Raw genomic sequence first — 44,140 nt, forward strand, 5'->3', positions numbered from 1 at the left:
GAAATTCACCAGCGCTCTTTTAAAGACGCGGAAGTGATTTTAGAGACAGTAGAAAGATTCCCATTCTTTACTCCCTCACTGATCGAACTGGCAACCCGTTTGTCAATGACTCATTTCACTTCCCTGGGGATGGTATTTGCAGTGATGGCCCTGGGAATTAAATTTCCGCCAAAGAGGAAATCCGCTGTCAATCAGAAACTGCAACAAGCAGAAATGGGTTTCTGCGACAGCGGAATCGTAGACAGACTGTGTTCTGCCGATGAACTGCTTTTCATAGATGAAACCCGTAAACCCGGAAATTATCTGCGGGCTACAGAAAAATTTCTGGAGAGAGGCCTGTCCGTGGTTGTGCTTCTTCCTCATCTGTCTCAGATCGATTTCTGGGTGAAAAGGCTCTCTGCAGTCCAGGCCGGGCTTGCGGTGCTGCACAGTGAGTTGCCTCCAGGCAGAAAGTACCTGGAATGGGAAAAAATCCTGGCTGGGTCAGCCAGAGTGATTATCGGCACAAGGCAGGCTGTCTTCGCGCCTGTCAAGACCGGAAGCGTATTCCTGGTCTTTGACGAAGAGTCTGCCCAGCATCGGGAAGAAAGCAGGCTCTGCTACAGAACCTCGGAAGTGACCAGACTGCGCAGGGAAATCGAGGGAGCGAAGGTGATAATTTCATCCTGCAGCCCATCAGCTGCCACGTTCCAGACAGTTACACACAAATTAATCACAGGTTATCCACAACCTGTGGATAAAATAGCGGAAGATTTCAGATTGTCGTTGTCTCCCAATGTTATTAACAATATAGTTTTCGAAGAGCTTATCCACAGGATCAAATCAGCTCCTGAAGGGACGCATTCTCAAATACTTTTTCCCGGAAGCGGATACATCAGGTCTGTTATCTGTGGAAAATGTGGATTACTGATGCGCTGCGGGAAATGCGGAATTCCGCTGCATTTCGACCGTTCCATCATATTCTGTCCTGACTGCAGAGGCGAACTTAATTCCTGTCCTGGCTGCGGTGCTTCGTCATTCAGATTCGGTTCAGGGGGCAGGGAAAAAATCGCGGATCTCCTTAAAAAAAAACTGGGCGGAGAATATCCGATTCAGATCATTGATTCCTCAGATCTGGCGGTAGACAGTAAAAGCAGGGTACTGATCACACCTCTTAATATTTACTTTCCTCAGAGGAGCAACTGTGAAATTCTGGCACTCCTGCACCCGGACATTCTGCTGCTGCAGAATAATTATCAGAACAGCGAAAAGTTTTTCCAGACCATGCGCCGCTGTTTTCTTCTCCTGCAGCAGAAAAAAATCCGCTCAATCTATGTTTTCTTCAAACTCCTCGATGCGGAGAATCTGCTTTATAAATGCTGGGAAGGGCAATTTTCAGGTAATCCGACCAGATTTTATAAACAGGAACTGTCCTCCAGGAAGAGAATCAACTACCCGCCGTTTGGCTATCTGCTGAAAGTCATCACTAAGGCCGGAAAATCTGCCTCTGTTTCAGAACTTAAAATCAGACTTGATCAACTGACAAGTGGGAAAGCCTTTTTCCTACCCGAATACCCAGGCCCAAAAAGCGGTAACGAATTTCAATGCCTGCTTTCGATCCCAGAGGATCATTATCAGAAAATCAGCGCAGAGCTGAATGGATTTCTGGATGACCTGCCTGGAAACGTGAAAATACAAATAGAACCGCAGTGATTCGACCTGTTGAGGCTTAGAGCCTCTTATAAAATTTTTTCTACGCTGTAGCTGGGGTAAACATTTTTTAGAGGCTCTTAGTCTACTCTGTGCGTTTGCAAAATTGATGATTCCGCTCTAAAATATTCCCGTAAATCCATTCCAAGGACAATGCCATGGAAATAAAAGTATACGGCAACCCGTCGCTGCGGCAGAAATCCGAGCCAGCGAAGATCACCAAAGAGGAAATCAACCTGGCCAGGGAGATGATTCTTGCTCTGCACGAAGCCAAGGGAGTCGGACTGGCAGCCCCTCAAATCGGAAAGAATCTGCGGATTATAGTGATGGATTTGAAGGAAGGGGGCGGAGAACCGGAGATGCTCTTCAACCCTGAAATCTACTGGACATCAGATGAAAGCAACGTGTATGAGGAAGGATGCCTCTCCTTTCCCGAGATCACAGCCGAGATCGAACGACCCACAATGATCAAATACACATATTGCAACTGTCAGGAGCAGATGGTGGACAGATATGCAGAGGGACTGGAAGCCCGCGTGGTCCAGCACGAAGTGGATCACCTCAACGCAGTTCTGATCATAGATCATGTCGGGACTACCAAATTCAATCTCTTGAAAAAGAGACTCAGGGAACTCAAACAGACAGGAGCATCCCAGAAATGAAGGTTGCCTTTCTCGGTAACCCTGAATTTTCAATCCCATCCCTGGAAGCGCTGCATCAAAACCATCAGATTACCTTCATTGCCACGTCGCCTGACCGCCCTGCCTGCCGCGGCATGAAACTGCAGCAGCCTGCGGTGAAAATCTGGGGAGAATCCCATGGAATACCGGTTCATCAGGTGGAAAAACTGGATCGTTCCATGGAGTCAATGTTCCGGAACCTGGACGCAGGTATAGTGGTGGCCAGCTGCTTTTTTGTCCCGGGCTGGCTGCTCAAGCGGCCTGGATTCGGATTTCTCAACCTTCACCCATCGCTCCTGCCAAAATACCGAGGCCCTTCCCCGGTCGCCTATGCACTGCTCAACAGCGATAAAACGACAGGAGTGAGTATCATAAAGCTTAGTTCAAAGCTGGATGCCGGTCCGATCCTGCTTCAGCGGGAAGTGGAGATCTCTCCGATCGAATACAGGCCTGTGCTGGAAGAGCGTCTGAGCCGCATGGGAGCAAAGATGCTGCTGGAAACCCTGGATCTTTTTGAAACCGGGAAGATTCAACCGCGTGAACAGGATGAGAGCCTGGCCACTCATGCGCCGCTTCTGATTAAAGAAGACGGGATCATCGATTTTTTCCGCTCTGCCCAGCAGATCAATGACCAGATCAGGGCGCTCACCCCATGGCCCGGCTGCTTCACGAACTATCTCGGCTGCCCGCTCAAGATTACGGCGGCCCGCGTGCATTCCAGCGAAAAATCACCACATCAGCCCGGCCTTGTTTTCAGCGCTCAGAAAGAAAACCTGCTGGTAGCCTGTGGAAGCGGAGTGCTGGAAATACTGAAGCTGCAGATGCCGAGTAAAAAGGAAACCGAAGCCTGGGCTTTTGTCTGCGGCTATAAAATCGAGGGGACTGTGCTGGGATGAAGATTTCCGGAGTATTCAAATTACTGTTGCCTCTGTCACTCTCAGCTGCAAGAGTTCTGTCCATAGATGAATTCACAGTCAGGCGGGGATTCGTGAAGCTCAATAATCTGCTGATATCAAGGAAATTTCAGAACAGGCTGCCTGTAAACAGGCTTCTGGTCCTGCTGCCAAGCTGCCTTCAGGACTCGGAATGTCCGCACCGCCTGCTCTTCAGATTGAAATGCTGCACAAACTGTGGAAACTGCGATCTCGGCAGGATCATAGTACTGAAAAAACAGCTTGGTTTCATGCTGGCAATCGCTTCAGGAGGCAGGTTTGCCAGAAAAATCACGGCAGAGCTCAAACCGGATCTGATCATAGCCGCAGCCTGCGAATATGACCTGAGCCAGGGTCTCTGCGAACTTGATACCCCGCTGTTCGGAATTTTCATCCGTCAGCCGGAAGGTCCCTGCATTGACACCAGGATCAGCCTGAAAAAACTGAAGCAGGCGCTGCAAGTTTTCAGGTTAAAAGAAACGGGGTGTCTGTGATGCGGATTCTTGGGATTGTAGGGTCGATGAGAAGGGACAAGTATACGAATCTGCTGGTAAATCAGGTGATCAGCGAGATCAGGGAAATCGAACCATCCACTTTTGAAATCATCCAGGTGTCTGATCTTGACGTCAGCCCCTGCAGGGTAGTATGTTCAAGCTTCTGTGCTGGTCATCCATATGAATGCAGCATCAAAGACGACGTAGCCGGAGTTCTGCAGAAGATCGAACTGGCGGATGCGCTGGTGATCGGCGCGCCCCTGTATTTCAGAGGTCCTCCGACTAAATTCCAGGCCCTGATCGAGCGGATCATCGCCCTGTTTTTCTCTCTTGAATCAGCCGGGACCCGCGGCATTGAAGCCGGTTTTAAGAATAAACCGTGCGGCCTGGTCGGCGTGGCTGAGTATACGAATCCTCTTCAGGTGCTGGAGTATCTGCACGATTTCGCGAATCTGCTGGGAATGAAGACCGTGAAGGTGCCCAGACTTCCCTATCTGGGTGTAGGCGGCCAGGGAGATGTCAGGAGCGATAAGATCTTCAACCCATTCGAGAGGTCAAAGGAACTGGCGGAAGCGCTGGTGAGGGAATTTAAAACATCACAGACTGCACCAGAATCCGAGTTGTAACCATCTCTGTTTAGTAATATCATTGAACCAATAATTACAGCTTTAAGGGGGATCGATGAGCAAAAAACTCAAAATCGATAAGTCGCTTAAGATGTTCGAGGCTGCCAAGGAATATTGCCCTGGCGGAGTCGTTGGCATCAGGAAACCTGAGAATTTCATTCCGGGAGAATACCCGGTTTTCATCAAAAGCGGCAAAGGCGGACGGATCACTGACGTTGACGGCAACGAGTACGTGGATCTGCTAGCCTCCTATGGCCCGATCATCATTGGCCACAGGGAAGAGGAAATCGACAATGCAGTGATCAATAAAATCAAGGCAGACGGTTTCTGCTTCAACCTGGCCCAGCCGCATCAGACCGAACTGCTCGCCCTGCTGAGGAAGCACATTCCCTGCGCTGAAATGAGTTTTCCGGTCAAGACAGGATCAGACGCTGCCACTGCCGCAGTACGCGTGGCCCGAGCCCATGCAGGTAAAGACATGATCCTGCGCTGCGGTTATCACGGCTGGCACGACTGGGCGATTGCAGTCAAGAACGGCATTCCAGGCAACTGTTACAAGGATGTGGATTCCTTCCATTACAATGACATTGACTCGCTCAAGGCCAAGATCGAACTCTACAAAGGCAATGTGGGAGTAGTGATCATGACTCCCATAGACCATGAGCTCAATGAGCCGATCCAGGAGCCGAAGAACGACTTTCTGAACAAGGTGCGCGAACTCACGAAACAGAACGGGATTGTCCTGATCTTTGACGAGATCCGCACCGGCTTCCGCTTCAGCCTGGGCGGTGCCCAGAAATATTACGGGGTAACCCCGGACATGGCGATATTCGGCAAAGCCATGGCCAACGGCTACCCGATCTCAGTGGTTGTCGGCAAACGCGAAATCATGCAGAGCTTCGAGGACAAGCATGTCTTCGTCTCTTCCACCTTTTTCCCCAACAGCATGGAAATGGTGGCTGCCATCGCCACGATCAACTTTTTGGAGAGGGAGAAGGCCCTGGACCTTGTGCATGCCAATGGCCGGAAAATCCGCGACGCGGCACTTGCCTCCATTGACAAGACCGGTGTTAAGGCCATCTATTCCGGACTTGATCCGATGCCTTTCTTCACCTTCTTCAAGGATTCGGATAAGAAAGAGGATAAACGTTACCGCGACAGGCGCAACCTGTTCTACACCGAGCTGGTGCGGGCCGGAGTATTCATGCAGCCGTTCCATCACGGCTATGTCTGCTACAGGCATACTGACAAGGATATTAACCAGGTCTGCTCCGCAGTCGCGAATGCCTTTGAAGTGGTGGCCAAGGCGATTCCCTGAAACACAGTTTTAAAAATTTAAGGTTCCAAGGAGATAGCTATGGACAATCTGAATTACAAATGCCCCAAATGCGGAAATACTGCTTATAAAGTCGGGGAAATCCGCGCTTCCGGAAGCTACTGGGGAAAGCTCTTTGAAGTGGAAGGCCGGCGCTTTTCCACAGTGACCTGCGAGAACTGCCATTACACGGAATTCTACGAAGCAGATACCAGCATGCTGGGCAATATTTTCGACTTGTTCGTGCACTGACGGCTGTTATGATCTCCAATTCAAGAGTTGCCATCGAAGCCGTCCGCCGCAGAAACACCCTGGAATTCCTGGTAGGTAAAATTTCCGGGCAGAAGTATGCCAATATCCAACCTGAGATCAGAGAAATCATGCTTTCAGCTCTGGCCGAGCATTTTTTCACCACAGGTTCGCATCCAGGTGCGGTCGTTTCTTCGGCAGTGGAGAAAGCCAAGAAAAAATCCAGAAAAAGCGCGGGATTCGTGAATGCGGTTTTGCGTAAAGCTGTACTCAGGCCGGATTACCGGGATTCGCTGCCAGGACCTAAAGAATCCAACTACAACTCCCTTTTATATTCATTCCCTGAGTGGATCATCAGGGCTACGCAGAGCGCCTTCCCTGACTGGGAGAAAGTGCTGGACACCTTGAACCAGCCGCCTCCAAACACTTTGAGGCTCGATCCAGGTTCAACAGGTGAAACAGCCAGAACCTTGGAACTGGAAGGATACAGGCTCGCACCGGCTCATCTGCCCTATGCTTACTACTACAATGAACCTAAAAATCTGCTTGACTCAAAAGCCTGGTCACAAGGCAAATTCTATTTTCAGGATGAAGGCTCGCAGCTGATCGCTGAAATCGCCTCCACTTTTTCCGCGGATAAAGTGCTGGACCTATGTGCTGCTCCCGGTGGAAAGGTCACACTTCTCGCTCAGAAATGTCCTGAGAAAGTTTATACTGCCACAGATCTCCCTGACAGAATTCCGCTGATCAGGGAGAATCTGCAGCGGATGAAACTCAGCAATGTAAATATCATCGGACTTGATCAACTGAAACCCGGATATGATCTGATTCTGGTGGATGCACCCTGCTCCTCTCTGGGTGTGATCAGAAGGCATCCGGAAATCAAGTGGGAAAAACAGCAGAAAGACCTGTCGAATTTTCAGAAGACCCAGGAAAAGCTGCTTGATCAGGCTTTCAATCTACTGAAACCGGGTGGAGCGATTTTCTACAGCGTCTGTACTTATACGAAAGAGGAGACCGGCGACCTGCTGAATCTATTCCTGAATTCCCAGATCGATGCCAGGATCGAAACTCTGGAATACAGATTGGACCGTCTGAATCTGAAATTTCCCTGCTTCATCAAGCCTGGATTTCTGGAAATGGACGGATTTTTTCTGGCACTATTAAAAAAATGCTGATTCTCTAGAATCCCCAGAAAAAGTTGACCCCGACAGCCCTGCGGTTTTTGTTGCGGTCATTTTCCAAGGTCAGATCTGTATTAAGATGCTTTCTCTTATAACGAATTCCTGTATTGATGACGTTGTAATTCCCGCTTTGGAAGTCCTGATTGGCTTCACCCAGAAAATACAGCGGGTAATGGAAGATTTTCGCTTCAATCCCGAATGAAGTCAGAAATTTATTCTGCCCCCCCCATGTGACATAACGGATATTGTTGAGAAGCTGTGTCCCTTTCCAGGCCGGAGCATAGTAAGCGGAAGCCATGTACAAATCGACCCTGGTACCGTTCCAGCCCTGGCTGAAGAATTTGCCTTCGCATCCGAGTGAGAATTTGAAGAAATTCCGCGCAAAACGGTTCGAAAGAATCTTCATCCCAGCTTCAGTGGAGTAATGACGCCGATAGATGCCGGATTTTTCTTTTTCCAGCAGATCTGCACCCAGATAGTAGCTCACAATCTCATTTGGAGAATAGATCAGTTCAGAGCAATTGAATCCTGAATCTATCGAATCCGCTTTGGAATTGTTATCTTTATAAACCAGATAGCTGAAAGTGTTCACCCAGCGCTCAGCTGGGATATCAGTACCCTGCATCTCTATCAGTCTGAAACTCCCGGTGGGAGAATAATCCTTTTTTGGAACTGGTACATCTTCTGCTTTGATACCTGTCAGTTTTTCCTTGATCTCCCTGGCAGTTTCCTCTCTCACCTGTTCGCGGTCGGAATTTACTTCAGCCTGGGTTTCCGTTTCGGAAGTACCTTGATCGAGTGTCACTACTTCCATTTTTGAAACACTCGCAAGCTCGGGATCTTCGGCCACCCAGCGCGAGAGTCTGTCGTATTCCGAAACCAGAAAATCATAGTCAATGCTGAAATCTTTCAATTCCAGCTTGAGAAATTCGGTCAGTTCCCTCAATTCCGGCAATTTACTGCGCATTTTGAAGAAAAGAGGTCTGCGCTCTGATTCTCGTGTATCGAGTTCCAGATAGGATTGGTTGATCAGTATGGAAGCCAGTGCCTGAGCCATCTCAGCACTGGTCAGCCCGCTGTCTGCATCCATGTATTTGCTGAGTTCCGGGATGCCGGAGAGTTTGACCAGTTCATGAAGCTGTTTGTAGGACGGATGATATGCCGGAACTTCCTCTGAAAAAACAGCTGTACAGAAAATCAATAAAAAAAATAAATAAAATTTGTTCTTCATCAGTATGAATATCGGAATTATCAGCTTGAATCTTGAGACCTAGTTTCAGTGATTTTGGTTGGCGGTTACATTTTCTCCGAAAAACCGATAATCAACGCTCCCCGCATGGCTTGACAGTTCTGCTCCAAATCAGGATAATACTGTTAACCAAAAATCGGAGGTTACGGATGAAGAAGACTCTCACGATTCTCCTCGTACTGGTCTCCCTCGTTGCCCTGGAGGCCAGGCAGAACTATCTCGACTACAATTTCAAGCACAATTATTCCCTGTTCCTGAATTTCAATGGTTACCAGCCCGACGATATCATGACTGCAGCGGGAAGCAGTATGCGCGGTACATTGGTGTGCGGCGGCTTCGGCTGGTATCCCTCCAAGGACTGCCTGCTCGATCTTTCTTACGGTACTTACAGTGAAACTAAAGACAGCCACAAGGGAGAAGTCAATCCCCTGCTGATCGAAGCAACCTGGTTCCACAATCTCGCCGACAACTGGCAGTTTCTCTATGGCATCGGTACCGGGTCCTTTAATGTCCATTACCAGCCAGTAGCCAGTGGCACCATTTACTCAGACAGCGTCTGGGGTTTCTCTACCCGTCTCGGATTTGCTTATCTGGTCTCAGAATCATTCAATATCTCTCTTGAGGGTAAATACCTCACTGCAGACGTGAATGACCTGATTCCCTCCACCGCAGCAGTTGCACCCTGCGGTTCAAGAGACATCTCTGTTTCTGACTGGACATACGGCATCGGCCTCAACTTTACTTGGAAATAGAAGTTAAAAATTGAGTCTAAAAAAGGGGCTGACTGCCCCTTTTTTAAAAAACCATTTCATCTCCATAACTTAAGTCTCCCGATTTTTTTTCCGATAGGCAGTCACTATCAAATTTAGTAATCCGGTTAAGTCTTTAAAGTCCTGCAAGTGCAGGACTTTTTTTTGAGGATACTGTCTCCTCCCCTTTGCCTTGCCACATCCAGCCTGTTAAACTATTCTGATGTCCGCTAACCAGTATTTCCAGATTTTTCTCTCCCCTGGCGGCCGGGAAGTCCTGGTAGCCCGCAGTTCCGCGTCCAGCGAATTTCTGACATTCGGCGAAGCGGCACCGCATGATTACTTTATCCATGTCGAACATACCCCGGGCGCTCACACGATCCTGCGCCGCGAATCGGGTTCTGACGAAGTATCCAAGGAAGACCTGGAATTCGCAGCCAGGCTTGCTGCCCTGCACTCCAAGCAGAAAAAAGCCAGCCGCGTCAGCGTGACCTACACTGAAGTTAAAAACGTCAAAAGAGCGCCAGGTCCATATAAAGGCACAGTGCTGGTTTCCCGCACACGCAAGATCGTGATCAATATCAGTGCGGATGAGCGCAAAAAAGTCTGAACCTTCTGAAAGCCACTAAAACAGCACTTTGTGACAGATTTCACTTGATTATTTAAGGCAGTCGCTGTAAAATTCAGGCGAATGGAGTTGGAGATTCGGTACCAATCTTTATTATAAGGAGAGAACACATGGGAAAAGATTTCAAGACCATCGATGGCAATCACGCGGCATCCTACATTGCTTACGCGCTGTCAGAAGTTGCGGCCATCTACCCCATCACCCCGTCCTCCACAATGGGTGAAAACGCCGACGAATGGGCTGCCCACGGGCAGAAAAACATTTTCGGCGAGATTGTGGATGTGATTGAAATGCAGTCCGAAGGCGGAGCTGCCGGAGCGGTTCACGGCTCGCTCACAGCCGGAGCATTGACCACTACCTTCACCGCCTCCCAGGGTCTGATGCTGATGCTTCCCAATATGCATAAGATCGCCGGCGAGCTTCTGCCGTGCGTGATCCATGTTTCCGCCCGTTCCCTGGCCTGCCAGGCTCTTTCCATATTCGGCGACCACTCTGATGTAATGTCGGCACGCAATACGGGTTTTGCGATGCTCGCCTCCAACTCGGTTCAGGAAGCCATGGATATGGCCCTGGTGGCTCACCTTTCCACCATGGAATCCAGGATCCCGTTCCTGCATTACTTTGATGGCTTCCGCACTTCCAATGAAATCCAGAAAGTCGAAATGATCGATTACGATACCATCAAATCCCTGGTGGATATGAAGTATATCGAAGACTTCCGCAATACGGCACTCAGGCCTGACAAACCCAGAATCAAAGTCGGAGCCCAGAATCCGGACGTTTATTTCCAGGGCCGGGAAACGGTCAACAGTTTTTACGATGCATTGCCCAGCGTTGTGAAAAAGTACCTGAAAAAAGTCGGCGAAAAGACCGGCAGAAAATACAACCTGTTTGATTATTACGGAGCCAAGGACGCAGAAGACCTGATCGTGATCATGGGCTCAGGCGCTGAAATCGTACAGGAAACCATCGATTATCTGTCTGCACAGGGGCAGAAAGTCGGAGCAGTGATCGTGAGGCTCTACAGACCCTTCTCGGTCAAGGATTTCACCGACTGCATCCCGGCAACCGCCAAGAGGATCGCTGTGCTGGACAGAACCAAGGAACCCGGCTCACTCGGCGAACCGCTGTTCCTGGATGTCACGGCTGCACTGTTTGGCCGCAACCTGAAGATCATTGGCGGCCGTTTCGGACTTTCCTCCAAGGAATTCACCCCCACCATGGTCAACGCAGTTTATCAGCATCTCAAGAAAGACGGTTTCCACAATTTCACAGTCGGAATCAATGACGATGTGACACATCGCTCTGTGAAAATCACCGAAGAGATCGATGCTGAACAGAAGAGCGTGCGCCGCTGCAAATTCTGGGGCCTGGGGTCTGACGGCACGGTCGGTGCCAATAAGAACTCCATCAAGATCATCGGCGACCACACGGACATGTATGCCCAGGGTTATTTCCAATACGACTCCAAGAAATCGGGCGGCATCACAATTTCCCACCTGCGTTTCGGAAAAGAAAAGATCCGTTCCTCATATTACGTCACCAGGCCCAATTTCGTGGCCCTGCACAATCCGGCTTACATTGGCCGCTATGACATCCTGGAAGGGATCCAGGAAAACGGCACATTCCTGCTCAACTCCACCTGGACCGGCGAAGAAGCCTTCAACAACCTGACCCGCGAAATGCAGGAAACGATCATCAACAAAAAGATCAGATTCTACAACATCGATGCCCGGAAAATTTCAGAGCAGCAGGGACTTGGCGGCAGGATCAACACAGTCATGCAGACTTCCTTTTTCCAGATCTCCGAAATCCTTCCTGAAAAAGAAGCCATCAGCCTGATCAAGAAAGCGGTAGAAAAGGAATTCAGCAAAAAAGGCAAGGACATCGTGGAAATGAACTGGAAATGCATTGATGCCGCTGTCAGCGCCCTGGAAAAAGTCAAGATCCCGGCCACTGTCAAAGACATCAAAAAAAGCGCTCCCAACATTAAGCTGCTGCCTGACAAGCCCACGGATTTCATGAAAAAAGTGATTGAGCCCGTGATGCGTCTTAAAGGCGATGCTATCCCGGTTTCAGCCATGCCCATCGACGGCGGCGTGGAATCCGGCACTGCAGCGATTGAAAAGCGCGGAGTTTCACCTTATGTCCCGCACTGGATTCCGGAAAACTGCATCCAGTGCAACCGCTGCAGCTTTGTCTGCCCGCACGCTTCCATCCGCACCAAGCTCGTCAAACAGGCAGACCTGGCCAAGGCTCCCAAAACATTTAATGTGGTCGAAACCAAACCTGCCAGCAAGACAGGCCTCAAATTCCGGCTGCAGGTATACACCGAAGACTGCCAGGGATGCGAGTCCTGCGTAAACGTCTGCCCTGCCCCCAAAAAAGCCATTGCCATGGCTGACGTGGAGAAAGAAAGAACAGACGGCCAGCTCGAAAACGCCGAATTTTTCGGAAATCTTCCTGACAACACCCTGGAGGGTACAACCCGCGAAAGCCTGAAGGGCAGCCAGTTCTGCCTGCCTTACATGGAATTTTCCGGAGCCTGCGGCGGATGCGGCGAAACACCGTACGTGAAGCTCGTGACTCAGTTATATGGTGAACGGATGATGGTCGCCAATGCCACCGGATGCTCTTCGATCTGGGGCGGAACTTTCCCCACCATGCCCTACACCAAGGATAAGAACGGACATGGTCCCTCCTGGGCCAATTCACTGTTCGAAGACAATGCCGAATACGGTTTCGGCATGAAGCTCGCAGTCAATTCCAACCGCAAGCAGCTGCGCACCAATCTCGAAACTCTCAGACAGTACGAGATTCCCGAAACCACCAAAACCCTGATTGCTAAAGCGCTGGACAAGTGGACTGTGATCGACACCGAGTCCCTTGAAAATGCCGCGAAATTCAAGACCGAAGTGCTGAAGCTGAAAGGCAAGCTCAACGGAGACCAGGCTAAGACACTTGCCAAGGTGCTGGAACTGATGGACTACATCACGGACAAATCAGTCTGGATCTTCGGCGGCGACGGCTGGGCCTATGACATCGGCTACGGCGGTCTGGACCATGTGCTGGCCATGGGCAGAAACGTGAATGTGCTTGTGATGGACACTGAAGTATATTCCAATACAGGCGGGCAGTCCTCAAAATCCACCAATCTGGGCGCGATCGCCAAGTTCGCGGCTTCCGGAAAACGCACTGTGAAGAAAAACCTGGGCATGATGGCCATGAGCTATGGCTATGTCTATGTCGCCTCCATAGCCATGGGCGCAAATCCGAATCAGACTGTGAAAGCGCTCGTGGAAGCCGAATCCTACCCCGGACCCTCGATCGTGATCGCCTATGCCCCCTGCATCGCCCACGGCATCAAGGCCGGACTCGGCAAGAGCCAGGACGAGGAAAAGAGGGCTGTGGACTCGGGCTACTGGACATTGTACCGCTATAACCCGCTGCTGGCACTGGAAGGCAAGAATCCGTTCCAACTGGACAGCAAGGAACCGACCATGTCCTATCAGGAATTCCTGGAAGGCGAAGTCAGGTTCTCGGCCCTGAAGAAGACCCACCCGGACGACGCCAAGCGCCTCTTCGCCGAAGCCGAGCTGGCTGCCAAACAGCGCTATGCCTACTACAAGAAGCTCGCCGAGATGGAGCAGTACAAAGTCGACGCCACGAAGACCGAGACTGCGAAGAAGGAGAAAACTGCTGAGGCTTAGAAGCCGTTAAATCTGAGCGCAGCGAAGATTTTACGGCTTCTTAGTCCCCGTAACACAGTTGTTACTGCTACTGTGTGGAGTGGGACTTAGAAGACCGGATTAATCTTGAAATTAGTGTACTGAAAAAAGCCCCTGAAACATGGGGCTTTTTTTCACGAGCAGAAAAAACGGCTTTCAAGGTTGTGTTTAGTTTTTTAACCACATAGGACTTAATCCAGTGCACTGAGAATCACACTGTCCAGGTGACAGGCTTCGAAAAAAAATCAATACACAGTAACCAGAGCTTCGCTTTTCGTCTATCGCTATTAATGTTATACTCCATATAAAAAGGCGGCGCATGGCGTCAATTAGATTCGACGCAGAGTCATGACTGAAAATACACTACAGAATGATGTGAAAGCTGAACCAACTGGTTTAGGTCTGAGGCTTTTAGCCTATTTTATCGATCTACCATTGATTTGGCTTATTGTGCTACTGATTCCAGAATGGTGGTTAAAGTTACTCTTTGGAGAGTCATGGTACCTGTTCGATCTCTTGATGATTTTCTTCTATTTCACTGCAATGGAATGTACCGGAGCTCGTGCTACTCTTGGCAAACGGCTACTAAGGCTGCAAGTTTTAAGTGCAGACCGTAACTTCCCTGGAATAATTCGGTCTGCGGCCAGGGCTTTCGCACCTTTCGTTTTCAGCTGTTTCTTGATCTTTCCCAGGAAGCTGCTATTAAAATCATTGGCTTTTCCTCAATTCTGGAGCTGGTTTTTAATGCAAATTTCCCTACTGTTCGTTTTTTGCATGCTGGTTTCATTTCTGACTGTTTTACTTACAAAACGAAAACAAGCAATTCACGATATTTTTACGCGTACTATGGTATCAAAAACACAGACGGTTTCAGTTATTAGAGTTGCAGGCAGTGTTATGCTTTCGATGTTGTTTCTGATTCTATCCTTTCTCTTTCAGATCTATTTACTGTCCGCAGCTCAGAATAGAAGTTCCAGACTGGTGTACAGCCTGAGTGTGAACAATCTGCATGGAAAGATAAAGGGATATGAGTTCAGTTCCAAAAACTCTGTCCAATCCCTGGAAGTAGTTTTGAATTCCATCAGTGACCTACAGATTGATGAGAATGTAAAGGATGAACTCAATACGGCTTTTCATAATCTGGATCAGGATAGGGTCTGTGGAATTTTGGCTGAAATCAAAAGTCTGAACAACTCGGGAAAATTATTCCTTCTGCAGCAGGCTTTGCAACGCAGTTTCGGGAAAGCCGCAGAATTGATTATTGACAGTGGTCTGGACGTTACCCATGATACTGACTTTTTGAACAGGATATTGGACGAATTGATGTTCCGTAAACTTCCAAATTGTTTGACCCTGGTTGAAAAACTTATCTCAAAAGGAATGGACCCCAATCTCAAGCTGCGAATCGGGCAGACAATGCTGGATTGTGCATGTGAAAATGATCAGCCGGAAATTGCGGAGTTGCTTCTTTCGAAAGGAGCCGATCCTAACTGCAGAGCCCGCAATTTGGATACACCTCTTGCAAAAGCAGCACAAAACGGGAAATCTGCTCTTGCCTCTTTGCTTATCAAACATGGCGCTGATGTAAATCTGTATGGACATGGTGGTGTTACGCCATTAATAACAGCAATTGAACAAGGGCATGCCGACCTTGCCAAGCTGCTGCTGGATAACGGAGCTGATCCAGAAAAGCCTAGTAAACTTTCAAAACTCACTCCATTGGAAACGATAAATAAAAAGCTGAAGGACGGATCAATTTCTAAGGACTCTTCAGACTGGTCATATGTAGCGACTTTTCTTGAAAGTCATCAGAGCCTAGTGAAGTGGGATAGTCCCACACTTGTTTCAGATCTCATTACAGCAATCGAATTAGGTAAGACTGAAGAAGCCAAGACCAAGATCATGGAGTTAAAGAATCCTGATGAGACTGACTGGTATGGTTATACTCCGCTGCATGTTGCCTGCTGCCATGGTGATATCTCATTGGTCAAGCTTCTGGTAGAAAAAGGGGCTGATGTCGGCAAACCTGATGAAACTGTGTATGCCAAGTGTCCGCCGATCATTTTGGCATTGATGCCTTCCCTATACTCCAAAAGCCGGGAGAACGAAAACCGTCTGCACAGACCTGATCCTGAAATCGTAAACTACCTGATCGAAAAGGGCGCAGATTTGAATGTTGCATCCGAAGATGGCTGGACGCCGCTTGCTTGTAGTGTTAATAACCTTACTATGTTATCTCTTTTGCTGGAGAAGGGAGCTGATGTTAATTTCAAAGGAAGGAATGACAGGTCAATTTCAGCTCTGGAGTGGGCCATCAGTGGTAACCTCATTAGCACTGTAAAATTTCTGGTGAATAAAGGAGCTGCGCTGAAATTCAGTGGAAGGAACGTCAACGCCCTGTGGATGGCATGCGAAAAACTTACTGACAGTGACCTGATTGATAAAGATGCCAGTAGAGCAATTTTGTATCTCTCGACTAAATCCAAGTATCTCAAATTTATTGACAGCGAAGCAATTGCATATTCACTGGCGTTGAATTTTTCTCCATACTCCAGACCAGATATGGAGGAGATGACAGAGTGTTTTCTTGATACATCAGTAGAAGTAAATGCCATTGATGTAAATGGTACAACTGCATTGATGCTGGCTTCACTGGCAGGCCACTCCAAAATAGTCGAAAAACTGATCGCTAAAGGAGCTGTTGTATCGGACAGAAACAATTATGGAATGGATGCCTTCACTTTTGCCTTGCTTTCAGGAGACATTGGTACAGTAAAACTGCTGTTGAAAAACAACGCTCTGGCGGCATACGGGGACAGCGGCAGGAAAAAAAGACTGTATAGAGTGCTGTACTACGACATGTGCGGCTGGCCTCTGAGCAGGTCTTCCATCTACATGAAAGTTCAAAACCTCGCGCCATTCCTGAACAAGGTGTATTTTCCTGATAATGGAAATCCATATGCAATGATCAAACTCTTGCAGGAGTTGAAGCTTTTAAACAGCAATGAACTGCTGGCTCTAGCCGTAGTCAATCAGGAGTATTCATTGATGAAAAAGTTGATCCTGGAAGGCGCGGATGTCAATGCCAAAACGCCTGATAAAAAAACTATCCTGGCTTTGGCACAGGACAGAAGCGACTTTGAAGCAGTGGAAATCTTGAAGAAATATGGTGATGTGCGAAAGGCCAAGACGGATGCTGGAGTTATAAAGAATTCATCAGGCGCTTCAACCAGCAACAGTCGTTCGGAATTCAATTCTCAGAATTATCTCGATCTGATGGGACCGTTCAAAAGAGTCGAGGAAAATGTTTCAGAGAGCATGAAAAGTCAGTCATTAGTCCTTGGATTTCGAAACAGGCTCTGGATTTTCGGGGGCAAAAATGATGGCGAAGCTGTAAATGAAGTCTGCGTTCTGGAAGACGTTGAAGACAAGAGCAACTGGAAACATGTGTGGATACCACCGGAAAACTTGTTCTCACCGCGTTATGGTCATGGCGGAGTTAGCTTCAAAAACGAACTGTTCATAATAGGTGGGGAAGACGGTAAGGGAAATGTTCTCAACGATGTGTGGAACTCTAAATATGGACAGAAATGGGAGCTCATTCTGGAGCATGCGCCTTTCAGTCCCCGTTACGGATTCGGTCTTTGCGAAATTCATGGTGAGATATTCCTGATCGGTGGAAGGGACAAGGAGAGGGTTTTCAATGATGTCTGGCGCTCCAGCGATGGGGTGAAATGGGAGCAGGTGAACCAGGAAAAGCCTTTTCCCGAACTGGAAGCTTTTGGCTGCGTAGCTGCGTTTGGCAAGATCTGGATCATAGGCGGAAAATCCAAGGACGGGCTGACAAACCAGATCTGGACCTCCCAGTTTGGAACGTCCTGGGAGCTATCAGCAGTTGACCCGCCGTTCTCAAAAAGATACCGCGCTGATCTTAAGTTCATGGCCAACCGGCTCTGGCTAACCTGCGGGGCCGGTGAAAGTGAAGATGAAGGCGGTCAGATTGTAGCTCTGGGCGATGTCTGGTATACAGCAGACGGAGTTGAATGGAAAAAGATGGGAAATGATGAAGTCACTCCCAGATTTTTCCATATGACAGGTCACTGTTTCAAAGGGCTGTACATTTTCGGTGGTGAGAACGAAGAACATCAGGCGCATTCTGATGTCTGGAATCTGTTCCTGGGCAAGTCCCGCTGCCCGATTGGCCTGGATAAACTGGAAGATTTCTAATGAAAGTATCTGCAAAATGAAGAAGAAAGTTTTAATCCTAATTATGCTTCCAATTCTCTTTTTCTTCTCCTTCAAGCTTAAAAGCATTGTTCTTGTATTGCTTAATTTGGGAGAATCGATCTTCCACGGCTGCTCCTCTTATGAAACTGCAAGTATGTGCTATGAGCTTGAAAAAAAAATTGACCCAAAACATTTTCGCGGATACAAGCTGTGCCTGCTAGGCAATTGCTATTTCAACTTGCATGATTATAAAAAAGCCAGCTTAGCATTCCGTGAAGCATTGAATTATCCGGATTATAGGTACTATGGAGTTGACACTGCAAAATGGTTTCTTGGAGAGTCATACTACCGGATGGGCAGCTATGAATGTGCTGTTGAGGTGTTGTCAAGTGTAGCAAAAGGGAACACACAAGTAGACTTAGCATATTGCATTTATAAAACCGGGCAAATTGAAAAAGGGATAGATGGGCTGAAAACTTATGTTCAAAAAACTCCTTACGATCCTCACCCTCATGAACTGCTGATAAAAATTTATCTGGAGACAGGGCAGCATGGAAAAGCAAAAGAGGAGTATGAGTTTTACAAAGCAAACTATAACAAAGATCAGTACGAACGAAAGGTAATCGAAGAGTACGAAAAATACTTCTCTGCCACACATGAAATTTTTCAGGCGAAAACCAATGAGGCACTTGCCATACAGCCACCGGCATTGAAAGCAATCGCACAATCATCAGAGAGCATATCAGTAAAAAACTCGTATTTCCCAGAGGCATACCTGTCTTATCTTGAAATAAATGATCCCATACTCGGGAAAAGCCACGCTTCAATGATTGGATATAACAGAAAGCTCTGGATACTTGGAGGAATGGAAAACATTGACCAAGGGAATACTGTCAACTTTTTTGAGTTTGATAGTAAGTATAAGATATGGTGGAAAGGAGTTGTCCCGGACGAATTCACATTCCCCCGGCGTTATGATCACTGCTCTGTGATTTTTCAAGGCAGGTTAGTGGTTATCGGCGGTTGTAATGAAAACGGGAACCAACTCGACGATGTCTGGTCTTCTGCCGATGGATTTCACTGGAATTGTCTGACAAGACACAGCACTTTTGGCCCACGAAGTGATTTTGGTGTATGTGTCCATAATGACGCCCTTTTTCTAATCGGCGGAACTGACGGAAAAATCCTGTTCAACGATATCTGGAGATCAACAGACGGGATAAACTGGGTTTCCATCTGCAGTAATGCTCCTTTCGAGCCATTCCGCTCATTCGGGTGCACCACGAAGGCAGGTAGAATTATAGTAGCTGGTGGTATTAATGATGAAGGAAATCCAATTAGTAAAGTCTGGAGTTCAGCTGACGGTGTTTCATGGGAACAGGCCTGTTCAGATGCATCGTTCGGCGAAAGATTTTCCCCATATTTAGCTACCTTCAATGATGTAATTTATCTGATTGGTGGATATGGTGGGCATTTCGAAAAGGGCACCACTGGCGAACTTTGCAGCGATATTTGGAAAAGTGCTGATAGTATCCGCTGGGAAAAAGTAACTGGTGAAGTTGTTGCAGGCAATTCAAGGACATGCGCATCCCTTAACAACAAAATTCAGATTTTAGGCCCAACTCGACATTCCCTAAACTCCAACTTTTGGTCATTTTCGCCTGACACAGGAGCATTGAATCCTGCCAACTTGGAACTGCCTGGGTTTGCGAGTGCAGATTATAGTGAACAAGATACAGAGTTCGTTTTTTCCATGCCAACAACATGTGAGGTTCTATTGCATGAAGCCGAGAAGGGCAGCGTGGAAGCAATGACCGACTTAGGAGTTGTTTACTATCAACAGGGGGAGAATAACAGGAAGTATTACAAGGACTCTTTCTATTGGTTGAAAAAGGCTGCTGATAAGAACCAGGCAGATGCCCAGTACTATCTGGGCGAATTGTACTATTCAGGCAGCGGAACTTCACAGAATACTAAAGAAGCATTTGTCTGGTTTCAGAGGAGTGCAGAGCAGGGAAATGTCAGGGCTCAGTGCAAAATGGGTCTATTCTGTGAGAATGGCTATGTTCAGCCCAGAGACATAAAAAAGGCTGTCGGATGGTATGAAAAAGCAGTTACACAGAATGATCCGGAAGCTCTGTATCTGCTGGCTACAGTTTACACATACAGTAATGAGGTCATGTATGACAGTAAAAAAGCTATTGAGTTATGCACCAGAGCAGCTGAAAAGGGTTTTCCTAAAGCACAGTCTGTTCTTGCAAATCTTTTTTACTATTCCAAGACTCCTCAGCATTATGAAAACGCCCTGAAATGGTATCTGAAGCTGGCAAAAGGGGGGAATGCATTTGCAGAGCACATGTTGAGTGTTATGTACTACTCCGGGCAGGGAGCGCCTGAAAACCCCGAGGCAGCTGTTAAATGGGCTGCCCTGGCTGCCAGGCACGGGAATGTTATGGCTCAAGGCAATTTAGGAATCATGTATGAGTATGGAACTGGTGTGCCAAAAGATCTGAAGAAAGCAGAGGATCTGTATCGACTGGCTGCAGAACAAGGAAATGAACTTTCCCAGTTTCACCTGGGCTCGCTATATGCAGATGGAAAGGGCTTAAAACAAGATTTCTGTAAAGCTTACGCCTGGACCAGCCTTGCAGTTGCACACGGATGCGAGGACGCAGTGAAGGTAAAAAACGAAACTGCTTCTAAGATCACCAGAATGCAGACAACTAGAATCGATAAGCAGGCAGTAGAGTGGAAACCCAAAGTGAAAGTTGCTGAGTCATCTGTAAATACTAATGACAACTTGAGTTATTTTTCGGATAACGAAAGTGACCATAGGTACTTTACTTTGAAAGTGAAATTCTTCAGTGAGCTGACCGATACGGATGAGATATCAGGAACTCTTGAGAGTTACAAATGGAAAACTAAAGGTATCTCTGATGACATGATTTCATGGGAAATGCTGACTTTGCCGGATGGCTCTTCCTTTGAAATCGAGTTTGAACGCGACAACAATTGTTGGCAACAGGCTCCAGTGATCAGAGGAAAAATCTCTGGGAGCAATCAGACTCTTCTTGTAAAAGTTTATCCAAAGAAGTATGTCTTTTCAGCTGTAATCCTACCATTGGAAGCCTATGATGACGGCGTTCGCTGGAAGTTGAAAAACGAACAGCGCTGGAGAGATAATAGCGAAACAGTTGAAATCTTTGGAGCGAGAGAGCTGACAGTGGAATTTAATTTGGTAAATGACTGGAAGCTCAGTACTAGTAAAGGCATGGAAAACGTTGATGGAAATAAGGCTCGCAAACTTGACTATTGGCAGTATAGCAATTGTAAGGAACAGGAATTCTATTTTTATCGTGGAAAATGAGTTGTTTAATACTACATCAGTGGAGCTACTGAATGAAATTGAAAGCTGAATTAGCACCGTCAGTTTTAATTCTCTTCTTTTTGTGCACCTCTTTCACATTTGCCGCAAATGATAACGCTGGTGACAAGAATCATCAAGATTTGTACCCTGCCGAATTCTGGACAGCGTTGAAAATCGGTGATATCGATACACTGAACAAATTATATCCAGAAGAATCTGACATTCCCTCCTTTAGAAAAAAAGGGACGAACTCTTATTCTACCTGGCGGGGTCCACCCATTGAAACAACCGCTACCTACAATCAGATTGAAGCCGCTGAATGGCTTAAGCAAAGAGGGGCTATTGTCACAGGCAAAACCTGGTACAATGCTATAAAGAGTTCCAACACTGATTTTGTAAAATGGCTGATCTCTCAAAATGAAGAACTCAATATTTTGTGTCTTGTCGAATATCGCTATGGATACATTACTCCACTGAGCATTGCTGCCCTGTATAACAGGTCAGAGATTACCTCACTTCTCCTAGATGCTGGAGCATCAGTTTCATTAAGAGGACAGCAGAACTCACCCGGTCAGTTTTTGGAGTCTTCTTTGTCATTTGCCTCCAGTCCAGAGGTAGCGATACTTCTTATTAACCACGGAGCTGATGTGAATGAAATTGCTGAGGGTGGATTTTCACAACAGGAGTATCCGAAAGAAGCTTCCGACTTATTTAGCGAGCTCAAGGACGACAGATACAGCACTTACCGGGGTGGGACACCGCTAAACTGGGCTTGTCGCAGTGGCAGGCTGGATGTGGTCCAGACTCTAATCAACTATGGAGCTGTAGTCAATCAGAAAAATGGCTATGGTGTGACTCCGCTGATGGCAGCAAGCTTCTGCGGGCAGGAGAAAATTGTGGAATATCTTATTGAAAAAGGAGCTCTGATTAATGAGCGTGATTACATCCATTGCAGCACTGCTATGATGCAGGCAGCATATCAAGGACATCTGGGAATTGTAAAAATACTTTTAGCTAAAGGAGCTGATCCTGCTCTTCTTTACTATGCTCAAAGGAAAGCAGACCGCCCGCCGGGATCTTCAAAATACCTCGATGCATACAGCAAACCTACTGATGAAGTTCATGTTTACAATGCGCTTGACCTAGCCAAAATCCAGGGATACCAGGAAGTTGTTTCAGTATTGTCTCAATGTTCCCGGGCCCATTTCAGGCCGACTGAGGATGTGAACCTAAGCAACGATAATTCGACAATTGAGCACGGAAGATTAACTAGGATTTACCTTTCCATTCCACTGATACTTCTTTTGCTCCTCATGTTGGCAAAAGTAAGGATGCGGAGAAAGGGTTGAAGAACATGGCGAGTAAGTCTCAAACTCAGCAGCAAACAACCAAGCTTTCAATTGACTGATATTCAGAAATGATTTCCAACTAGTGGCGACAACATTGCACATGCGCTGTGTAATTTAGCTTTTTAACTTGCGATTTGCACAGAGAATGTGTATTATTACAATATGATTACTCGAAACATTACTGAAGAGCTGATCAGATCGGCAAAAGAGTATCCGGTTGTAACAATCCTTGGACCTCGGCAATCCGGTAAAACGACTCTGGCTCAAATGACTTTTCCTGATCAACCGTATTTCTCCCTGGAAGACCCGGACGTAAGAAGCGCGGCCGAAGCAGATCCCCGGGGATTTCTCGGTCAGATGAAGACAGGCGGGATACTTGATGAGATACAGCGTTTCCCCTTATTACTCTCATATATCCAGGGCATTGTCGATAAAGCAGGGAAAAAAGTTCATTTCATACTGACCGGCAGCCATCAGCCATTGCTTCATGAAGCGATCAGCCAGTCATTGGCTGGAAGGACAGCTGTTCTGACATTGTGGCCTTTTTCCATTTCTGAACTCCGTAATTACAAACCTGACTGGTCTCCATCCGAATTGATAGTCAAGGGCTGTTTTCCAAGGCTTCACCAGGATGACCTTGACCCGAGAAGGTTTTACAACAGTTACCTGCAGACGTACATCGAACGTGATGTGCGCGCATTGATAAATCTGCGCGACCTCTCTCAGTTCCAGAAATTTCTTACTCTGCTTGCCGGCCGCGTGGGACAGATCGTCAACTTTTCTTCTCTCTCAAACGATACCGGAGTTTCGCATACGACCATCAGAAACTGGCTCAGCGTCCTGAAAGCCTCAAACGTAATTTACGAACTTCCCCCGTTTTTTGAAAATATCAGTAAGAGGGTAATCAAATCTCCCAAGATTTATTTCTCTGATACAGGTCTGGTTGCATTTCTATTGGGCATTCACACAAAAGAACAGGCTGCCCATGATCCATTGCGCGGCAATCTGTATGAGAACCTTATAATCGGAGACATTATAAAAGGGGCTTTTAACAAGGGGATAAAACCGGAACTCTATTTTTTCCGCGACTCGCACGGGAATGAAGTCGACCTTCTGATCAGGGAAAATGGCAGGTTGATTCCTGTTGAAATCAAGTCGGCAGAAACGTTTTCCATTGATTTTGTGAAGAGTGTGAAGCGTCTTGAGGAGTTTGAACTCAAGCGTGTGGCTAAAGGAGTAATCCTTTACAATGGAAATCAGCAGTTCAATATCCAGGGTATCAGAATTTTCAACCCTATTCTGATTAGTAACATTTGGGAAACCTTGACTCTACCTATAGAGCAAAACGAAGTTGAGTAATCTGAAAATGAGTACCCGCTAATCGCATTTTTCTTCCCCCAATTGCGCTGTTTTAAGGTATCATTAAACTGAAAGGCTTTTGAATTTCAGTAAATTCAAAGGTGATTTTATTATTAAAAAGAAATATGCAATTCTTGCTCTGATACTGTCGACGATCTGGGGAATTTGTTTTTTCTGCAGCCCTAAAGTTGAGCAGGAAAACCCTCTTCCAGTTACCAGCCAGGAATCCGCCAACTTATCAATTGACCATACTTTCTGGATAAAAGGCCAAAAAGAAAATCACACCTTACAGGATTTTAATCTGACATCAGTTTTTTACAACAAATCACTTGATGCACTGCTTGTCAGGAGCATCCAACCTGCTGATCAGATTATCCCTCTGCTTGCAGCTTCAGGGAGCAAGATGGAAAAGGATTTCCCGGTCAAGGCAGCCGGGAGAGCTGTTGCCGGAAATGCCTGGATCTATCAATTGTGCAATCTTTCAACCTGTGAAGCGAAGAATGAGGTCATCGTCGCAGTGCTGGATACCGGTTACACCGGACAGAATGAAGTCATCAACGGATATAATTACCTGGAAATGTCCAGCGACTTTTCAGATCATAACGGGCATGGCAGTGAAGTCGCCAACCTGGCGTTATCGTTTACCAGTCAAGCCAAACTGATGCCTCTGAAAGTACTGAATGACGATGGCATAGGCTCAATGTCTGCAGTGATCAACGCAATTGTGCATGCTGCAGACCATGGAGCAAAATTGATCAACATCTCTCTTGGCGGCTATCATGACAGCGATCTGCTGGAAGCTGCGGTCAATTATGCCAGATCAAAAAACTGCGCAGTGATTGCCGCCTGCGGCAATGATTCAAGCAGCAGGCCTTTCTATCCTGCAGCCTGCAGCGGAGCTTTGGCAATTTCAGCGGTCAATCCTGATCTCAGCAGAGCCGGTTATTCCAATTTCGGTGAATACATCGATTTCTGTGCTCCAGGCTCTTACATCATGACAGTCGATCACAACCGGCAGATCATAAGAGCCACAGGCACTTCCTACGCAGCTCCGGTATTTGCAGGAATTCTGGCTGCCGGGCTTGAACAGGGGAAGATAGCAGGCATTACTGAAATTGAGCTGGCAGGATTGTGCCTGGATCTTGGCGAAGCCGGCAAAGACAGCTATTTCGGACATGGACTGCTCAAACTGCCTGCTGAGGATAAAAGCTCTGCTGTTGAAGACATTCAAGCATCTGGTGAAGTGAACAACAATTCCGGCAATCAACCTTCGATTCTTCCGCCGCCAGCAAGTAATTATTTAACTGTCAGCAGATCATACGAGCTTACAGTACCACAACCAACAGTGGCACAAATCAACGGCCAGGAGATAGTTGAAATTGCGGAATTCGGCAGCCTGCTGGAAGTTAACCATCCGCAACTCCCTTATCGGGTGTTTTTTTATGAAGTGCCTGCAGCAGCCGGCTCCATCGAAGTAACTGTAGAATCCGAGAGTTCTTATGTATTTGAGAGAATTGAGAATATCAGGATTACTCCTAAACCGATATCTGGCGATCAACAAGCAAGCACACCGGTCATGGACCCTTTACTTCCTCCAGTTTATCCGGAAACTCCTTATAAATTCATAGGAATCCAGAATATCGGATGGCATAAAATAGCTGCCGTAGCCCTGATGCCTGTTCAGTATGAAAAAGAAACAAAAAATCTGATTTTCCACCCCGGTTTCAGGATCAAGATCAGTTACTCAGATGCAGCTGCTGCTATGCAGTCCAGTTCCAGACCCTTTAATCAGAATCTTGAAGATACTGCTTCAGAACTGATCCAGAATTATGGAGAAATAAAATTTGATTACCAGAAGCAAGGCATCTCAGGCTATAAGTATCTGATCATCACAACCAATGCCCTGAAATCATACCTGCAGCCCCTGGCAGACTGGAAAACCAAGAAAGGCCAGAAAGCGATTATTAAAACCATCGAAGAAATCGGCGCTGGTACTCCGGATGAGATTCGAACCTGCATTTCAGACTATTACAATGGAGGCAATGGCATCAGCTGGGTACTCCTGGCAGGCGATTACAACGTAGTACCTATGAAAACAATCGTCGCAGCCTGTGACAGCGACACAGTACCCACAGACTATTTCTATGCCAAGGTGACAGGCACCTGGGATGCCAATGGCAATAACAGCCTGGGCTGGGTGCCTGAGGTATATGTCGGACGGCTGTCTGCTTCCTCCACTTCAGACATGCAGACCTTAGTCAACAATATCTTGAACTATGAAAAATCCCCGCCAGCAGGTACCTGGACCTCCAGGGTAGTTCTGGCAGCAGCGTTTTCCAACCATAATCAGGATACTACAGGCAGCAATACCCAGGGCATGCCTAAGACCGACGAAGGCACCATGATGGAGCGGATGATCGCAGACGGATTTTTCAGCGGGCTGACTTATGTCAGGCTTTATCAGCATGGCGACGATGCAGGTCTTGTACCCAGCACATTGACCCACGAAATAGATTTAACTGAAACCAACTTTGTCAGTGCAGTCTCCACAGGGGAAGTCTTCATAGGCTGGGCAGGTCATGGAGGCAATAATTGTGTGGTCTATCGGAAATGGGTCAGCGACACAGATGGCGACAATCTGGAAGAAGCCTCAGGCAATGGCGACATCTATGAATCTGAGGATCACTTTTTTTACACCACTACTGACAATCCCTCAAATGGCAGCAAAAAACCGCTGGTTTATGCTGACTCCTGTAATACTGGGGCCTTTGACTGGTCCAGCGGGGACTGCCTTGGCGAAGCTGTGATCAAAAAGCTGGGGATCGGCTTTGTGGGAGCCAGCCGGATTTCCTATTATTCTCCCGGCTGGTCTCAGCCGTCCAATGGTTATAACCAGACCCATGAATACTATTTTACCAGGGAATTTCTCAACCAGGGAAAATATCAGCCAGGCAAAATGCTTTATGATTCAAAGGTATACTATTCAACCAACATTACAGTTGATAATTATTCAAAGAAAAACTTCCACGTTTACAATCTGCTCGGGGATCCTGAGATCCCGATCTGGACAGCAGCACCAGGCACTTTGACTGTCAGCAAGACGCCTTCGACCCTGTATAGCGGCTCCCCACAGAAGCTGACAGTGGAAGTGACAGGCAGCGGGGCGGTTTCAGGCGCCCTGGTCTGCCTGCTGAAAGGGACAGACGGAGCTGAAGTTTATCTGACGGCATCCACCAATGCTTCAGGCCTGGCCACTTTTGAAATCACTGCAGCTGCCAGCGGGACCGTGAGCGTCACAGTTACCAAGCATAATTACATTCCTTCAGAGACTATAGTCGTGGTGAACCCCAATTCCCCGCCCGGAACTTTCGATCTTCAGACCCCCAATAATAATCAAACCACCAGAACTCCTGCCATAGACTGGCAGGACAGCATCGACCCTGAAGACACTGTGACTTACAATCTGTACATTGACGACAGCAGTAATTTCACATCTATCAATGTCACGAAAACCGGACTTACGTCTTCCTCATATAATGTGCTCTCAGGAGACGGTCTGGTTGAAAATAAAACATATTATTACAAGGTTAAAGCTCTGGACGGAAAAGGCGGGGAAACCTGGTGCAATCAAGCCTATTTTACATTCACAGTGAATGAAGCGAATGAGAACCCGGCAGCCTTCAGTTTAAGCGGCCCAGCCAGCGGAAGCATAATCACCACTACCGGGACATTGAGCTGGCTGGCTGCAGTGGACCCTGATCCGTTCGACAGCGTGACCTATGAACTGATCATCGATAACAACAGCAATTTCACCACACCGGAATTGACCAAAACAAATCTGGCAGGCAACAGTTATACGATCCAGACCGGAGAAATCGGCGACAACACGGTTTACTACTGGAAAGTGATCGCCCATGACGCACATGGGGGCCAGACCACCTCGAACCAGACCGGCTGGCATTTCACGGTCAACAATGCCAACGATCCACCCGGCGCTTTCAGTCTAAGCACTCCTCCCAGCGGAGGTACCATCACTACCACCGGAACATTGAGCTGGGAAGTTGCCCTGGACCCTGATCCAGGCGATAATGTGACCTATGAGCTGATCATAGATGACAACAGTAATTTTGGCTCTCCCGAATTGACCGGAACCAACCTGTCTGCTGTAAGCTATACGATCCTGACCGGAGCAATCAGCGACAATACCACCTATTACTGGAAGGTGATCGCCCGTGACAGCCATGGAGCCCAGCGCACTTCGACCCAGACAGGCTGGTATTTCCATGCCAACAACGCCAATGAACCTCCTGCAGCTTTCAATTTATGCAGCCCGGCGAGCGGGACCACCATCACCACTATCGGAAAATTGAGCTGGGAGGTCGCAATCGACCCTGATCCGGGCGACAGCCTGACCTATGAACTGATGATTGATAATAACAGTGATTTTCTTACACCTGAATTAACTAAAGCCAGTCTGTCAGGCAACAGTTATACTCTCCAAAGCGGAGAAATCACGGGTAATTATACTTATTACTGGAAAGTGATCGCCCACGACAGCCATGGCAGCCAGGTCACTTCGACCCAGACCGGCTGGTATTTCTTTGCCAACACGCCACCCAACCAATTTAATCTAAGCGGCCCTGCCAGCGGGAGCACAATCACCACTACCTGTACATTGAGCTGGGAAGTGACCCTGGACCCTGATCCAGGGGACAGCGTTACTTATGAGCTGATCATCGATAATAACAGCAGTTTCGCCTCGCCGGAATTCTCAAAAATCAACCTGTCGGCAGTCAGCTATACGCTCAATTCAGGAGAAATAAGCGACAACACCGTTTATTACTGGAAAGTGATCGCCCATGACGCACATGGCGGCCAGACCAGTTCAACCCAGACCTGGTATTTCATTGCCAACAACGCCAACGACCCGCCAGCAGCCTTCAATTTAAAAAGCCCTGCCAGCGGAAGTACCATCGCTGCAAATGGCACTTTGAGCTGGGAAGTGACCCTGGACCCTGATCCAGGAGATAATGTGACCTATGAACTGATCATAGATGACAACAGCAGTTTCGCTTCACCTGAATTGATCAAAACAAATCTGTCAGCCTGCAGTTATATACTCCACACTGGAGAAATCAGTGACAGCACCGTTTTTTACTGGAAAGTGATCGCCCATGATGCCCATGCCAGCCAGTCCACTTCAACCCAGACCAGCTGGCATTTCGACATTATTGACAATGACATTCTTCCGCCAGTGATTTCCAATCTGCATGTCACGGAATACCATGGGGACAGCGATGAAATCATAGAAAAGGATGAACAGTACAAAATCTCCTGGTCATTGACAGATGAGACTGGAATCGGCGGCACAACCTGCAAAGTCGACGGCAGTGCCAAAACCTTAGCCGGGAATTACTATGTAGTTGAAAACGCTGCTGCAGTAGGTTTACATGCTTTTACGATCGATGCTGCAGATTCCGATAATTCACCCGCCACTGCTGAGACATCTGCAGGAACATTTGAGATACTGGCAGCTTATCCGTCGGTAGTGAGCGTGTTTCCGGCGGACGGCAGCACAGAAGTGCCTCTCAATTCAGGCATCAACGTGGCTTTTGATGAACCGATCCTGCAGTCCAGCATCAGCTCGACCAGCTTTGCAGTCAAAGATTCCGATCAGCTCACAGTTTCAGGGCAATATACTTACACGAGTGCTGAAAACAAAATCATTTTTATCCCTCAAAATCCGCTCAAAAATCTCGTGACCTATACCGTAACCCTCATCGCAGGGGCCTATGGATTAAAAGACACCAAGAATGACCCGATTGCAGAACAATCCGGATTCAGTTTCATCACAATCACAGACACCATCAAGCCCAGCTCATTTATTACCGCTCCTCTCAGCAACTCAACCCTTAGAGGTTTGGTAAACATTTCAGGAACCGCTTCAGACACAAATTTCAAAAACTACAACCTGTACTTTGGTGCCGGTGCGGAACCTTTAAGCTGGATTTTACTGAAAGGTCCGATCACCAGCCCCTTGCAGAATGAACTTATCTATGTCTGGGATACTGCTGGAAAAAACGGATCGTATGAAATCAAGCTTGCGGTTTTAGATAATTTCACCAATGAATGCATTGCTACAGCCGAAGTATTTCTCGATAATACAGATCCATACATCAACATAACTTCTCCAAACGGCGGAAATGCTTTCACAACCACTGACACAGCTGCAATCCTCTCTGGAACTGCCGGAGACGCAGGTGTCGGGTTGAATCTGATTACAATCAATTCCGACAGCACTAATGAAGGGACTCTGAACGACTGGCATTTCCATGTAGCTCTCAATATCGGAGAAAATATCTTTAAAATCACTGCCTTGGACTTCCTGTCCAATTGCGGATCAGCTGAAATCATCATCAACAGGAAAAACCCGGTAACTTCGATTGATTTTGGAACTTCGGAACTGTACGCACAGCCTGGCGGACAGGTCAATCTGAACCTGATTTCAGTGACCGGAACATATCTTGACAACAGCAAAAAACCTGCAACCTCCTTCTGCTGGGCTGCACAATCTGGTTCTGTGGTCGGCAATATATATGAAGCTCCGCTATCCGGCAGGGATACTCTTGAATGCAGATGCACAGAAGACGGAGGAACAGTTACTAAGCAATTACCTGTGGAAGTCAATGATCCCCCAGGCGCTTTCTCACTGGTCTCACCAGACACTGGAAACAACCTGACCCTTGAGGCAACTTTAACCTGGGCCGCGTCAACAGACCAGGACCATAATGATCATGTATCCTATCAACTGCTGATTTCAGAAAACTCCGGTTTTACCACAACCAGGCTGGATAAGCGCATCGACGGCACCAGCTGCACTTTGCAGCCTGGAGATCTGGAAGACTCTCATACTTATTACTGGAAGGTAATTGCCAATGACAGCCGGGGCTTGAGCATTCAATCCAGGCAGGTTTTCACTTTTTACACGCTCGTTTCCCTGACAGCTCTGGTTCCGTCGAAATCATCAATCGCAGTGATCCCTGATCTGCATTATGATCTGCGGAAAATCAAGGTTAAAGCGCTGTTTTCAAATCTTACATCCATCGAAGTGGCTCTACCCGCATGGAACGTCCGGGCCGGAAGCGGAGAAGTCAGCTGGCCGGTTTTCACAGCTCCCCATAGCACCGGAAATTCAGTTCTGGCATGTGTTTATCAATACAACAGCGTGGAAAAAAGTGTGGAAGTGCCGGTAAACATCTGCCTGGATTCACATTGGGAGATTACTACAGTTGACAGCGCCAACAATTCAGCCAGATGGTCCTCAGTCAGGCTTGACCAAACAGGAAACCCCCATATCTCCTATTGCGACAGCGTTAATAATGATCTGAAATATGCATATTATGACGGGACCTGGCAGATCACAACTTTAGACAGTTCAGGCAATTTAGGCGGATATTATACATCCTTAGCTCTCAGTAATTCCGGTCAGCCCCATCTCAGCTATTTTGACGGCACCAACTATGACTTGAAATATGCATATTATGACGGTACCTGGCATATCACAACTTTAGACAGTAAAGGTATTGTAGGCAGCTATTCCTCAATCGCTCTTGACAGTTCAGGAAACCCTCACATCAGCTACAGTGACAATACTAACGCTCATCTTAAATATGCATATTTCGACGGTACCTGGCAGATTGCAACTGCGGACGGCAGCAGCGGCGTAGGCAGCTATTCCTCATTAGCTCTGGACAGCTCGGGCCAGCCTCACATAAGTTACTACGACAACATTAACGCTGATCTTAAATATGCATATTTCAACGGCACCTGGCATGTTACAGCAGTCGACAGTGCGGGAAATGTAGGCACCTATTCCTCAATAGCTCTGAACAGCTCCGGACAGCCTCGGATAAGTTACTATGACAGCACAAACGCTGATCTTAAATATGCATATTATGACGGTACCTGGCATATCTCAACTGTAGACAGCACAGGTGATGTAGGCAGCTATTCATCAATAGCTCTGAACAGCTCCGGACAGCCTCAGATAAGTTACTATGACAGTACAAACGCTGATCTTAAATATGCATATTTTGACGGCCAATGGTTTATCACAACAATAGACAGCTTTGGGAATGTCGGATCTGATACTTCCATCACTCTTACTGCCGCCGGCCAGCCCTGCATCAGTTATTCGGATTTTACAAATTTACACTTGAAATATGCTGACTGGGTTCCGTCAGATGCCCAAATCATCAAGTCAATCAGCCTTTCTTCTTCAGAAATCTGGCTTACAGCAGGCGAGCGTTTTAACCTGGAAAACGTCTCTGTGAGAGCGCTTTACACAAATCGGGCGACCGGGGAAATTGAAATTCCCTTATGGAGTATTAAAAGCGGGAATGGGACTATAGACGGCACTGAGTATATTGCTCCAGGTGTAAATGGCAATGCCTTACTTACCTGCCAATCTGTCGAAGATGGAATCACAAAAGAAGCGGACCTGACTCTGCACATGGCGAGACAATTGGGAAGCATCAGCCTGTCAGTCAGTGAAATCAAGGTACTTGCGGACAGCACTTATAATTTAAGCTCAATCAGGACTGTTGCAAGTTTTGCAAACGGAATTACCGCAGAAGTGACTCCGACCTGGAATCTGAAAAGCGGCGGCGGGATTCTGTCAGGTACAGTTTTCACTGCACCTTCTACTGCAGGAACAGGCGAATTGACATGCACATATTGCGAAAACGGTGTTACAAAAATCAGCGGACTTGCCATATCTACACGATTAGCACAATTGCTGACATGTATTACCTTGTCTCCAAGCTCAGTCACTGTTGTGACAGGGACATGTTACAGTCTTTCAAACATTTCAGTTACAGCAGCATATTCCAATGGAACTACAGGAGAAATCTCGCCGGTCTGGAGTCTGGCACGCGGAAGCGGAGATGTGAGCGGCAACCTGTTTACAACTGCGGTTTCCACAGGCGAAACCGTCCTGAGATGCCGGTATGGCGAATTAGGGATCACCAAGGAAACTGAGTTGAATCTTCACATTGTGAGGCAATTAGGCAGCATCAGTTTATCTCCTGACTGGATTGGAGTGGAAAGTAAAGGAACGTACAATCTCTCATCCATCAAAGCTATAGCTGTATACACAAATGGAACCACCTCCGAAGCCTTCGGTAAAACATGGGCTGTGAAAAGCGGCGGTGGAAGTATCTCGGGCAGCACATATACTGCACCAGAAGGCGGTAACCCGGTTTTAACCTGCTCTTACAGCGAAAACCTTATCACTGCCAGTCAGGATCTTACTGTTAATCTGATTCCAGTTATCTCCATATCTTTAAATGTTGCTGCAGCCACTGTGATCATCACTGACACTTTTAACCTTGGAATTATAAAGACTATCGCTACTTACGCTGACGGCGGCACTTCCGAAGTAGACGGCATCAGCTGGACTGTAAAAGGCGGGGACGGTACTCTAATTGAAAATTCATTCACTGCTTCCATGATCTTGGGAACCACTGAACTGACCGCAACCTATTTTTCGAATGGAACCACCTTCAGTGCGGACCTTATGATCATCATAAAAGCCGGTGATTCATGGGAATCCGACAATGATTACAGTCATGCCAGCCTCATTTCGTCAGGCACTGTATCCAGCCACCACTCTATTAAACCCTCTGGAGATAGAGACTGGGTTAAATTCCACATCCAGAACAACGCGAAAACCGTGGAGATTTTTACAACCGGTGAAGCTGGCGGAGATACCAGTATCCAGCTTTACTCGGACCCGAATGCTTCTGCGATTGCTGCATCTGACGATCTCAGTCTGACCAACCACTATTCCAGGATAATCCGTAACAATCTGCCTGCCGGGATTTATTATTTACAGGTGAAGGGGTTCGGGACTGCAGAAATTGAAGACTATTCCATTGTATTAAATCTGATTGAAGGGACTGTGACAAATACTCCGCCTTCAATCCTTGAAATCTCCGAAACCGGTTCCAGCGGTGAGATCACGATTTCCTATCTGTTAAAAGACAATGAAAGTGATGTTTGTACTTTGGCGGTAGATTTCTCGCTGGATTGCGGGCTCACATGGACACCATGCGCTGTTGGCAATAGCGGGAATTTGAATGGTCTTGCAACAAGCAAGACCGGTGTAGAGCATTCCTTTATCTGGTCTTCCACCCCGAATTTCCACAGCAATCAGAGCAGTGTACTGCTGAGACTGCTGGCTAATGATGGAAGAAATGACAGCTTTTACGCCCAATATGATGCAGGTCAGATCAATAATGCAGCTCAAGCTTTTTCCGTCAATGGTACTGTCACATCCGGAAGCTCAGCTCAAATCACAATCTGGCAGAATGGTTTGAAATTGATGGAAGGAGCGGTTGATGTTAATGGCAGTTACTCTTTCAATGGACTGGGGAATGGAAATTATAAAATCATTGTCTTCAAAGACGGTTATTACCCTGGCAGCAGAGAAGTGACAGTATCTGGAGCATCAGTTTCCGGCCTGACTGTTACACTCCCGGCAATACCCCCGGTTACGCTTTCCAACATTGTAATGGTGGTTTACGGTAATGCCGCGACTGACCGTGATGGTGACGGAGTTTCCGAGCCTGTAACAACAGGAGATGTGATCACTGCAAAAGATCCGGGTGGAGGGATCTGCGCCAAATTCATAGTCACCGAGTCAGGCAAGTATGGAACCATGAATATCTATGGCGACAGCACAGCGACTCCTTCAATTGATGAAGGTTGCCAAAACGGCGATCTCGTACAATTTTATATCAACAATTCACTTGTGATTCAAACCACTTCATTTGCAGCAGGCCAGGTAGTAAAGCTGGATCTGGAGTATCTTAATACGATTACCAGTTCAATTGCCCTGAAACAGGGCTGGAATCTGATTTCATTTGGAATTCAACCGATAAGTCCTACCATAGAAGTGATATTTTCCAATCTCCCCTCAATGAAATATGTGATGGGATTTTTCAGAATTCCTCAGGATGAAGGGGCCGAAGGATTCCGCACCTACATGAATCTGGAAGGCCTGAAAGACTTCTCGACCCTGAAGCGCATGGATGGTTATCATGGATACTGGGTGTATATGAATAATGATTCCACGCTTACTGTTACAGGAAATGCCATCAATGATGGATCTGAGCGGAATCTAAGTTCAGGCTGGAATCTTGCAGGTTACTGGATGAATGGCAGCAACCCTGTCCCTGCAAGCCAGACTCAATCCGGCACTGTAATAGACTGTATTTTCAACAGCACCCCGATCACCGGCAAGGCTAGATTCATCATGGGATTTTATCGTAATACCATTGATGGCGAGGGTGAAGGATTCAGGACTTTCATGAACAACAGCGCCATCGAGTTCAGCACTCTGAAAAATCTTGATCCGCATTGTGGTTACTGGATTTATATGGAAAGCGATGGAATCCTGAAATACAGTTACCGTTCAAATTGAGTAAATTGATTCAAATTTCAGTTTTAAATTGTGAGCAGGGCTTTATTTTTCAGGCGCCTTAGTTTATAATAACTCAAGTTAAATCAGATGGTTAGAGAGAGATGAAAAAACGAAGGAAAGCCAGAATTCTGGCCATGCATTGTCTTTATCAGTATGACCTGGTCGGCGGATCGATCGAAGAAATCTTCGAGGAAACCAAGAAAAATTTCCGCCTGGAACGGGACATTTCTGCTTTTTCCTGGAACATCACCCGCCACATTATCGATGACTGGCAGAAGCTGAACGCGATCATTTCAAAATATTCCGACAACTGGGACCTGGAGCGGATGTGTTCAGTGGATCGAGCCCTCCTGCGAATCGGAGTGGCTGAACTTCTTTATTTCCCCGAATCTCCGGTTTCAGTCACAATCAACGAGGCAGTGGAAATTGCCAAGGCCTATTCCACTGACAATTCCTGCAGTTTCATCAACGCGCTTCTGGATAAGATATCCAGGGAACTCGTCCCTGAAAAGGAGAGGTAAATGGGCAGCATCCGCCAGGAAAGAAAGCTTCTGATCAATGCTCTCAGGAATGCCAATGTCCTTACAGAAGAAGATCTTCAGGTGATCAACGAAGAGCAGAAAAGAACGGGCGAGAGCATCGGGATCGTGCTGCTCAGGCTCGAACTGATCGATGAAAAGGACCTGATCGAATTCTACGACGTACACCTGCATATACCTTACGCCAATCTGGATAACTATGTGATCGATCCCCTGTTTGTAAAAACAATCCCTGAAAACATTGCCCGCCAGTATCACCTGATCGCCCTGATCAAAGTCAAAAACAATTTGACGGTCGCAATGGCGGACCCGCTTGACAGTTTCGTCATCGACAATCTCAGGGACACAACGAGCTGTGAGATCAAGCCGCTTGTGTCTAAAATGTCCGAAATCGACGAGGCAATCGAAAAATACTACAACATGCCGGTTGAAGTTAAAAAAACAGAAGAAGAGCTGGCCCTGGGTGAACTCAAGAAGCTTAATGACAGTATCACAGGCTTTAAATTCGAAGGCAAGAACCTGGACGTTTTTTCCACTGAAGAGGGTTCAGCCCCGATCGTCAAGCTCGTGAACCTGATCATCATGAATGCAATCGCAGAAAAGGCGTCGGATATTCATATCGAACCAAATGAAAAAGTGGTGCGCGTGCGCTACCGTGTGGACGGTATGCTGCAGGAAGTGATGTCTCTGGCCACTGAACTGGAAAATTCAGTCGTTTCCCGCGTCAAGGTCATGGCAGCCATGGACATCGCTGAAAAGAGGGTGCCGCAGGACGGACGTGTTGCCATCAAGAGCCAGAACAAGGAGTATGACCTGCGCGTTTCCACCTTTCCCACGATCAACGGCGAAAAAGCAGTGCTCAGAATTCTGGACAAGAGCAACAAGCTGATCAAGATGGAAGAACTGGGTTTCGCCCCTGATCTTATGAAGAAATACGATGTGATCATCCACAAACCCAACGGGATAGTGCTGCTCACAGGACCCACCGGTTCAGGCAAATCAACTACCTTGTATGCTTCGGTAGACCGGATCAACGCCCTGGACAAGAATATCGTCACGATTGAGGATCCTGTGGAATACAAAATCCCGATCGTCAACCAGTCCCAGGTCAATGTCAAGGCAGGTTACACTTTTGCCGCTGGCCTGCGCTCAATTCTGCGCCAGGACCCAAACGTGATCCTGGTCGGCGAAATCCGCGACTATGAAACCGCCGAAATCTCGGTGCGCGCTTCGCTCACCGGCCATTTGGTCTTTTCTACATTACATACAAATGACGCCTCCAGCGCGGTCACCCGTCTGATCGATATGGGCGTGGAACCGTTCCTGGTAGCCTCTTCGGTAATCTGCATGATGGCCCAGCGCTTGGTCCGACTGATCTGCCCCGACTGCAAGGAAGAACATAGCGTAAGCCCAAAGATCATTAAAAAACTTGGAGAACTGGTGGGCAAAGAACTGCCTTCCAACACCAAATTATACCGTGGCAGGGGCTGCAAAGCTTGCAAATTCTCCGGTTACCGGGGACGCAATGCCATCGATGAACTCCTGATCCCTGATGAAAAAATCAGAGAACTGGTCGTCTATAAATCGCCTGCCTCCACGATCAAGATCGAAGCCAGAAAAAAAGGCATGCGCACTCTGCGCGAGGACGGTCTTTTAAAAGTCCTGGACGGCCGGACCACGATCGAGGAAGTGATGCGTGTTACTGCCATGGATGAGAACTGACAGTTGCCTATCATGCAAAACATTTCCGAAATCACTACCCGGATCCGTTACGCCGAAGTCGATCGGATGGGATTCGTGTATTACGCGAACTACCTGGTTTTCCTGGAGATGGGACGCACAGAATGGCTTCGTTCAAAGGGACTTACCTATCTTCAGATGGAAGAGCAGGGAATTTTCCTGCCTGTACTTGATCTCTCCGCCACATACAGAAAATCAGCCAAATATGACGATCTGATCAGGATCCTGACAGATGTCTCTGAGTTCACACACCGCAAGATCAGATTCCAGTATCGGATTTTCAGATCTGATGAGCTGCTGATGGAGGCTTCCACACTTCATCTGTTCATGAATGCATCCGGGCGTGCGGTTGTTTTACCGGATAAAATGATCCGTCTTTTCAATCCAGCTGACGAAAAGAAAAGGATTGTTCAGTGAAAATTATCATCCGGATCTGTGTAATGTTTTTCTCGGCTGCAGTCTTTGCAGTTCTTGCAGGATGCGGTGGTGGAGGCAGCAGCGGTGGAGCCGCAGACATCTCGCATCTCAACCAGATGAGCAGCAATTTCACCCAGGCCTCACTGAGTATCGGGGGAGTGGTTTCAGGCAAATCCGGTCCCTTTTCAGCCCCGTCAAAAGTGTTTTCCGAACCAGGGCTGAGAGTAACCCTGGTCTCAGCGGAAAAGGAACAGACGTTCCCGCTGATGTCAGACAACACATTCCTGCTGTCAGGAATTCCGAGAAGCAGCGATCATTATATCATCAGAATCTACAACCAGAGCGGAATGATCGCCGATTATCCGATCGATCTGGAGGGTTTCACCGGCAACAATGACCTGGTGATGCTGGATAAGGTCACACTCGACAAAGAGGATACCAGGATTGTGGTCGCCAGGATGGTGAAGACAAATCTCGGCTCAAATCCGAGCTTTATGCGCCAGCTGTTCGAGCGAGGCACAGCCGGCAAAGTAACCACCCTGGATTTCTCGAATCTCAATCTCGGCAGCTATCCAGAGCTTTTATACAACGGAGTGATCGATTACTACGAGGAAACCGACCCCATCCTCTATACCCTGCCTGATGATTTTTTTCAAGAAATGATCCTGCACCGCAACCTTGACGGAGAGCAGCATACCCTTGCCATGGACGATACAGTTGGCAGCGACGATCCGTTTTATGACCCAAGCGGAACAATCCTATCGAATCTTACAATCGGAGACGCCAATACCAGCGCTCAAACGCTCAAAGTGATGATGGGAACCGCAAAAAATCAGAATTCCGCGCAGATATCTCTCAGCTCTGAGTTCTATGCTACACTGGTTTTTTATGATGTGGATGACAATCATGTCACTCCTGACTGCTTCTTCCTCAAAATCAAAGCCGAATCCACCAACAGCTGGATCGAGAAATCCGCTTATTTTGTGCGGGGCACTGCCTACAGGGAAGACGGGACTTCAATCGGAAGCATCACGAACGGGGAGGGAAATTACTACCTTTACTACGGAAGCCTCAGTCAGTTTGGCATGACAACAGCCCAGAAAGTCACTTTCACGATCGACTGCACACTGCCGGATGCTAACATGATCAGGACAGTTCTTTCCAGAGACTTCATTCCCTGAAGGAGGAAAATTGAGCCAAGGTAAAAAAAGCATTGCTGTATACTCTGTAATTGTCGGTGCGCTGCTGACTACTACAAAACTCCTGGTAGGCTTTTTTACGGGAAGCCTTGGCATTCTCGCCGAAGCCTTGCATTCTTTTTTTGATCTAAGTGCAGCCATAATGACCTTTTTTTCGGTCAAGATCTCGTCGCAGCCGCCTGATGCTGATCATAATTACGGGCACGGCAAGGTGGAGAACCTCTCAGCTCTGGCCCAGGGGATTTTACTGCTGGTGACATGCATCTGGATCATCTGGGAGGCAGGGCACAAGCTTTTAAGTGGAAAGATCATTGTGGAAGCCAGCCTCTGGGCTTTTGCAGTAATGCTGTTTTCCCTGACTCTGGATATCATCATTTCCAGACTGCTCTACTGGGGTGCAAAAGAATACACTTCTCAAGCTCTGGAGGCGGACGGCCTGCATTATGCATCGGATATTCTCTCTTCCTTAGTCGTGCTGGCAGGTTTGATCGGCGTGAAGATCGGTTATCCCATCCTGGACCCGATAGCTGCTTTGGGAGTTTCCGTACTGGTACTCTATGCATGCTATAAACTGATGAAAGATTCAATAGAAGACCTCATGGACAAAGCCCCTGCAGGCCTCAGGGAAAAAATTCTGAAATCTGTGGAGAAAATGGCAGGGATCGAAAAAGTAGATTCCATCAAAATAAGACGCGGAGGTGGAGTCGTTTTTGTTGACATCATCGTACTGGCAAAGCGGGGAATTTCCCTGGAGAAAAGCCATGAATTGTCGCTGGAGATTGAAAATGAAATCCACCACTTGTATAAAAACTCGGAAACCATCGTTCATTTTCATCCCAGCACCTTTGGGGAGAACCTTTTTGACACAGTGAATACAGTGGCAGCCCGGCATCTGGAAATCCGTGAAGTGCATGACATCCAGAGTTACAGAAACAGGCAGACCGGGAAATTTTTCCTGAGCCTGCACGCCAAATTTTCTTCTGATACTACTCTGGGGCAGGCCCACCAGGTGATTGACCAGTTCGAAGCCGGATTGAGAAAAGAAATTCCAGATCTGGACAGAGTTGAAGTTCATATTGAAACACTCTACACTACTGAACTTGGTTTCCAGCAATCGCTTTCAGACACTGATCGGGAGAGCATTACCAGGGAAATTCTCGCAGATAAGAACATCAAGGGAATCCACGATATCCGACTGCATAAAAAATCAACAGGCAGTTTTCTCTCCTGCCACATCCTGACGGAAAAGAATCTGAATCTGAAGGAAGTGCATCAGATCGCCACTTCGGCAGAGGATAAGATCAAGAAAATTCTCCCCCAGATTTTGGAAGCTGTAGTGCACGTAGAACCCTACAACTATTGAAATCATTCAAATTCCAGGAAAATATTTTCCAGTTTGAGCTTGACAGGGGTGGATTGGGTCATTAGAATTAGGTGCAGCGGGGCATAGCGCAGCCTGGTTTAGCGTGCCTGCCTTGGGAGCAGGAGGTCGAGAGTTCAAATCTCTCTGCCCCGACCAGGAAAAACCAAGCGGGAGTAGCTCAGTTGGTAGAGCTGCAGCCTTCCAAGCTGCAGGTCGCGAGTTCGAATCTCGTCTCCCGCTCCATATTTTTTGCGCCTGTAGCTCAGCTGGATAGAGCAACGGACTTCTAATCCGTAGGCCAGAGGTTCGAACCCTCTCAGGCGTACCATATTGTGGTGGGTGTAGCTCAACTGGTTAGAGTACCAGACTGTGGCTCTGGGTGTTGGGGGTTCAAGTCCCCTCACTCACCCCAAATAAAAAAACTTGACAAGCTTCGGAAGAGACTGATAGAGTTTTTACCTGCGGCGCCCGTAGTTCAAATGGATAGAGCAACGGACTTCGGATCCGTGGGTTGAAGGTTCGAGTCCTTCCGGGCGCGCCAGGTGACAATATCGGGCTGCTAGCTCATCAGGTAGAGCACATCCCTTTTAAGGATGGGGTAACTGGTTCAAGTCCAGTGCAGCCCACCACCCTTACGCGGGCGAGTGGCGGAACTGGTAGACGCGCAGGGCTTAGGACCCTGTGAGAAATCGTGGGAGTTCGAGTCTCCCCTCGCCTACCAGATGTTGAGCTCTTGGGGTCCATGGAACCGGCAGATGCTCAAAGCGCCAAAGGAAAGATGAAGTCTCTGGACCGCTAGAGATCATCACATAAGCGGGAGTAGCTCAGTGGTAGAGCTTCTGCTTGCCAAGCAGAAGGCCGAGGGTTCGAAACCCTTCTCCCGCTCCAGCAACACAATCCCCCTGACTTCAGGGGGATTTTTCATTCAAAGAGACAAGCCATACCCCTAATTTGATTCTCACTTTTATTATATACAAATCTTGACGCGCTGAATATTACCGTCTATAATGCAATGAGATTGCAAAGTAGCCGGAGGCGGTTATGTATATTACTCGAACTCTTGAAAAATATATTATCCAAGCCGGGGCACAATTCCCTGTGCTGCTGGTCACCGGAGCCCGCCAGGTGGGCAAGACGACTTTTCTCAGGCACTTGTGCAAAAAAGATCGTGCTTACATCACACTTGACGACCCAATGGCTCTCACACTGGCTAAAGAAGATCCTGCCCTTTTTTTTCAGAGATTTCGTCCGCCACTGCTGATCGATGAAATTCAATATGCCCCGGAGCTTCTTCCCCATATCAAGATGATGGTCGATCAGGACCATCGATCAGGAGCGTTCTGGCTAACCGGCTCACAGCAGTTTCATCTGATGAAAGGTGTTTCGGAATCATTGGCTGGGCGGGTCGGTGTAGTCCAGCTGCTCGGGCTTTCCAGAAGAGAGCTGATCGGGCTGGCCGGCATGGGATTGCCTTTTTTGCCGACACCTGCTAGGATCGCGGAACGAATGGCTACAGCCGTTAAACTGCCTCTCAAGGATCTTTACAGCTTGATCTGGAAAGGATCTTTCCCGGTTGCGGCACTGGATCAGCATATGAATCGCGATTTTTTTTACGCATCTTATGTCCAGACTTATCTTCAGCGGGATGTGCGCGATCTGGCCAGAGTAGGAGACGAGATGGCATTCCTGCGTTTTCTCCGGACCGCTGCCGCCCGCACCGGACAGTTGCTGAACCTTTCGGAACTGGCCAAAGATGCTGATATCTCGCCGAATACGGCCAAGAGCTGGCTTTCCATCCTGATCTCATCAGGCCTCGTGTATCTGCTCGAACCATGGCACAGCAATTTAACCAAGCGTCTGGTGAAGACGCCGAAACTTTTTTTCCTGGATACAGGATTGTGTGCCTATCTTACCGAATGGTCGAGCCCTGAAAACCTTGAGGCAGGTGCAATGTCCGGCGCGATCCTGGAAACATGGATAATAGGAGAACTGCTTAAGAGTTACTGGAACAATGGCATCAGAGCGCCGTTTTATTATTATCGGAACAAGGACAAGGTTGAGATAGATCTTCTGATCATGCAGGACGGAACAGTCTATCCGCTGGAGTTCAAGAAGACAGCTTCCCCTTCTAAAGACGATGTCAGGCATTTTTCAGCTCTAACCAAACTGAATCTGCCTGTCGGGCAGGGTGGAATCATCTGTCTAACCGAGCAGAAACTGCCCCTGATAAAGACCGTCGACGTCATACCCGTCGGCCTGTTGTAGACTTTGCTTTCCAAAAAGTTCATTAGCTTTATCGAAATCAGCGTATAGATCTACATGCACTTTTCTGTCAATTATTCACACCTTGAAGTTCCGTACTAAAAGTCGCGGCATCACGGTATCCAACGAATCTGGTGACTTCGCTAAAATCAGAGCTGTTTAAAATGACACAAGCTGGTAATCCAGTAATATTATATTGCGTGTAATAGGTCGAATTAGCAGGGACTGAGTCATCGAGCCGGAGCGGAATAAATGAATCGTTGATTAATTGTATTATCGATGAATTACTATAAGTCTCCTGATCCATTATGGCACACCATCCACACCAGGAAGCACAGAAATCAATCAAGATTTTTTTGCCGCTCGAACTGCTCAGTTGCTGAGCAGTATCAAAATCGGTTTGCCAAGTTATTGTCGGTTTATCAATTGTAATACTCAGTTCCGCTGATGCACATGTCTGCCCTTCACAATAGATGTATCTCAGATAAGCAGTTTCTGTTGTGTCCGGCGCTGTGTAAATGTGTCCGCTAACAGAGCCCTCCCCGGAGGTTTTGCTCCAAGTCCCACCGGTCACGGTCACTGCAGTGCTATCCGAGTAATGTGCTGTTGCAGTGATGCCCGAAAGCTCATAGGTTCCACCGGTAGTTACATTGATCGTGTTTGGATTTAGACTAAGACTTGATAGGGTTTTAACAATGGTAGTAATGCTCAGTTCAGCCGATGCGCATATCTGCCCCTCACAATAGGCGTAAATCAGATGAGCAGATCCTGTTGTGTCAGGTGCTGTGTATATGTGTCCGCTAACTGAGCCATCCCCGGAGGTTTTGCTCCAAGTCCCACCGGTCACGGCCGCTGCAGTGCTGTCTGAGTAATGTGCTGTTGCAGTGATGCCCGAAAGCTCATAGGTTCCACCGGTAGTTACATTGATCGTGTTTGGACTTATACTAAGACTTGTTAGGGTTTTAACAATGGTAATACTCAGTTCCGCTGATGCGCATATCTGCCCTTCACAATAGGCGTAAATCAGATGAGCAGATCCTGTTGTGTCAGGTGCTGTGTATATGTGTCCGCTAACTGAGCCATCCCCGGAAGCTTTGCTCCAAGTCCCACCAGTCACGGCCGCTGCAGTGCTGTCTGAGTAATGTGCTGTTGCAGTGATGCCCGAAAGCTCATAGGTTCCACTGGTAGTTACATTGATCGTGTTTGGACTTATACTAAGACTTGTTAGGGTTTTAACAATGGTAATACTCAGTTCCGCTGATGCGCATATCTGCCCTTCACAATAGGCGTAAATCAGATGAGCAGATCCT

24 protein-coding genes and 8 tRNA genes are annotated in these 44,140 nt (G+C 47.5%); 30 read left to right on the forward strand and 2 right to left on the reverse strand.

Annotated elements, in window-relative coordinates:
* From PHW04_10105 to PHW04_10140, 8 genes are all read left to right on the forward strand, one after another.
* The coding region (locus PHW04_10105) for a hypothetical protein (GenBank protein ID MDD2716237.1) at window positions 1-1,692 on the forward strand (1,692 nt) is incomplete at its 5' end.
* A 155-nt stretch (window positions 1,693-1,847) separates the two neighbouring features.
* Window positions 1,848-2,351 (forward strand): peptide deformylase, encoded by a 504-nt coding sequence (gene def, locus PHW04_10110; GenBank protein ID MDD2716238.1) that lies wholly within the window; start codon window positions 1,848-1,850, stop codon window positions 2,349-2,351.
* Entirely contained in the window at window positions 2,348-3,265 is a 918-nt protein-coding gene (gene fmt / locus PHW04_10115; GenBank protein MDD2716239.1) for a methionyl-tRNA formyltransferase, read from the forward strand. The genes def and fmt overlap by 4 nt, the downstream gene beginning before the upstream one ends.
* Window positions 3,262-3,795 (forward strand): DUF116 domain-containing protein, encoded by a 534-nt coding sequence (locus tag PHW04_10120; GenBank protein ID MDD2716240.1) that lies wholly within the window; start codon window positions 3,262-3,264, stop codon window positions 3,793-3,795. The genes fmt and PHW04_10120 overlap by 4 nt, the downstream gene beginning before the upstream one ends.
* Window positions 3,795-4,421, forward strand: coding sequence for a flavodoxin family protein (locus PHW04_10125; protein MDD2716241.1), 627 nt, complete (start codon window positions 3,795-3,797; stop codon window positions 4,419-4,421). Before PHW04_10120 ends, PHW04_10125 begins: the two co-directional genes overlap by 1 nt.
* A 55-nt stretch (window positions 4,422-4,476) precedes the next feature.
* Window positions 4,477-5,739, forward strand: coding sequence for an aminotransferase class III-fold pyridoxal phosphate-dependent enzyme (locus tag PHW04_10130; GenBank protein MDD2716242.1), 1,263 nt, complete (start codon window positions 4,477-4,479; stop codon window positions 5,737-5,739).
* 39 nt (window positions 5,740-5,778) lie between these two features.
* Window positions 5,779-5,988 carry a zinc ribbon domain-containing protein gene (locus PHW04_10135; protein ID MDD2716243.1) on the forward strand — a complete coding sequence of 70 codons (210 nt, stop codon included), beginning with the start codon at window positions 5,779-5,781 and terminating at the stop codon, window positions 5,986-5,988.
* A gap of 8 nt (window positions 5,989-5,996) precedes the next feature.
* Complete coding sequence (locus PHW04_10140) at window positions 5,997-7,163, forward strand: RsmB/NOP family class I SAM-dependent RNA methyltransferase (protein ID MDD2716244.1); 1,167 nt, start codon at window positions 5,997-5,999, stop codon at window positions 7,161-7,163.
* A gap of 4 nt (window positions 7,164-7,167) precedes the next feature.
* On the opposite strand, the gene PHW04_10145 is transcribed toward PHW04_10140, so the two are convergent.
* Window positions 7,168-8,400: a hypothetical protein gene (locus tag PHW04_10145; GenBank protein MDD2716245.1), complete on the reverse strand. Its 1,233-nt coding sequence runs from the start codon at window positions 8,398-8,400 to the stop codon at window positions 7,168-7,170.
* A 167-nt stretch (window positions 8,401-8,567) separates the two neighbouring features.
* Here PHW04_10145 and PHW04_10150 point away from each other — a divergent pair, with 167 nt between their 5' ends.
* The 22 genes from PHW04_10150 (at window position 8,568) to PHW04_10255 (ending at window position 42,833) form a co-directional block, all read left to right on the forward strand.
* Window positions 8,568-9,170: a hypothetical protein gene (locus PHW04_10150; protein MDD2716246.1), complete on the forward strand. Its 603-nt coding sequence runs from the start codon at window positions 8,568-8,570 to the stop codon at window positions 9,168-9,170.
* A gap of 220 nt (window positions 9,171-9,390) precedes the next feature.
* Window positions 9,391-9,777, forward strand: coding sequence for an NFACT RNA binding domain-containing protein (locus PHW04_10155; protein MDD2716247.1), 387 nt, complete (start codon window positions 9,391-9,393; stop codon window positions 9,775-9,777).
* 128 nt (window positions 9,778-9,905) lie between these two features.
* Window positions 9,906-13,505: a pyruvate:ferredoxin (flavodoxin) oxidoreductase gene (nifJ, locus tag PHW04_10160; protein MDD2716248.1), complete on the forward strand. Its 3,600-nt coding sequence runs from the start codon at window positions 9,906-9,908 to the stop codon at window positions 13,503-13,505.
* Window positions 13,506-14,420: 915 nt separating this feature from the next.
* The gene (locus tag PHW04_10165; GenBank protein MDD2716249.1) at window positions 14,421-17,750 is read left to right on the forward strand and encodes an ankyrin repeat domain-containing protein; all 3,330 of its coding nucleotides are present in this window, start codon (window positions 14,421-14,423) and stop codon (window positions 17,748-17,750) included.
* Window positions 17,751-17,766: 16 nt separating this feature from the next.
* On the forward strand, window positions 17,767-21,117 hold the full coding sequence (locus PHW04_10170; protein ID MDD2716250.1) for a kelch repeat-containing protein: 3,351 nt from the start codon (window positions 17,767-17,769) through the stop codon (window positions 21,115-21,117).
* 32 nt (window positions 21,118-21,149) lie between these two features.
* The gene (locus PHW04_10175; GenBank protein MDD2716251.1) at window positions 21,150-22,466 is read left to right on the forward strand and encodes an ankyrin repeat domain-containing protein; all 1,317 of its coding nucleotides are present in this window, start codon (window positions 21,150-21,152) and stop codon (window positions 22,464-22,466) included.
* 162 nt (window positions 22,467-22,628) lie between these two features.
* Window positions 22,629-23,825: an ATP-binding protein gene (locus PHW04_10180; protein MDD2716252.1), complete on the forward strand. Its 1,197-nt coding sequence runs from the start codon at window positions 22,629-22,631 to the stop codon at window positions 23,823-23,825.
* 79 nt (window positions 23,826-23,904) lie between these two features.
* Window positions 23,905-35,310: a C25 family cysteine peptidase gene (locus tag PHW04_10185; GenBank protein MDD2716253.1), complete on the forward strand. Its 11,406-nt coding sequence runs from the start codon at window positions 23,905-23,907 to the stop codon at window positions 35,308-35,310.
* Window positions 35,311-35,411: 101 nt separating this feature from the next.
* Entirely contained in the window at window positions 35,412-35,831 is a 420-nt protein-coding gene (nusB, locus tag PHW04_10190) for a transcription antitermination factor NusB (GenBank protein ID MDD2716254.1), read from the forward strand.
* Window positions 35,832-37,571, forward strand: a complete 1,740-nt coding sequence (locus tag PHW04_10195) for an ATPase, T2SS/T4P/T4SS family (GenBank protein MDD2716255.1) — start codon at window positions 35,832-35,834, stop codon at window positions 37,569-37,571.
* 12 nt (window positions 37,572-37,583) lie between these two features.
* Window positions 37,584-38,006: a thioesterase family protein gene (locus PHW04_10200; GenBank protein MDD2716256.1), complete on the forward strand. Its 423-nt coding sequence runs from the start codon at window positions 37,584-37,586 to the stop codon at window positions 38,004-38,006.
* Entirely contained in the window at window positions 38,003-39,187 is a 1,185-nt protein-coding gene (locus tag PHW04_10205) for a hypothetical protein (GenBank protein MDD2716257.1), read from the forward strand. The genes PHW04_10200 and PHW04_10205 overlap by 4 nt, the downstream gene beginning before the upstream one ends.
* A 10-nt stretch (window positions 39,188-39,197) precedes the next feature.
* Window positions 39,198-40,568 carry a cation diffusion facilitator family transporter gene (locus tag PHW04_10210; protein ID MDD2716258.1) on the forward strand — a complete coding sequence of 457 codons (1,371 nt, stop codon included), beginning with the start codon at window positions 39,198-39,200 and terminating at the stop codon, window positions 40,566-40,568.
* A 77-nt stretch (window positions 40,569-40,645) separates the two neighbouring features.
* A tRNA-Pro gene (locus PHW04_10215) sits at window positions 40,646-40,724 on the forward strand.
* Between the two features lie 11 nt (window positions 40,725-40,735).
* Window positions 40,736-40,811, forward strand: a tRNA-Gly gene (locus PHW04_10220).
* Between the two features lie 8 nt (window positions 40,812-40,819).
* Window positions 40,820-40,896 (forward strand) — tRNA-Arg (locus PHW04_10225).
* Window positions 40,897-40,903: 7 nt separating this feature from the next.
* A tRNA-His gene (locus tag PHW04_10230) sits at window positions 40,904-40,980 on the forward strand.
* A 52-nt stretch (window positions 40,981-41,032) separates the two neighbouring features.
* Window positions 41,033-41,109: transfer RNA gene (locus tag PHW04_10235), tRNA-Arg, on the forward strand.
* 12 nt (window positions 41,110-41,121) lie between these two features.
* A tRNA-Lys gene (locus PHW04_10240) sits at window positions 41,122-41,197 on the forward strand.
* Between the two features lie 9 nt (window positions 41,198-41,206).
* A tRNA-Leu gene (locus tag PHW04_10245) sits at window positions 41,207-41,289 on the forward strand.
* 92 nt (window positions 41,290-41,381) lie between these two features.
* Window positions 41,382-41,456, forward strand: a tRNA-Gly gene (locus tag PHW04_10250).
* 153 nt (window positions 41,457-41,609) lie between these two features.
* On the forward strand, window positions 41,610-42,833 hold the full coding sequence (locus PHW04_10255) for an ATP-binding protein (GenBank protein MDD2716259.1): 1,224 nt from the start codon (window positions 41,610-41,612) through the stop codon (window positions 42,831-42,833).
* A 67-nt stretch (window positions 42,834-42,900) separates the two neighbouring features.
* Here PHW04_10255 and PHW04_10260 read toward each other — a convergent pair.
* The coding region (locus PHW04_10260; GenBank protein MDD2716260.1) for a DUF255 domain-containing protein at window positions 42,901-44,140 on the reverse strand (1,240 nt) is incomplete at its 5' end.

This window comes from Candidatus Wallbacteria bacterium, assembly GCA_028687545.1.
GTDB lineage: Bacteria > Muiribacteriota > JAQTZZ01 > JAQTZZ01 > JAQTZZ01 > JAQTZZ01.

Excerpts from the sequence above, each read along its gene's own strand:
- PHW04_10255 (MDD2716259.1), top strand. The coding sequence starts at position 41,610 with ATGTATATTACTCGAACTCTTGAAAAATATATTATCCAAGCCGGGGCA.
- PHW04_10120 (MDD2716240.1), top strand. The coding sequence starts at position 3,262 with ATGAAGATTTCCGGAGTATTCAAATTACTGTTGCCTCTGTCACTCTCA.
- PHW04_10195 (MDD2716255.1), top strand. The coding sequence starts at position 35,832 with ATGGGCAGCATCCGCCAGGAAAGAAAGCTTCTGATCAATGCTCTCAGG.
- nusB (MDD2716254.1), top strand. The coding sequence starts at position 35,412 with ATGAAAAAACGAAGGAAAGCCAGAATTCTGGCCATGCATTGTCTTTAT.
- nifJ (MDD2716248.1), top strand. The coding sequence starts at position 9,906 with ATGGGAAAAGATTTCAAGACCATCGATGGCAATCACGCGGCATCCTAC.
- def (MDD2716238.1), top strand. The coding sequence starts at position 1,848 with ATGGAAATAAAAGTATACGGCAACCCGTCGCTGCGGCAGAAATCCGAG.
- PHW04_10155 (MDD2716247.1), top strand. The coding sequence starts at position 9,391 with ATGTCCGCTAACCAGTATTTCCAGATTTTTCTCTCCCCTGGCGGCCGG.
- PHW04_10175 (MDD2716251.1), top strand. The coding sequence starts at position 21,150 with ATGAAATTGAAAGCTGAATTAGCACCGTCAGTTTTAATTCTCTTCTTT.
- PHW04_10200 (MDD2716256.1), top strand. The coding sequence starts at position 37,584 with ATGCAAAACATTTCCGAAATCACTACCCGGATCCGTTACGCCGAAGTC.
- PHW04_10130 (MDD2716242.1), top strand. The coding sequence starts at position 4,477 with ATGAGCAAAAAACTCAAAATCGATAAGTCGCTTAAGATGTTCGAGGCT.
- PHW04_10170 (MDD2716250.1), top strand. The coding sequence starts at position 17,767 with ATGAAGAAGAAAGTTTTAATCCTAATTATGCTTCCAATTCTCTTTTTC.
- PHW04_10125 (MDD2716241.1), top strand. The coding sequence starts at position 3,795 with ATGCGGATTCTTGGGATTGTAGGGTCGATGAGAAGGGACAAGTATACG.
- PHW04_10140 (MDD2716244.1), top strand. The coding sequence starts at position 5,997 with ATGATCTCCAATTCAAGAGTTGCCATCGAAGCCGTCCGCCGCAGAAAC.
- PHW04_10165 (MDD2716249.1), top strand. The coding sequence starts at position 14,421 with ATGCTTTCGATGTTGTTTCTGATTCTATCCTTTCTCTTTCAGATCTAT.
- PHW04_10135 (MDD2716243.1), top strand. The coding sequence starts at position 5,779 with ATGGACAATCTGAATTACAAATGCCCCAAATGCGGAAATACTGCTTAT.
- PHW04_10180 (MDD2716252.1), top strand. The coding sequence starts at position 22,629 with ATGATTACTCGAAACATTACTGAAGAGCTGATCAGATCGGCAAAAGAG.
- PHW04_10150 (MDD2716246.1), top strand. The coding sequence starts at position 8,568 with ATGAAGAAGACTCTCACGATTCTCCTCGTACTGGTCTCCCTCGTTGCC.
- PHW04_10145 (MDD2716245.1), bottom strand. The coding sequence starts at position 8,400 with ATGAAGAACAAATTTTATTTATTTTTTTTATTGATTTTCTGTACAGCT.
- fmt (MDD2716239.1), top strand. The coding sequence starts at position 2,348 with ATGAAGGTTGCCTTTCTCGGTAACCCTGAATTTTCAATCCCATCCCTG.